This window comes from Kitasatospora sp. NPDC058218 (assembly GCF_042882445.1).
In the GTDB taxonomy this organism is placed as follows: Bacteria; Actinomycetota; Actinomycetes; order Streptomycetales; family Streptomycetaceae; genus Kitasatospora.
Map to the genome: position 1 here is coordinate 76,657 of NZ_JBHVWC010000025.1, position 42,959 is coordinate 119,615.

The window sequence follows — 42,959 nt, forward strand, 5'->3', positions numbered from 1 at the left end:
CTCTATTTCCACTCGGTCTGTGCGCCGCGTGTGATCTTTTTTTTTAACCCGACCGGGCGGGCGGGCCACCAACCCCGGCGGCCCCCGCACCGGTTGCCCGCGCCCCCGCCCCCGCGGCTCATCGGGGTGCCGCTACTTCTGCTTGCGCAGCTCCCGGACCGCCGTCTCCAGCCGGCGGCCGTAGTCGGCGTCGGCCTGGCGGAAGTTCTCGATCGCCCGCTCGACGATGTCCTCGCGGTCGGCCGAGACCTTGGCTATGAAGCCGGCCAGGTTGGCGACCAGCCGCTGCTTCTCGTCCTCGCCCATCAGCCGGTACAGGTTGCCCGCCTGCACGAAGTCGTCGTCCTCGGCGTGCGAGGGCGCCTCGTGGGTGCCGGTGGCACCGGTGACCGCGGTGGCGGCCCAGAGCGGACGGCCGGTCTCCACCGGGCCGCCGAAGCTGTTGGGCTCGTAGTTCTTGCGGCGGCCGTGGCGGCCGTCGTAGAGGTAGCCGTCCCGGCTGTTGGTGCGCGCCTCGGTGGCGTGCGGGCGGTTCACCGGCAGGTGGTCGGCGTTGACGCCGACGCGGTAGCGGTGGGCGTCCGCGTAGGCGAACAGGCGGCCCTGGAGCATCTTGTCCGGGGACGGGCCGATGCCGGGCACGAAGTGCGACGGCGAGAAGATCGACTGCTCGACCTCGGCGAAGACGTTGTCGGGGTTGCGGTTGAGCTCCAGCTTGCCGAACTCGACCAGCGGGTAGTCGGCGTGCGGCCAGACCTTGGTCAGGTCGAAGGGGTTGAAGCGGTACCGGGCCGCGTCGGCCGCCGGCATGATCTGGACGCTGACCGTCCAGCTCGGGAACTCGCCGCGCTCGATGGACTCGCGCAGGTCGCGCTGGTGGCTGTCCGGGTCCTCGCCCGCGCGGAGGGCCGCCTCCTGCGCCGTCAGGTTCTTGATGCCCTGGTCGGTCTTGAAGTGGTACTTGACCCAGAAGTACTCGCCGGCCTCGTTCTGCCACTGGTAGGTGTGCGAGCCGAAGCCGTCGAGGTGGCGGTAGCTGGCCGGGATGCCGCGGTCCCCGAAGAGCCAGGTCACCTGGTGGGTCGCCTCGGGCGACAGTCCCCAGAAGTCCCAGACGTTGTCCGCCTCCTGGGAGCCGGTGTACGGGTCCCGCTTCTGGGTGTGGATGAAGTCCGGGAACTTGGTGGCGTCCTTGATGAAGAACACCGGGGTGTTGTTGCCGACGAGGTCGTAGTTGCCGTCCTCGGTGTAGAACTTCAGCGCGAAGCCGCGCGGGTCGCGGACGGCGTCGGCGGAGCCGAGGTTGCCGGCCACGGTGGAGAACCGCAGGAAGGTCTCGGTCTGCTTGCCCACCTCGGCGAGGAAGCGCGCCCGGGTGTAGGCGGTGACGTCGGCGGTCACCGTGAAGGTGCCGTACGCCGCCGCGCCGCGGGCGTGCACCACGCGCTCCGGGATGCGCTCGCGGTTGAAGTGCGCCAGCTTCTCGAACAGTTGCTGGTCCTGGATCAGCGCCGGGCCGCCGATGCCGGCGGTCTCGGTGTTCTGGTTGTCGGCGACGGGGGCACCCGCCTCCGTGGTGAGGATGGGGCGCAGTTCGTCCTGGGTGGTCATGGGGGTGCCTCCGCGTGATCCGGTCGTGACAACAACTCGATCCTAACTTGGACTTTGTCTAAGTCAACACTGGAACCAAAGTCGGAGCTTCACTTATCCTGTACGCATGAGTGACCTGCTGGAACGACTTCGCGGACGTGGGTGGCGGCTGACCTCTCAGCGCCGGGTCGTGGCCGAGGTCCTCGACGGCGAGCACGTCCACCTCACGGCGGACGAGGTGCACGCCCGCGCCGTGGAGCGCCTGCCCGAGATCAGCCGCGCGACGGTCTACAACACGCTCGGCGAGCTGGTCTGCCTCGGCGAGGTGCTGGAGGTCGCCACCGACGGCCGGGCCAAGCGGTACGACCCCAACGCGCACCGGCCCCACCAGCACCTGGTCTGCTCGGGCTGCGGCGCCATCCGCGACGTCCATCCGCAGGGCGACCCCCTGGCCGGCCTGCCCCGCAGCGAGCGGTTCGGCTTCACCGTCTCCGGCGCCGAGATCACCTACCGGGGCCTCTGCCCGGGCTGTACGAACGGCCCGTGAGCGAGCGCTACGCGCTCAACTCCGCGTGCAGCGCGCCCAGCAGACGGCCGGCCCGCTCCGCGACCTCGGCCGGGCCGTAGTCGGCGGCCCGCCGGCACCAGTTCTCCGCCTGCACCGGCTCCCCGCGGCGCAGCGCCAGCAGGGCCAGGCGCAGCGCCGCCCGGCCGTGCCCGGCGTCGGCGGCCCGGGTGTACCAGAGCATCGCCTCGGCCTCGCAGTCCTGCCGGGCCAGCAGCAGGCCCAGGTTGAAGGCCGCGCTGCGGCTGCCCGCCCCGGCCGCCCGTCGGTACCAGCTCTCCGCGATCTCCAACGCCCCGCGGTCGGCGGCCCGCACGCCCATCCGCACCTGCGCCCGCCGGTGGCCGGCGTCGGCCGCGACCGCGTACCAGTGCTCGGCCTCGGCGTCCGCGTCACCGCGCCGGTCGAGCACCGAGGCCAGCCGGAACGCGCCCTCGGCCGAGCCGCCGGCCGCCGCCTGCCGGTAGCGCTCCAGCGCGCCGGCCAGGTTGCCGCGCTGCTCCTGGACCACCGCCAGCTGGAGGGCCGCCTCGCCGTGGCCCTCGGCGGCGGCGCGCGCGTACCACTCCTGCGCCTGCCGGTGGTCCCCGCGCCCGGCGTGCAGGACGCCCAGGTTGAAGGCGCCGTCCACGCTGCCGGCCTCGGCGGCCTTGGAGAACCACGGCTCGGCGCCCGACTCGTCACCGCGCTGGAGCAGCACCACGGCCAGCGCGTTGCACGCCTCCCGGTGCCCGGCGTACGCGGCGCGGCGGTACCACTGTTCGGCCTGCTGGTCGCGGCCCGCCCCGGCGCAGAGCAGCCCGAGGTTGAAGGCGCCGTTCTGATCGCCGGCGTCCAGCGCGCTGCGGTACCAGCGCTCGGCCTCGGCCGCCTCGCCGCGCGAGGCGTGCAGTGCGCCCAGGGCGTTGGCGGCGTTGCCGTCCCCGGCCTCGGCGGCCTCCTGCCACCACTCGGCGGCGGCGGTGAGGTCCCCGGAGTCGCGCAGCAGGAAGCCCAGCGCGCAGGCCGCCCGCGGCTCGCCGTTCTGCGCCGACTGCCGGTACCAGCGCGCGGCCTCGTCCAGCAGCGCGTGGTCGACGCGGGAGCGCTCCTCCAGCAGCACGCCGAGCCGCAGTGCGGCGCGGGCGTGGCTGCGGGCCGCGGCGGTGCGGTACCAGGTCTCGGCGGTCTCCTTGTCCCCCGCGGCCTCGCGCATCCGGGCCAGCCGGTAGGCGGCCTCGCGGTGCCCGGCGTCGGCGGAGACCTTGAACCAGCGCTCGGCACGGACGTCGCGCCGGTGCTCCATCAGGTCGCCCAGCGCGTAGGCGCCGAGCGGGTGGCCGTGGTCGGCGGCGAAGTGCAGCCAGTACTCGGCGGCCTCCTCCTCGCCCTGGTCCCGCAGTTGGAGCCCGAGCGCGTGCGCGGCGGGCGCGCTGCCGGCCACCGCGGCCTGGCGCCACCACTGGGCGGCCTCCGAGCGGTGGCCCTGCTGGTGCAGCAGCACGCCGAGGTTGTTGGCGGCCGCGCGCAGCCCTGCGGCGGCGGCCGAGCGCAGGTAGGACTCGGCGTCCTCCAGGTCTCCGCGGCGCAGCAGCAGGGTGCCGAGCCGGCTGGCGGCCTCCGGGTCCCCGTCGTCGGCGGCCTGGCGGTGCCGGGCCTCCAGGGCGGCCTGCTCGCGGGCGGCCAGCGCGGTCTCGAAGCTGGCGGAGTCGAACCCGGCCCGGCCGCGCCCCTCCTCGCCCTCCTCGTCCTCGGTGGCGGCACCGTACGGACCGATGGCGGCGGCGAACTGGCTGGCGGAGACGTGCACCAGGCTGTCGGGGCCGTAGCCGCCGGGCCGACGCTCGGTCAGCCCGCCGGTGCGCTGGGCGGGCAGGGCGCCGGGGTGGTTCTCGGAACTCTCGGCCCAGCCCTCGGTGTCCGCCTCGGTGGTCGCTGCGGACTTGGCTCCTGGCCCGTTCTTGCCGATCAGCCTCATGCCGACTCCCGCTCCCCCAGAGTGTCGCGGCATCCTCCCCCGGCCCGCGGCCGGACGGACCCGCTCCCGGCCTCCGACCGGAGGGGTCCCCACGGGGCGCGCCGGAACCGACGGCTGGTCAGCAGCCGCGCAGCGTCCCCCATGTGTCCCATCGTCGCATCACCCGCAACCCGCGTACACCTGCCCCGGCCGAATTCGGCGGCGCGGAACCGAAGCCGACGAAATTGCTTCGGCGCTTTGTCGATTTCCCGACACTCGGGCCCCACAAACCCCGATGCCGGCGTCGGTGGCGACGGTCGATAGTACCGGAGGGGCCCACACCTCCCCCGGAGGAAAACGCGAGAGGCCCGGAGGATGATCCTCCGGGCCTCTGTGCTACTGAGTAGCGGGGACAGGATTTGAACCTGCGACCTCTGGGTTATGAGCCCAGCGAGCTACCGAGCTGCTCCACCCCGCGTCGGTAGACAAACCATAGCACGGGCGCGGGGTGGAACATCAAATCGGTTCTCGCAGCTCAGGGGCTCGCCCCCGCCGAGGGGCTCGGCGGGGTGCCGGTCGTCGCCGTGGCCGACGGCGTGGCGGCGGGGGTGCCACCGGCCTTCTGCTGGGCCGACTGGGCCGCCTTGATCGCATCGCCGAGCGCCTTCTGGGCCTGGCCGTAGGCCGCCCAGTCCCCGCTCTTGAACGCGTTCTGGCTGTCGTTGTACGCCTTCTCGACGTCCGCCCAGGCCTTCTGCAGCTCCGGGGTGGTGGTACCGGTGCCCGGGGCGGGCGTGGGCGTACCGGGGGTGGGCGTCGGCGTGCTCGGGTTCGTCGGTGTCCCCGGGGAGGTCGGCACGGTCGGCGTGGTCGCCGGGGCGGCGCCCGCGAAGACCTTCTTCAGCGCCTCCTCCAAGGTGTTCTCGAAGGCCACGTTGTCGTTGCCGTAGACCGCGAGCACCTTCTGCAGCGTCGGGTACTTGGCACCGCGTCCGCGCACGTACACCGGCTCGACGTTGAGCAGGCCGCCGCCGACCGGCAGGGTCAGCAGGTTGCCGTACTCCAGCTCGGAGTCACCGCCGCTCTTCAGCAGGGTGATCTGCTGGGCCACTTCCTGGCGCGAGTTGAACTGCGACTGCACCAGGTTGGGGCCGAGCGTCTTGCTGTCGCCCGGCACCTTGAGCAGCCGGATCTTCCCGTAGTCCGGCCCGGGGTCGGCACTGACCGCCATGAAGGCCGCCAGGTTCTCCCGGCCGCTCGGCACGAAGGTGCTGGTGAGCGAGAAGCTGGCCGAGGTGACCACCGGGTCCGGCATCCGCACCGTCAGGTAGTACGGCGGCTGGGGCTGCTTGGTGTCGCTGGTCGGGTCGACCGGGATCTGCCAGATGTCGCTGCCGTTGAAGAACGAGTTGGCGTCCGTCACGTGGTACTGGCCGAGCAGGTCGCGCTGCACCTTGAACATGTCCTGCGGGTACCGCAGGTGCGGCATCAGCGTGCCCGGGATGTCGGCCTTGGCCTTGACGGTGTCCGGGAACGCCTTCATCCAGGTCTTCAGCACCGGGTCGTTCTCGTCCCACTGGTAGAGCGTCACCTCACCGGTGTACGCGTCCACGGTGGCCTTGACCGAGTTGCGGATGTAGTTGACCTGGTTGGCGGCGGTCAGCAGCTCACCGCGCTGGTTGGTCAGCGAGTCCTTGGTGGCCGTGCCCAGCGTCGTCTTGGACGAGAACGGGTAGCCGTCGGAGGTGGTGTAGCCGTCCAGAACCCAGACCACCCGGCCGGGCTGGCCGTCGGGACCGGGCTGCACGACCGGGTACGGGTCGGCGTCGATCGACAGCCAGGGGGCGACCTTCTCCACCCGCTCCTTGGGCGTCCGGTCGTAGATGACCTTGGCGCCGTCGGTGATCGCCCCCGCGTAGAGGATCTGCGGCTCGGCGAACTTCACCGCGTACGCGGCCCGGGTGATCGGGTTGTCCAGCGAGACGCCGCTGCCGCCGGTGTACTGGTACTGCTTGTTCTCACCGGAGTCGGTGGTGTAGTCGATCTCCTGGTTGGCACCGCCGACGATCGAGTACGTGCCGGTCTTCTCGCCGTAGTAGACGCGCTGCTGGTAGTCGCCCAGCGAACCGGTGGCCGGCAGGCCGGACTCGGTGAAGACCGGCTGCCCCTTGTCGTTGACCTGGTTGCCCTTGGCCACCACGGCGCCGTAGCCGTGGGTGTACTTGAAGTGGTCGTTGATCCAGTTGCGCTGCACCCCGTTGAGGTCCAGCTCACGCAGGCCGATCACGGTGTCCTGGGCGCCCTCGCCCTTGCCGTAGCGGTCCACGTCCAGCGTGGCCGGGAAGGCGTAGTACGAGCGCTGCTGCTCGATCGACTGGAAGGTCGGCGAGACGACGTTCGGGTCCAGCAGCCGGATGTCCGCGATGGTCTGCGCGTCCGGCTTGAGCGCCTCCGCGGTGGTCGAACCCTGCGGGGTGTACTGGGTGGTCTGGCTGTCCGCGATCCCGTACGCCTGCCGGGTCGCGTCGATGTTCTTCTGGATGTACGGCGTCTCCTTGGCCTGCTCGTTCGGCTTGACCTGGAACTGCTGCACGATCGCCGGGTACACCCCGCCGATCAGCACCGCCGACAGCACCATCAGCCCGAGGCCGATCAGGGCCGGCGCCCAGGTGCGGCGGATCGGGGTCAGGAAGAACAGCACCGCGCAGATGATCGCGACGAAGAACAGGATGGTCTTGGCCGGCAGGAACGCGTTGGCGTCCACGTAGCGCAGGCCGGTCCAGCCGGTGACGCTCTTGTACGAGCCGGTCTTCACCGCCAGCGCGTACCGGTCCAGCCAGTACGCCACCGCCTTAAGCAGCACGAACACGCCGAGCAGCACCGCGAGGTGGCCCTGCGCGCCGGCACTGGCCCGGCGGCCCGGGCCCTGCAGCCGCAGGCCCCCGTACAGGTAGTGCACCAGCACCGAGGCCAGCAGCGAGACGATCACCGCGCTGAACGCGAAGCCGAGCAGGAACTCGTAGAACGGCAGCTCGAAGGCGTAGAACGAGACGTCCATGCCGAACTGCTGGTCCTTGACGCCGAACGACGTCCCGTTGGTCCACAGCAGCCACGTCCGCCACTGGCCCGAGGCCGCGGCCCCGGCCACCAGGCCGATCACCAGCGAGATCCCGATCAGTGCCCAGCGCTTGAACGGCGCCAGGCCGGCCCGGTAGCGGTCCAGGCTCTGCTGCTCCACCGACATCGCCGACAGCGGCGGCCGGAGCCGGTGCGCGAGCCAGATGTTGGCGCCCACGACCAGTGCCATCAGCAGACCGAAGACGGCGAACAGGCCGACCTTCGTCCAGAGCTGGGTGGTGAACACCGAGGAGTAGTGGACCGACTTGAACCAGAGCCAGTCCGTCCAGAACCCGGCGAACATGACGAACAGCAGGAAGAGCACCGCGAGTACGCCCAGGGTCAGCAGGGCCACCCGCGCCCGCCGGGAGGGCGGGCCTACCCTGCGCCGGAATCCCGGCCCTGAGCGTTCCGGCATCTGGAATACCACGGGGCACCTCAGCTGTGTCGTCTGGAATCGATCGGTCGTCAGTGCAACTTAACCAGGCTTTAGCCGAGTTCCCACCGTTAGCAGACGGTTACTCCGACGTTCCCCGGCCGCAGCCGTCCGGCCGTCCGCCCACCGACGCGCCACCGGTCGGACACCGGCCGGGCGAACCCGTCGCCGCCCCGCCCGCCCCCGCCGCGCCCGCCCCCGCCGGACCGCGGGTGGCACCGCCGGGACCGCCCGCCGTGTGAGGATTGAGGCATGTCCGATGTCTCCCCTTCCCCCGACGACGTCTCCAAGCTCCCGGCCGCGACCCCGCTGACCCGGGCCGCGCTGGAGATCGACGAGTACGCCGCCACCCTCGGCTGGGACCTCCCGGCCCGGCTGTTCGCCCTGGTGGACAGCGCGATGCTGCGCAAGGCCGATCCCCGGATCGCCGAGCAGCTCGGCCTCTCCGACAACCCGGAGGCCGGCCTCACCCCGGTCGAGCAGGACGAACTGCCCGCCGGGATGGAGCTGGACAAGTTCCTCGCCACCATCGCCTGGCCCGACGCGGTGGCCGGCTGCGCCCTGGTGGTCGAGCGGCTGATGCTGCCGCCGGGCGCCGAGCAGTCCCGCCCGCGCAACGCCTCCGACGCCCAGCTCGCGGACTGGGTGGCCAACCACCCCAAGCGCGAGGAGGTGCGGATCACCGCCGCCGTGCTGCGCGACGGCAAGAAGGAGATCGCCCTGCGGCTGCGTTCCAAGGACGTCGCGCGCGAGGTGCTGACCGGTCCCGACCTCGTCCCGGGCCTGACCGAGGCGCTGCTCTCCACCTTCGCCTAGCCGTCCCGCGCCGCGGGCTCCGGGCGGTCCCGTCCGGGGCCCGCGGCGCGGATCGGCCGGTCGCCGGCTAGTTCGCGCAGGACGGCAGGGCGGCGGTCTGCCCGCTGCGGACCTGCTCCAGCGACTTCAGCGCGCCGTCCAGCGTCTCGGCCTTGATCAGGGTCAGCCCGGACGGGGTGTTCTTGCCGGCCTCCGCACAGTTGGCGGCCGGGGTGAAGAAGTACTCGGCGCCCGCGTCCCGGGCCGCGATCAGCTTCATCGATATCCCGCCGATCGGGCCGACCGAGCCGCTGTCGTCGATGGTGCCGGTGCCGGCGACGAACTTGCCGCCGGTGAGGTCCTCGGGCGTCAGCTTGTCGATGATGCCGAGCGAGAACATCAGGCCCGCGCTCGGACCGCCGACGTCCTGGAGGCCGATGTCGATCTGGAACGGGTAGGTGTGCCGGATCCCGGGCCGGATGCCGACCATCGCGGCGCCGGTGTCGGGGGACTTCACCGTCGGGACGGCGATATCGGTGCGGGCCGCCGCCGGATCGGCCTTGCCGGCGTCCTTGACCATCGGCACCACGGTGAAGACGGCCGTCTCGCCGGGCTGGTGCTTGGTGACGGCCTTGGCCACAGCGTCCGCGTCCGCGACCGGGGCGCCGTCGACCGCGACGATCCGGTCGCCGGCGTGCAGCTTGCCCTCCGCCGGAGCGCCGGCCGTGACCGACTGGACGATCAGCTCGTTGCCGACCGGGATGCCGAGCTGGTTCAGCGCCGCCGTCCGCGCGTGGTCCTCGGAGAGCGCGAACTCCTCGGCGTTCTGCCGCTTGGCGTCGGCGTCCGTCTGACCCTTCGGGTAGACGTTGTCGTGCGGTACCACCAGCACGTCGTCACGGAGCCACCCGACCACCGCGTTGACCAGGCTCGGCTCGTACTTGGCGCCGGTGACCTGGACGGTGGTCATGTTGAGGTGCCCGCTCACCGGGTACGACTCGTGGCCGGTGACGGTGATCACCGGCGTGCCCGTCTTCTCCTGCACCCCGAGCGTGTTGTACGTCGGCCCCGGGCTCATCTCGGTGTACGGCACCTTCATCAGCACCGACGCGCAGAGCAGCGCTATGAGCAGCAGGGTGGCGGCGAGCATCGTCGCAGAGCGGCGTGGCATGCCTCGACAGTACGGGACGCGACTGACGGTACGCCCGCCGGGCTACCGGCCGGGATCCTCGCCCGGGGCGGCGGTGGCGGTGGTGCGTTCCATCGCGGCCATGAAGCGCCGGTGCTCGGCGAGGGAGGCGGGGTCACCGGTGGCTCTCGGGGCCCGCTGGGCCCAGCCCGCCCACACGGCGGCGAACAGTGCGGCGACAACCGGAATGATCAACCAGGCGAGCGCAGCCATGTCAGTACTCCCAGCTCGTCGTGTCTATGAGCAGATTAACCACCCCGGCGGACAACGCGGGTGGCGCCGTCCGGGTTACGGCACGGCCGATCGGCTCACTGCCAGGGAGTATTCGGCGCAGCGGTCCGGACCCGTTCGGGTGAGGGTCCGGCGCGCCTGCGCGTCGACGGCGTCCGGGCGGGTCAGCAGCCGCCGGCGCCGACCCACTCCTCCTCGCCGTCGGAGAACACCTGGTGCTTCCAGATCGGCACCTCGTGCTTGAGGTCGTCGATCAGCCGGCGGGCGGCGGCGAACGCCTCGCCCCGGTGGGCGCAGGAGACGGCGACGATCACGGCCTTGTCGGTGATCTCCAGCCGGCCGACCCGGTGCACCGCGGCGAGCGCCCGGACCGGGAACTCGGCGACGATCTTCTCGGCGATCCGGCGCATCTCCTGCTCGGCCGAGGGGTGGCAGCTGTACTCCAGCGCGGCGACCGACTTGCCGCCGTCATGGTCCCGGACCGTCCCGACGAAGACGGTCGTACCACCGGCGGCGTCGTCGCCGACCGCCTCGTACACCTCGTCGAGCGAGAGCGGGGTGTCGCGGACGGCGAGCAGACGGATGGGGTCGAAGTTCTCGGACATGACCCCATGATTCCCCATCCCGGGCGTCTTCGGGCAAGAGGGTTCCGTATCACGATTGGAGAATTTCGCATCGCGAGAAATGGGCCCGGCGGCAAGCCGTCCGAAGCGGGCCCGGCCGGTCCGGCGGACGCCGCCGGCGCCCGTGGACGCCGAGGGCGGCGGGGCCCGCCGCCCTCGGCCGTCGAAGGGGTCAGAAGCGGCGCCGCTTGCGCGCGCGCCGGACCAGCGCGGCCGTACCGACCAGTGCCACCGTCGCCCCGGCCGCACCCAGACTGGTGGCGGCCTCCTTGCCGCCGAGGCGACGCCCGGCCACCGCGTGCTTCCCGGAGACCTGCGCCAGCAGCTCGGCCAGCACCTGCTCGTTGGTGTACGTCGGACGCCAGCCCGCCTCGTGCAGCCGGCTGCCGGAGACCACCCACGGGTACATCGTGTACGCGAGGTCCCCGGCCGGGGCCGGGGTCAGCCCGAGCCGGTGCAGCCGGGCGGCGGTGCCCAGCGCCAGCGAGGCCGGCAGCTCCATCCGCCGGATGCCCGACAGCCGCTCCACGTCCTCCTGCTCCAGCCAGCCGTCGCAGCCGACCGTGACCTCGCCCTCGACCAGCCCGAGCGCCGCGTACTCCAGCGCCGCCGCCAGGTCGTCCACGTGACAGAACTGCCAGCACGGCCGGGACCCGGCCACCACCAGCAGCCGGGGCGCCTCGAAGTGCCGGGTCAGCACGGTGTCGACGCCCGGCCCGACCACCACGGCCGGACGCAGCACGGTCACCTGCAGCCCGGGGTGGGCCCGCGGGGCCCGCCGGGCCAGCCGCTCGATCTCCAGCAGGTCCCCGACCAGCGAGGCCTCCTCGGTGGCCCGCAGCTCGGAGTCCTCGGCCAGCGGCACCTCGTTGTCGGCTAGCGCGCCGTAGACCATCGCGGAGGTGCAGAGCACCACCCGGTGCACCCCGGCCGCCGCCGCGGCGGTCAGCACGGTCTGCGCGCCGCGCACGTTGTAGGCGCTGCGGGCCCGCGGGTCGGACTCCATCCCGAGGTCCATCGCCAGGTGGACGACCACGTCCACACCGGCGAGCCGCTCGGCCACCGCCGGGTCGCGGACGTCCAGGACGCGCCACTGCACGCCCGGCACCTCACCCCGCCGGTCGTCCACGGCGAGGACCTTCTTCACCCCCGGCGAGGCGACGAGGCGGGCGGCGACACGCTCGCCGAGTACACCGGCGGCGCCGGTGACGGCCACGGTCAGTGGCCTTCCGCCGTAGGCTGGAGGCGGCGACGCCGTGATGTCCGGGGCGTCCTCTCCTCCGGTCAGCCCAGAGCGAACGTCCGAAGGCGGGGAACTCACCGGCCATCCTCCACGGTTAGCTTATGTGCGTACGTACGTGTGTCACGTACGTCCATCCTGCCCGAGGCGAAGGCCCGGCGGTGCACCCGGCGCGGGCCAGCCTCGCGGGAGCCGCCCCCGGCCGCGAGTTCCCCCACTCCGCCGACCGCCCCGGGCGGGCCGAAATTCCGCCACCACCCGCATGACGGCCGACCGGATCGAGGACCCCGTGAGCGACCTTCCCTTCGGATTCGGCGTTCCGCCAGAGGAGCCCGAGGACGGCAAGGCCAAGCCCGAGGACGGCAAGGGCCGCCCCGGCGACGAGCAGAAGAAGAAGGACCAGGGCGGCGAGGAGGGCAGCCCCCAGTCGTTCGGCTTCGGCGGGAACCCGTTCGGCGCGCTCTTCGGCATGGGGATGCCCGGTGCCCCCGGTGCCCCCGGCACCCCCGGCGGGCCGGGCGGCGGCGACAACCCCTTCGCCGCGATGTTCGGCGGTCTCAACCCCAACGACCTCGGCGCCGCCTTCCAGCAGCTCGGCCAGATGCTGTCGTTCGAGGGCGGCCCGGTGAACTGGGACCTCGCCAAGGACATCGCCCGCCAGACCGTCGTCGCCGAGCCCGTCGAGGGCAAGTCCAAGGACCGGTCGGTCGGCGCCTCCGAGCGCTCCGCCGTCGCCGAGGCCGTCCGGCTCGCCGATCTCTGGCTGGACGGCGTCACCGAGTTCCCCTCCGGGGCCGGCACCGCCGTCGCCTGGAGCCGGGCCGAGTGGATCGAAGCCACCCTGCCGGTCTGGAAGGACCTCGTCGACCCGGTCGCCGAACGGGTCGGCACCGCCATGGGCGGCGTCCTGCCCGAGGAGATGCAGGCCATGGCCGGCCCGCTGATGGGCATGATGCGCTCGATGGGCGGCGCCATGTTCGGCAGCCAGATCGGCCAGGCGCTCGGCGCGCTCGCCGCCGAGGTGGTCGGCTCCACCGACGTCGGCCTGCCGCTCGCCCCGGCCGGCAAGGCCGCGCTGCTGCCGCAGAACATCGCCGAGTTCGGCGAGGGCCTGAACGTGCCCGCCGACGAGGTCCGGCTCTACCTCGCCCTGCGCGAAGCCGCCCACCAGCGCCTCTTCGCCCACGTGCCGTGGCTGCGCGCCCACCTGTTCGGCGCGGTCGAGGCCTATGCGCGCGGCATCAAGGTCGACACCTCCCGGATGGAGGAGCTCGTCGGCCAGCTCGACCCGAGCAACCCCGAGGCGCTCCAGGAGGCGTTGGCCGGCGGCCTGCTCCAGCCCGAGGACACCCCCGAGCAGAAGGCCGCGCTCGCCCGTCTGGAGACGGCGCTGGCGCTGGTCGAGGGCTGGGTCGACGCCGTCGTGCACGCCGCCGCCGAGCCGCACCTGCCGCAGGCCGGCGCCCTGCGCGAGACCGTCCGCCGCCGCCGCGCGGCCGGCGGCCCCGCCGAGCAGACCTTCGCCACCCTGGTCGGCCTGGAGCTGCGCCCGCGCCGGCTGCGCGACGCCGCCCGGCTCTGGGCGCTGCTCGCCGACGCCCGGGGCATCGAGGGCCGCGACGACCTCTGGCAGCACCCCGACATGCTCCCCACCGCCGCCGACCTGGACGACCCGGACGCCTTCGTGCACCGGGACACCGCCGGTGACCAGGAGGGCGGTCTGGACTTCGACGCGATCGACAAGCTGCTCGGCGAGGCCGCCGCGGGCGGGCCGCCGGCGGCCCCGAAGCCCGACCTGGAGAAGAAGGACGAGGACGAGGACGGGAAGGGCGAGCCCACCGCATGACGCTCACCGAGACGGGCGCGTCCGCGCTGCACGCGGACGCCGTCCGCACCCTGAGCGACTGGCGGCCCGCCGGCCCGGACCAGGAGCAGCTGCGCTGCGACTACCTGGACCACCTGGCCGAGCAGCCCGAGGGCCTCTTCCGCTCCTGCCTGCCCGCCCACATCACCGCCAGCGCGGCCGTGGTCGACCCGGCCGCCGGGCGGGTGCTGCTCACCCTGCACCCCAAGGTCGGCCTCTGGCTGCAGATGGGCGGCCACTGCGAGCCCGGCGACCGCGACCTGGCCGCCGCCGCGCTGCGCGAGGCCACCGAGGAGTCGGGCATCCCGGACCTCGTCCTGCTGGCCACCGACGGCGTGCCGGTGCCGGCCAAGCTCGACCGGCACCAGGTCCGCTGCACCGGCAAGGACCGGCCGGAGAACACCCACCTGGACGTCCAGTACATCGCGATTGCGCCGCCAGGCGCCCAGGCCCTGATCAGCGAGGAGTCGCTGGACCTGCGCTGGTTCGACTTCGACCGGCTGCCCGAGCTGACCGACCACTCGGTGCGCGACCTGGTGGCGCGCGCCCGGGAACTGACCGGCTGAGGCGCGACGGCGAGGAAGGGGCGCGGGCCACGGTGGCCCGCGCCCCTTCACGTCTGCACGTCCGAGGTTCCGCGCGGACCCGCCACCCCGGCGGCCACCGCTCCGGTCAGCCGCAGGAGCCCGTCGGGGCGGCCTCCGGGGGGCCCGCGTGCCGGGCGCCCGGGATGTGCGGCAACCGGGCCGCCGAGACGACGCCCTCCAGATAGCCGCGCGCCCGTTCCGTCCGCGGATACGCCTCCAGCAGCGCCCAGAACGAGGGACCGTGGTCCGGCACCAGCAGGTGGGCGAGCTCGTGCAGCAGCACGTAGTCGACGACGTACTCCGGCATGCCCTGCAGCCGGTGCGAGAGCCGGATGGTCCGCTCGCTCGGCGTGCAGGAGCCCCAGCGCGAGTTCTGGTTGGTGACCCAGCGGACCTGGAGGGGCTGGGCGCGGTTGCCCAGGTAGGCGGCGGACAGCTCGCGCGCCCGGGCCGCCAGCGCGTCGTCGCCGAGCACCCGGCGGCTCTCCTGGGCGGCCAGCTTCTCCAGCATCTGCGCGACCCAGCGCTGCTCCTCGGCGTGCGACATCCGGGCCGGGATCAGCACGATCGTGCGGTCGCCCTCGCGGTACGCCGAGACGGTGCGGCTGCGCCGGGCACTGCGCCGGACCTCTACCCGGGAGCGGTCGAGCGGCGGCTCGACGTGCGTGTCCGGCGGAGGAGAGGGCTGCGGCGGCGCCGAGGTCGACTGTTGGTCCGGGCGCCCGCGCGTGCTGGGCGTCGCGACCTGGGACCCGGAGGCTGCACGGGCACGCCGACGCGACGCCGGGGGATGGGAGTCCCGTTCGGCTGCCATGGCACACGACGTTACCCGGTACCGCTGACAGAAGTCCGCTGCCATGGCCGAAATCTTTCGTGGAGTGATCGGGAACGAAAGGTCGCCGGAGAGTGTCCGGAATACGACCTCGCACCGGACGGCAGGTTATCCACAGGGTGTGCGAACGGATCATTCGATCATGTGCCCGTGCCTGTGGACAACGCGGAGCACGCGGTCGCACCGATCGGGCAGGCTGGCCTCGGCCGTCCGGAAACGATCGGAAGGAAAACCGCCGTGCGCCTCCTGCTGAAGCCCGCCCTCTCCCGCAGCTGGCGGGACTCCGAGACCCTGCAGTTCGGCACCGTCCGCCAGTACGCCGGAGTGCTCGAACGCGCGGACCGGGCCCGCTGCGACTTCCTCGGCCTGCTCGACGGGACGCGGGACCGACCCGCGCTGCTGGAGGCAGGCGAGCGGGCCGGTCTCGGGCGCGAGCCGACCGGCGCCCTGCTGGACGAGCTGGAGCAGGCCGGGCTGCTCGACGACGCCGACGCGGCGGGCAGCGCGCTGGCCCGCTTCCCGCAGCCGCACCGGGAGCTGCTCGGCCCGGACCTCGCCTCGCTCTCGCTGGTGCACTCCGGACCCGGCACCGCCCCCGCCGTCCTCGCCCGCCGCGCCGACCGCAGGGTGGAGGTGCGCGGCGCCGGCCGGGTCGGGGCCGCGCTCGCCGCCGTCCTGGCGGCCGGCGGCACGGGGGCGGTGACGGTGACCGACACCGGCCGGGTCCGACCCGGGGACTGCTCCCCCGCCGGCCTGCCACCCGGCGACGTCGGGCGGCTGCGGTCCACCGCCGCCCGCGAGGCCCTCCAGCGGGCCTCGGCCCGGCGCACCGCCCCGGACACCCGGCGCCGGCCGGAGCAGCCCCCCGACCTGGTGGTGCTGGCGCCCCGGGACGGCAGCGGCGCCTTCGCCGGCGGCGCGGCCGAGGCCAGGGAACTGCTCCGGGCCGGGGTGGCGCACCTCTACGTCGGGGTGGTGGAGGAGTTCGGCGTGGTCGGGCCGCTCGTCGTACCGGGCGTCTCGGCCTGCGGCCACTGCCTGGTCCTGGCCCGCGAGGACGAGGATCCGGCCTGGCCGCGGATCCTGGCCCAGCTCGCCGACGACGGCCCCGGCCGGGCCCGCACCCCCGCCTGCGACACCGGCCTCGCGACGGCGGTGGCCGGCCTCGCCGCCCTCCACGCCCAGGTCTACCTGGACGGCGGCCGCCCGCCGAGCCTCGACGGCTGGTGCGAGCTCTCCGCCGTCGACGGCATGCCGCGCCGCCTGCGGCTGAAGGGCCACCCCGACTGCGGCTGCCTCTGGCAACCGCGGCCGCCGGGCTGACCGCCCGGTCGGCGGCGCCGCGACCACGGTGCGACAGGTCGGAAAAGGGTGCCGAGGCCGGGGCGGCGAACGGGCACAATGGCGTAGTGATGGTCGGCCCCCGGTCGTGGGGTGCCGGGGGCGTGTGGATTGGAGGCCCGGGTGAGCGATCTTCCGCGCAAGGCAATGACCCGCACAGCACGGCTCGCCGCCCTGCCGCTGGGAATAGCCGGCCGGGCCACCCTCGGGCTGGGAAGGCGGATCGGCGGCCGGTCGGCCGAGGTGGTGACGGCCGAGCTCCAGCAGGCCACCGCCGACCAGCTCTTCAAGGTCCTGGGCGAGCTCAAGGGCGGGGCGATGAAGTTCGGGCAGGTGCTGTCCGTCTTCGAGGCCGCGCTGCCCGAAGAGGTCGCCGGGCCCTACCGGGCGGCACTGACCAAACTGCAGGACGCCGCTCCGCCGATGCCCGCCGGCACGGTCCACACCGCGCTCACCCAACGGCTCGGCGAGGGTTGGCGGGAGCTGTTCCGGGAGTTCGACGACCGGCCGGCCGCCGCCGCCTCGATCGGCCAGGTGCACCGGGCCGTCTGGCACGACGGCCGCGAGGTGGCCGTCAAGGTCCAGTACCCGGGCGCGGGTGACGCGCTCCTGGCCGACCTCACACAGCTGAGCCGGGTGGCCTGGCTGCTCGGCCCGCTCATCCCCGGTCTCGACATCAAGCCGCTGATCACCGAGCTGCGCGAGCGGGTCGCGGAGGAGCTGGACTACGAGCTGGAGGCGCAGGCCCAGCGCCGGCACGCCGAGGAGTTCGCGGGCGACCCGGACATCCGGGTGCCCGGCGTGGTCGCGCAGGCCGACCAGGTGCTGATCACCGAGTGGATGGACGGCACCCCGCTGGCCGAGGTGATCACGGGCGGCACCCAGGAGGAGCGCGACCGGGCCGGACACCTGCTGGCCCGGTTCCTGTTCGCCGGCCCGTCCCGGACGGGTCTGCTGCACGCCGACCCGCACCCGGGCAACTTCCGGCTGCTGAAGGACGACGGTCCGGTGGCCGGCTGGCGGCTCGGGGTGCTGGACTTCGGCACCGTCGACCGGCTGCCGGGCGGGCTGCCCGCACCGATCGGGGCCTCGCTGCGGATGGCCCTGGCCGGCGACGCGGCGGGCGTGCTGGACATGCTGCGCGAGGAGGGCTTCGTCAAGCCCTCGATCGAGCTGGACCCGGACGCGGTGCTGGACTACCTGGTGCCGATCATCGAGCCGGCCGCGGTGGACACCTTCCACTTCACCCGGGCCTGGATGCGGGCCCAGGCCGCGCGGATCGCCGATCCGCGCTCGCCCGCCTACAACCTGGGCAAGCAGCTCAACCTGCCCCCGGCGTACCTGCTGATCCACCGGGTCACGCTGAGCACCATCGGGGTGCTCTGCCAGCTGGGCGCCAACGCCCCGTTCCGGGCGGAGATGCGGCGGTGGCTCCCGGAGTTCGAGGAGCGTCCCGCCGCCGGGCCGAAGAAGCGCGCGGCCGTGAAGAAGCCCTGACGGGGCCCCGGCACCAACGGCCGCAGGCCGCTCCCCGGTACGGGGGGCGGCCTGCGGCACGACGGGGGTGTTTGTCCGGACCGGCGCGCTTACATCAGCGCGACGGCGAGGGCCTTGCGGGCCCGCAGCGAGGCCCGTTCGGCCCTCAGCTTGAGCCGGCGGGCCCGGGCGACCCGGGTGACGAGCCGTTCGTGCTCGGCCTCCTGCAAGCGGTCTTGCATATGGGCACGGGCCAGGGATTCGTGGAGGAGTTGCATCTCAAGGGTCCTGTTCTGGATCTGAAGTTCAGTGGTCTGCTCGGCGCGGACGGTCGGATCAATGGCGGCGGCGGTCATGTCGTGGTCCTGCTCGTGGTGCGACGTGGGGAAGTGGACGGTGCGGGCTGCGTCAGCCTTCGCGGCGGCGATCCGCACGGAGCGGCGAAGGGCACTGTCCAGCGGGGGCTGCTCTCCCCGGCGGACGGCCTTGGCTCCGAGCGCGGGGTTCACGCTGCGACCTCGGTCTTGCGCGGACGGCCACGCGGCCGCTTGCGGGCCACGACGACGCCCTGGACGAAGAGCTCGCCACCCCAGACGCCCCACGGCTCGCGCCGCTCCAGCGCACCGGTCAGACACGCGTCCTTGACCGGGCAGGTGCCACAGAGGGACTTCGCGTACTCGACGTCGGCGGGCGTCTCGGCGAAGAAGACCTCCGGGTCGAAGGCGCGGCACGGGATGGGGAGACCGAGCGCCTCGGCCTGGTCGATGGTGGTGATCTGCATCAGGGAAACCTCCGGAGGGTCGGCCTGGTCGGCCGGGGTGATCTGGCTTGTCTGCGGTACGGACGGGATGGGCGGCGTGATGACCGTGGACACTGTGGGCGTCTTCCTCGTCTTTTCAGTGGGTCCGGCTCAGCTGACTGGTGGGGCTGGGCCGGAGGCCCCGGAGGGCCTGGGTGGTCTTGCGTACCGGACAAAACAGAAGGGCCGCGGATCCCGGTGTGACGGGTTCCGCGGCCCTGGAGGTGCCGACCTGAGACTTCCTCAGGTTCGTTCTCTCCAGGGTTCAGGCCCGCGGAAGGCCCGCATCCGGATGGCCGTGGCGCCGGTAAAGGCGGCCATGGCCTGCTTGTTGATCTGCTGCTCGTTCTGCTTCTGGGCGTTTCCGGCACCGATGACCTGCGCATAGCCGCCATGCAGGGCGGCGGCTACGGCTGCCTTCGGTGCCTGGGTCGGTCGCTCGTCACGCAGGGAGCGCGACGTGCTCACGGACGCCCAGCCACGGGACAGACCGGTCTCGACAGAGGTGCCGTCAATACCGCCCGTGATATCCGCGCCGCAGAGGCCAGTGTGTCCAAGACCACTGACAACGGGGACGACGGAGACGACGGGAGCGACGGAGGCACCCGTGGCTTCGAGACCCAGACCGGTTCCACCCAGCTCGGCGAGAGCCCGCAGGCGGGCGGCACGCAAGGAGGTAGCGACGACGGTCTGGCCAGTCAGTTTGGTGATCATGATGGTTTCCACTGTCTTCGCCTCCTCTCGGCGTCTCGCGGGGCCTGGTCTCCCGGGCTCCGAACTGTTCGGATGTCTGTCTCGGTGGTGCAGGTGAAGCGTGGTGCTGGTGTGCGGAGAAGCTGTCGGGCACCGGGGGACATGGCACAGGCGTCACCCCGTGCGTTCGCGTCCCCTTGACCGCTCCGGCAGGCTATTGCGCTCCCGGTACGGCGCGCAAACTATTTTTCCGGCGAGTTTCCCGACGGGTTCCGAAGTGCCCCGGGACATCGGCTCCGACCGCCCCGTAGAGCGCCCGGGACCGGCTCAGGCCGGTTCGCCCGGATCGCCGTCCTCGACGTCGACCGGATCCTCCGTGAGCTCCTCCCCCGCACACAACGAGAGCACGGCGGCCCCGTACTTGTCCAGCTTCATCGCACCGACCCCCGAGATCACCGCCAGTTCCTGCGTGGTCCCGGGGACGTCCTCGGCGATCGCCATCAGCGTCGCGTCGGTGAACACGACGTAGGCCGGGGCGCCCTGCTTCTTCGCCTGCCCGGCCCGCCACTCGCGCAGCCGCTCGTACAGCGCCTCGTCCATCGTGGAGGGGCAGCTCTCGCAGCGGCGCAGCTTGCGCTCGACCGCCTCGGTGAGCACCCGCTCGCAGACCCGGCAGCGGACCGGACCGCGCGCCCGGCGCCCGGCGGAGCGCTCGCCGGGCTCGACGCCACCGCGCCCGCCCCGGCCCCCGGCGCGCGCGCCCGGTGCCCCGGAGTTGGGCCGCAGGCCGTCCAGGAAGCGGGTCGGCTTGCGGCTCGCCCGGCCCCCCGGGGAGCGGGAGAGCGACCAGGAGAGCGAGAGGTGCTTGCGGGCCCGGGTGACGCCGACGTAGAGCAGCCGGCGCTCCTCCTCGACCTGCTCGTCCGTCTTGGCGTAGATGATCGGCATGGTGCCCTCGGTGAGGCCGACCAGGAAGACGGCGTCCCACTCCAGGCCCTTGGCGGCGTGCAGCGAGGCCAGCGTGACGCCCTCGACGGCGGGCGCGTGCTGGGCGGCGGCCCGGCCGTCCAGCTCGGCGACGTACGCGGCCAGGTCGGTCGGCTCGCCGGCCGCCGCGCGGGTGCGCTCGAAGTCCTCGGCGAGCCGGACCAGCGCGGCCAGCGACTCCCAGCGCTCGCGCACCGCGCCGGAGCCGGCCGGCGGCTCGGCGGTGAAGCCCCGGGTCGCGAGCACCGCGCGCACCTGCGCGGCGAGGCCGGGGGTGCCGTCGGTGAGCGGGTCCGAGGCGGCCCGGGCGGCGCCGCGCAGCAGCACGCCGGCGTCCCGGACCTCGGGCCGCTCGAAGAACCGCTCGGCGCCCTTGAGCTGGTAGGAGACGCCGAGGTCGGCGAGCGCCTGCTCGTAGACCTCGGACTGGCCGTTGGTGCGGAACAGCACCGCGACCTCGCTGGCCCGCACGCCGGCCGCCAGCAGCTCCTTGATCCGGCGGGCGGTGGTCTCGGCCTCGGTCGGCTCGTCCTCGTACTCGGTGTAGACGGGTTCGGGACCGGCCTCGCGCTGCGAGATCAGCTCCAGCCGGTGCCGGGCGGCCTCGCCGCGGGCCTGGGCGAGCAGCCCGTTGGCGAGGTGGACGACCTGCGGGGTGGAGCGGTAGTCACGGACCAGCTTGACCACCGTCGCCTCGGGGTGGCGGGTGCGGAAGTTCAGCAGGTAGTCGGGGGTGGCGCCGGTGAACGAGTAGATGGTCTGGCTGGCGTCGCCGACCACGCAGAGGCTGCCGGCGGCGGGACCGGTCCACTGGTCGAGCAGCCGCTGCTGGAGCGGGGAGACGTCCTGGTACTCGTCGACGGTGAAGTGCCGGTACTGGGCGCGGACCTGGTCGGCGATGTCCGGGCGGTCCTCCAGGATCGCGGCGGTCAGCAGCAGGACGTCCTCGAAGTCGATGACGCCGCGGCGGCTCTTGGTCTCCTCGTACACCCGGTAGACCTGGGCGGTCTCGGCCGGGTCGCGCGGGGCCTCGCGGGCCGACTTCTGCACCGCGGCCGGGTAGTCGTCGGGGCCGATCTGGGAGACCTTGGCCCACTCGATCTCGGCGGTGAGGTCGCGCAGCTCGGTGCGCTGGACCCGCAGCCCGCAGCGCGCGGCGGACTCGGCGACCAGCTGGACCTTGCGCTCCACCAGCTGCGGCACCGGACCGCCCACGGCGCGCGGCCAGAAGTACTGGAGCTGGCGCAGCGCGGCGGCGTGGAAGGTGCGGGCCTGGACGCCCTCGGCGCCGAGCTGGCGCAGCCGGCCGCGCATCTCGCCCGCCGCGCGGGCGGTGAAGGTCACGGCGAGGACCTGCGCGGGCTGGTAGACGCCGCTGCGCACGCCGTAGGCGATCCGGTGGGTGATGGCGCGCGTCTTGCCGGTGCCGGCGCCGGCGAGCACGCAGACGGGCCCCTGCAGGGCGGTGGCGACGGCCCGCTGCTCCGGGTCGAGCCCGGCGAGCACCGCGTCGGGGCCGGACGCGGCGCGGTAGTCGTCGAACGGGCTGCCGCTCAAGAGGTCTTCCTGCATGCGTTCCATCCTCTCAGCCCGGTGGGACAACCGGGGCGGGCTTGTCCACAGGCCCGGTGCGATCGCAGGATGAACGGTGCGCGCTCGGGCGTGCGAGGTCGATCTCACGCCGGGCGCACGCGGAATGACCGATGCGTGACGGACGTTCCTCCCTCAGACCGCACGCCCACTTCCCGAAGGAGCCCCTCGATGTCCGGCAGCGTGACGATGTACAGCACGACCTGGTGTGGGTACTGCAACCGACTCAAGAGCCAGCTGACCCGTGAAGGCATCGGCTACACCGAGATCAACATCGAGGAGGACCCGAACTCGGCGTCCTTCGTCGAGTCCGTGAACGACGGCAACCAGATCGTGCCGACCGTCCTGGTGACGCCGGAGCGCGGCGGCGAGCAGATCGTGATGACCAACCCGAGCCTGATGCAGGTCAAGAAGGCCCTGGCGGCCTGACCGGCGGTACGCCGCCGGGTCCGGGCCGGCGCGCCTCAGGGTGCGTCGGCCCGGGCCGGGTCGACCGGTGCGGCGGGGGCGGGCAGCAGGGCCCGCGCGGCGAGGTCGCCGACGCCGTAGACGAGCCGGCTGCGGTCGGCGGAGTACCGGGTCTCGATGACCCGGACGGGACCGCGCCGGTCGTACGTCACCCGGGTCTGGACCATCAGCGGCACCCCGGGGCCGCCCTGGAACCACTGCGCCTCCTCGGGGCCGGGCATCCGGGCCACCAGGTGGTCCACCGCGCCGATCTCGGTGCGGCCGAGCAGCGCGAGCACCGCCTCGTCGCCGCCGTCGATCTGGTCGGGCTCCATCAGCGGGGTGCCCGCCGCGAGGCCGGCCCGGTAGTGGCTCTCCTCGATCGAGTACGGCTCGCGGTCCAGCAGCCGCAGCTGGCGGCGGACCACGATGGCCTCGCCGGGCCGCAGTCCGAGCCGCTCGGCGATGTCGACCCGGGCCCGGACGATCATCATCTCGAAGTCGACGGTGAGCTCCCGGCCGGCGTCGGCGGCCTCGCCGAGGTAGACGGCGGTGGGCACGGCCAGGCAGTCCCGCGGCGCGGGCGCCGCCGGGGTCGGACCGTAGGCGCGGTGGTCCAGGACGGGGTGCTCCCGGAGGTAGGTGCCCTTGCCCTGGAGGCGGACCAACCGGCCCTCGTTGACCAGGACGTCGACGGCCAGCCGGACGGTGTTGCGCGCGACCCCGTACTGGCGCTCCAGTTCGCTCTCGACCGGGAGGGCGGCCTGGGCGGTGAACTCGCCCTCGGCGATCCGGCGGCGCAGATCGGCGGCGAGGCGCTGGTATTTGGGGGATTGGGCGGTGCCCCGTGGGATTGTCACCCGAGTGAATGTAGCGAGAGGGGTGACCCGGTTTCAGGCGATTCCGACAATGTCGACCCGGATCGGCGACGGCGGGCCAGGATCGGGCGCCCGACCCGGGCGGGAAGCGGCAGGAAGCGGCCCCTCCGGATACGAACATCAGCGCGCCCGACCAGCGGGAAATCGGCTCTGTTCACCCGTTCGGCCGCGCCGGGCGGTCAGCCGGACAGCGCTTTGGAGGGCACGAAACGAATTCGGGGGCGCACGGCAATAAGCCGCACGCCCCCGATTGTCGGAATTACCAGCGCGCCGCCGAGGGCAGCGGCTCTCCGTACCAGAGTTCGACCAGGTGACGGGCGATCGAAATCCCGGACGGCGGCAGGATCTCGCCCGCCGCCATGCCGGCCCGCAGCTCCTCCCGGGAGAACCAGCGCGCCTCGGCCAGCTCCTCGCCGTCCACGGTGATCGTCGTCCCGTCCGGATCGGCCTTGCCCATGAAGCCCAGCATCAGACTGGACGGGAAGGGCCACGGCTGACTGGCCACGTAGCCGACCTCGGCGACCCGGACCCCGGCCTCCTCGAAGACCTCGCGGACCACCGCCTGCTCGATCGACTCCCCCGGCTCGACGAAACCGGCCAGGGTCGACCAGCGCCCCTCCGGCCAGAGCGCCTGCCGGCCGAGCAGGCAGCGGTCCTGCTCGTCGGTGATCATCATGATCACCGCCGGGTCGGTGCGCGGGTAGTGCTCGGCCGCGCAGGAGGTGCAGCGCCGGACGTGGCCGGCGCCGGCCTTCTCGGTCGGGTGCCCGCAGCGCGAGCAGAAGCTGTGCAGCCGGTGCCAGTGCTCCAGCGCGACGGCGTGCACCAGCAGCCCGGCGTCCCGGTCGGAGAGCATCGCCCCGACCTCGCGCAGCCCGGCCGGCCGGGCGTCGCCGTCGAGGCGCCCGGGCAGGCTCTCGCCGGCCATCGCGAAGTACGACACCCCGTCCTCGTCGGTGCCGAGGAAGTAGCGGTCGCCGGTCTGCGGCGCCTCGAACGAGGGCAGCAGGACCAGTTCGGTGCCCTGCCCGGTGTCCACCACGAACGCCTCGCCGCCGGCGATCGGCAGCACCTTGGTGGTCGGGTGGCTCCAGGCGGCCGCCAGCCAGGGCTCGTCGAACCGGTGCTGGGCCGCCCGGTCCACCCCGGCCCGGGCCAGTGCCAGGTGCAGCGGGCGTTCGGTCTCAGGCACGGTGCTCACTTCGTTCCATCCCCACGTGATGAATCATCCGGATGAGTGGTCTGTCTGCCGGAACGGGCCGCGGGAGGCGCCCCGTGGCCTTCACGCCGCCCCGTCGCCCGGCCGGAAGTTCTCGGCCAGGTCGGCCCAGAGGTAGGCGGTCGTCTCCACGCCCTTGGCCAGCAGGTCGAGTTCGACCTTCTCGTCGACCGAGTGCCAGCCGTCCGAGGGCACCGAGACGCCGAGGAAGAGCACCGGCGCGCCGAGCACGTCCTGGAGCTCGGCGGCCGGGCCGGAGCCACCCTCACGGGTGAACAGGATCCGCTGCCCGAAGGCCCGCTCCATCGCCCGGACGGTGGACTGCAGCGCCGGGTGGTCCAGCGGGGTCAGGCACGGCCGGGTGGCCCCGGGGAACTCCAGCTCGTACCGGATGCCCTCGGGCACCCGCGCCGCCACCCAGGACCGGACGGCCTCCTGGACCCGCTCCACCTCCTGGCCGGCCACCAGTCGGAAGGAGAGCTTGAGGTGCGCCGAGGACGGCACGATGGTCTTGCCGCCGGGGCCGGTGTAGCCGCCCCAGATGCCGTTCACCTCGGCGGTCGGCCGGGCCCAGACCCGCTCCAGGGTCGAGTAGCCGACCTCGCCGAGGGTGCCGTGGGACTTGGCGACCTTCAGCCACTGCCCCTCGTCGAAGGGCAGCTCGGCGAAGAGCTCGCGCTCGCGCGCGGTCAGCTCGATCACGCCGTCGTAGAAGCCCGGGACGGCCACCCGGCGGTCCTCGTCGTGCAGCGCGGCGGCCAGCTCGGCCGCCACCGCCGCCGGGTTGGGGACGGCGCCGCCGAAGGAACCGGAGTGGATGTCGCTGTCCGGGCCGTGGAGGTCGATCTGGGCGTCGGCCAGGCCCCGCATGCCGGTACAGACCGTCGGCGTGGTCTCGGACCACATCCCGGTGTCCGAGATGATCACCACATCGGCGGCCAGCCGCGCGGCCTCGCGGCGGACCAGGGCGGGGAAGTGCGGCGAACCGGACTCCTCCTCCCCCTCGATCAGCAGCTTGAGGTTGACGGCCGGCGCGGTCCGCCCGGTGGCGGCCAGGTGGGCACGGACCCCGAGCGTGTGGAAGAACACCTGCCCCTTGTCGTCGGCGGCCCCTCGCGCGAACAGCTGCGAGCCGACCACGGTCGGCTCGAAGGGCTCCGTCGCCCAGCCGTCCTCCTTGGCGGCCGGCTGCACGTCGTGGTGGCCGTAGACCAGCACGGTCGGCGCGGACGAGTCCCCGGACGGCCACTCGGCGAACACCGCCGGCAGGCCGTCCGTCTCCCAGACCTCCACCGCCGGGAACCCGGTCTCGCGCAGCTTCGCGGCCAGCCACTCGGCGGAGCGGCGGACGTCGCCGACCCGCTCGGGGTCGGCGGAGACCGAGGGGATGCGGAGCCAGTCGGAGAGGTCGGCCAGGAACGTGGCCTGGTGCCGGTCGATGAAGGAGCGGACGACGCTGTCCGGGGTTCTCGTCATACGGACGACTTTAGTTCGCCCGTGCGGGTGCCCGCCCCGGCCGTCCGGCCACCGGGCGCCGGAGGGCCTGTAACGTCCGTCACCCCCGGCCGCACGGGGGCGACGGCCGGGGGTGACGGGGACACGGGGAGCGGGCTGTCAGCCGGAGCGGCGCAGCAGCGAGATCCGCGAGCGGGTGAGCAGCGTGGCCAGTGCCACCGCGAGCAGCGGCAGGACGATCACGGTGACGCCGACGTTGAGCCAGGGGAAGACGACGACGCTGCGGTCGGCCGCCTCCTCCGGGGGCATGCCCGGGTAGGAGACCGCCACGCCCTCCACCTTGCGCAGGGCCACCGCCGGCACCACCCCGGCGACGACGCCCAGCAGCGTGCCCATCGCGGCGATCACCCCGCACTGGAAGCCGGAGAGGCTGCGGCGGATCCGCGGTGCGGCGCCGACCGCCGCGAGGGTGGTCAGGTCGCGCTGCGAGTCGGCGGCGGCGAGGCCGGTGGCGATCCCGGCGGCGCCGAGCGCGACCAGGGCGGCGAAGGCGGTCAGGCCGAGGCTGATCAGGTCGTGGTCGGACTGGAACCCGCGCTCGACGGCGAACCGGGTGCCGTCGGCGAGCTTCTCGATCGCACCCGCCGCCTTCTGCTCGGCGCCGTCGGACGGCGCCCGGGCGGGCAGCCAGACCGAGCCGGCGTCACTCGTGCCCAGCCCGAGCCGGTGGGCGGTGTCCGGGCTCATCACCGCCTGACCGGCGGTCGGGGTCACCGTGGTGACCAGCACGGCGTCGACGGTGATCTCGCGGCTGGGCGCCTCGTGCAGCGGCCCCGACTGCGAGCTCTCCGGGGCCTGCGGCTCGGTCACGCTGACGATGAGCTTGCCGTCCTTGACGTACCGGGGGTCGAACACGACGGCCTTGCCCGCGGCCAGCGCCTGGTCGGCCGCCTGGTCGGTCACGCCGAACAGGTTGTGCAGCAGGGTGGCGTCCGCCGCGACCACGGCGCTGAACGGATTGACCCAGTAGGAGCTGTTGTCCTTGCAGCGCGCGTCCTCCTTGCGGAGCCGGAGGGACTCCGCGTAGGGGATGGAGTCGCTGTCCTTCTCGAACAGCGGGCAGCGCCGTTCCGGCGGCATCTTGGTGCCGACGTAGCCGCAGTTGCCGTGCATGGGGTCGCAGTCGCCCTTGAGGCCGACCTTCTGCACGTCGGCGCGGGGGCCGAGGTCGGGGATGTTGGTCTCGACGGCGCCGCGCAGCTGGGGCAGCAGCTTGCCGTCGGCGGCCGCTCCCCAGCCGCTGCTCAGCGTGACCGCGTTGGCCGGGGCGGCGGCGACGTACTCCCGCCGGTTCTGCTCGTCGCTGCTGGCGGTGTAGATGCCGACGGCGACGGAGCCGGCGACGGCGGCCATCACCGCGGCGACGGCGGGGGCGGTGCGCCCGCGGTGGCGGACCGAGTCGCGCAGCGCGAGGCGCGGGCCGAGCGGCAACCAGCGGCCGATCCGGCCGAACAGGCCGACCAGGTAGGGCGTCAGGGCGACCATGCCGAGTTCGGCGATCATCGAGCCGCCGAGCACGGCCGTGCTGCGGTTGCCGAAGCCGCTGGTCGCGCCGAGCAGCGCGAGCGCGGCGCCGCCGGCCAGCATCAGCAGGCCGAGCAGGGCGAGCTTGCGGCTCGGCGGCTTGAGCGAGTCGCGGCCGGTGAGCGCGGCGACGACATCCTGCCGGGAGGCCTGGACGGCCGGGACGACGGCCGCGAGCAGGCCGGTGACCAGGCCGATGCCGAGGACGCCGAGCAGGTCGACCGGCTGGAGGTCGAAGTGGCCGAAGCGCTCTCCGGAGTAGTTCTCGGCCCGGGTGCGCAGCAGCGCGACCAGGCCGACGCCGAGGGCCAGGCCGAGGGCCGCGCCGGTCACGCCGAGGACGACGCCGCCGCCGAGGACGACCGCGCGGACGTCGGCCCGGTTACCGCCACCGGCGGCGAGCAGTCCGAGCTGGCGCCGGGACCGCCGGGCCCCGACGGCGAAGGCGGGGCCCGCGAGCAGCACGATCTCCAGCAGCGCCATGCCCATGACGGTGGCGAGGATGACGATGGAGGTCCGGTCGAAGTACCGGGTCCCGTCGCTGTCCTGGCCCTTCTGGGCGTAGAGCGGCACCTCGGAGCGGGCCGGCGGGTCGAGCAGGACGGCGCGGGAGGCGACGGTGAAGCCGTACTTGTTGAGCTCCGTCACCTTGGGCCAGTCGATCACGGCCCCGGCGGGGAGCTTGACCAGCCAACGGGTGGTCTCCCCCACCTCGGAGCGCCCCATGCCCCGGTCGGCGCCGGGCAGCTTCATCAGCTGGTCGACCAGCCCGCCGGGGCGGGCGATCAGCCCGGTGGCCCGCAGGTCGCCGGGGTACTCGGCGACGGCGGTGATGGTGAAGGGGGTCGCCTCCAGGCCCCGCGGGGAGGTGCGGTCCCCGAGCTTGAGGCCGGAGCGGTCGAGGAAGTCCCGGGTGGCGGCGACCTCGTGGGCGGCGCTCGGGGCGCGGCCCCCGACCACGTTGATCCGGCCCTGCCAGACCGGGTCGGCGAGGTCGGCCTCGACGGTCTGCACGCTGAGCAGGCCCTCGGCGGTGCTGGTCGGGGTGTACGGGCCCTGGCGCAGCGGGACGAGCGTGGCGCCGGCCGGGAGCAGTTGCCCGACGAGGTCGACGGGCGCGGTGTCCAGGCTGCGGCGCTGCTCGGGCGTGTACGTCGGCTGTCCGTTCGCCGGCTTGGCGTCCTCGACGCCCGTGAGGTCGAAGGACTCCTCGGGGTCCGGTGCCTGCAGGACGATCGAGCCGCGTTCGATCAGCCGGATCTCGGCGTCGGAGTGGCCCATGGTGCGGACGATCCGCTCGGCGGGGTCGAGCTCGGCGCTGCGGAAGACCACGTCGGCGCCGGTGACGCCGAGGACGGGCAACGCGACCATGGCCACGACGAGGGCGCTGCGGCCCTTGGCACGCAGGGCGTCTCGGCGGGCGATCCGCAGAGCGACCCGCCAGGCGCTGAGCCTCACTCCGCCACCGGGCCCTTCGCGTTGGTGGCCGCGGAGACGAGCAGGCTGCCGGCGTCCTGGCTGATGCTCTCGTCGACCATGCGGCCGTCGCGGAGGAAGACCACGCGGTCGGCCCAGGCGGCGTGCCGGGGTTCGTGGGTGACCATCATCGCGGCGGCGCCGGCGTCGCAGCGCGCGCGCAGGACGGCCAGGACGGATTCACCGGTGGTGGAGTCGAGGGCGCCGGTGGGCTCGTCGGCGAGGACGAGGCGGCGGTCGCCGATCAGCGCGCGGGCGATGGCGACGCGCTGCTGCTGGCCGCCGGACATGTCGTCGGGGAAGCGGTCGGCGAGCTCGGGGATGCCGAGCTCCTCCAGCGCGGTCAGCGCCTCGCGGCGGGCGGCACGGCCGGAGAGACCGTCGAGCTCGCGCGGCAGCGAGATGTTCTCGGCGGCGGTGAGGGCCGGTATCAGGTTGTAGTCCTGGAACACGTAGCCGACCGAACGCCGGCGGACCTCGGCGAGCTTCTTGCGGCTGAGGCCGCCCAGCACGACGCCCTCGACCAGGACCTGGCCGCCACTCGGGGTGTCCAGGCCGCCGGCGAGGGTCAGCAGGGTCGACTTGCCGGAGCCGGAGGGGCCCATCACGGCGACGAACTCGCCGGGGTGCACCTTGAGGTCCACCCCGCGCAGGGCCTGCACCTCGGCCGCGCCCTGGCCGTGCACCCGGGTGACGTTGTCCAGGTGCAGCACCGGTTCGGTGCCGCGCCTGCTCGGATCGGTGTGGGACACGCTTCCCCCTGCTGTTCTGGGCCCGGGGTCGCGGTCGGCGGCCGGGCCGTGGTTCATGAGGTCCGTAAGGAGTTCAGGCCTTGGTACGGCGCCGCCGCCCGGGCCGGTCGGCCGCGGGGTCGGCCCGGGGGGCCTCGGCGGCCCTGGCCTGTTCGATCTCGGCGTGCTTGGCGAGCCGGGTCTCGCAGTGGTCGAGCCAGCGGATCTCGGCCTCGGTCTGGAAGATCAGCTGTTCGAGGACGAGCAGCCAGGCGAGGTCGGCACCGGGGCCGGCCGGCTGGCCGGAGCCGCCGGGGCGGGCCTCGCCGGTCAGGGCGCGGGCCTTGAGCCGGGTGTAGTCCTGGAGCGCCTTCACGCTGTGGCGGCGCTGGCCCTGGACGACCGCGGGCACGTCCACCCCGGGGACGGTGACCGCCATGGCCAGCTTGATCGCCAGCTCGTCGCGGGGCGGGTTGGTCCGGGGCACCGGGGTGTCGAACCAGGCCCGCAGCTCCGTCCGGCCGGCCTCGGTGGCGGCGTAGAACTGGTGGCCCTCGTCGTCCTCCCCGGCGGGCTCGACCAGGCCGTCACGCTCCAGGCGGGACAGGGTGGTGTAGACCTGGCCGACGTTGAGCGGCCAGGTGGCGCCGGTGCGTGCCTCGAACTCGGTGCGCAGCTGGTAGCCGTAGCGCGGGCCCTGGTCGAGCAGGGCGAGCAGACCGTGACGGATGGACATACCGAGTATGTATACCCGGTATGTCCGGCAGGCTCAAGCCGCGCCCCCTCCCCCGACGAGCGGGTACCGTCGTGCGGTGTGAGCCAGTTGCGCATCGCCACCTTCAATCTGTTGCACGGTCAGCCGCTCGCCCCGGACGGCGCTCCGCGGCCCTACCCCGCCGACGCCGGCGAACCGTTGGCCGAGGCGGTGGCCGCGCTGGACGCCGACGTGCTCGCGATCCAGGAGGTGGACCGCTACCAGGCCCGCTCCGGCGGCACCGACCAGACGGCCGTCGCCGCCAAGGCGATGGGCGCCGCGGACTGGCGGTTCGCCGCCGCGCTGCACGGGCGACCCGCGCCGGTGGCCGGCTGGGTGCCGGAGCCCTCGGTGCCCGCCGGACTCCAGGTGTACGGGCCCAACGAGGTCGGCGACGACGCACCGCCCTCCTACGGCACCGCGCTGCTGACCCGGCTGCCGGTGATCCACTGGCGGGCCCGGAGGTTCGCCCCGGCCCCGTTCGGACTGCCGCTGCGGGTCGCCGGGCGGCGCGGGCTCACGCCCGTCCCGGACGAGCCGCGGGCGGCGCTGGCGGCCGTACTGGAGGGCGAACGCGGGCCGTTCACGGTGGTGGCGGCGCACCTGTCGTTCGTGCCGGGCTGGAACATGGCGCAGCTGGCGGGGATCCGGCGCTGGATCGCCGACCTGCCGCAGCCGTACCTGGTCCTGGGGGACTTCAACCTGATCGGCGCGGTGCCCCGGACGGTGCTGGGCGGGGCCACCGCGCTGGACCGGACCGCCCCCCGGGCACGGGTGCGCGAACTGCGGGCGGCCCGACGGGCCCGGCCGACGCTGATCGAGCCGCGCCGGCGGCGGGTGCGGGAGCCCCGGGCCCGGCTCCAGGGCTGGTACGACCTGGCGCGCACGCCCACCTACCCCTCGCACCGGCCGGCCGTGCAGTTCGACCACGTGCTGGCGGTGGGCGTGCCGCGCAGTGCCGTCGGCCCGGCCGCCGCCCCGCGGACGGGGGTGTCCGACCACCGCCCCCTGGTGGTGGAGGTCGCGCTCTGACGGCGGTCGCGCCTCAGTGCCGGGTCAACGCGCCGTTCTGGTGCGGCAGCCGGGACCCGGCGTTGCGGGAGTCCCCCTGGCCGGCGGCCGGGGGAGGGTCGTACTGGAGCAGCAGCATCGCCGCGTCGTCGCCGAGCTGGCGGCCGACGTGGCGGACCACGTCCTCGTGCAGGCGCTGCAGGACGTCCGCCGGGCGGCCGTCCGCACAGTGCGGCAGCCGCTCGGCGAGCGGGTAGAAGACCCCGGCCCGGTCGCGGGCCTCGATGACGCCGTCGGTGAAGAGCAGGACGCGGTCCCCCTGCCGCAGCGGGACCTCGTGCACGGGCGGCCGGACGTCGACCGGGTCGAGGACACCGAGCGGGGGCACCGTCTCGGCGAGCTCCAGCGGTCGGACCGGCTCGGCGCCCCGCAGCAGCAGCGGCGAGGGGTGGCCGCAGTTGACGATCTCGGCGATGCCGTCGGGCCGGACCCCGATCAGCACCAGGGTGACGAACTCCTCCTCCACACCGGGGTGGTCGTTCTCGTGCAGGGCCCGGTCGAGGCTGACGGCGAGCCAGCCGGCCACCCGGTCCAGCGCCGGCTCCTGGTGAGCGGCCTCGCGGAAGGCGCCGAGCACGGCGGCGGCGGTCTCCACCGCGCCGAGCCCCTTGCCCCGGACGTCACCGACCACGGCCCGGACCCCGTGCCGGGTGTTGACCACCTCGTAGAGGTCGCCGCCGATCCGGGCGTGCGCGGCGGCGGCTTCGTAGTGGACGGCGGCCCGGACGGTGCCGACCCGCTCGGGGACGGGCCGCAGCAGCACCCGGCGGGCGATCGAGGCGACCAGCTGGGCGTCGGCGAGCGCCTTCTCCTGGCGCAGCCGCAGGGTGGCGCTGACCCAGCCGATCGCGGCGACCAGCACGACGGCGAACACGGTGGCGCTGTGCACGGACTCGCCGAGCGAGCCGCTGTAGGCGGCCATCAGGAAGGCCACGGCCTCGGTGCAGAGGCCGATGGCGAGCGGGTACCAAGTCCGGCGGCTGACCACGGCGGCCAGCGCGGGGACGGCGGTGAGGGCCGGCTCGACCGTCACCTCGGTGTTGCTGACGTAGTCGAGGGAGACGACCAGCGCCATGCCGATGAACGGCAGCGCGAGCGCCGTCCTCGGCCAGGTGCCGGTCGTGCCCGGAGCGGTCCCCGGGGTCGGCCCGGCGAACCGCTCTCTGATCCATCCGGTCGCGCTCAACTTCGGTCTCTCCAGCAGAAGACGCCGATGCCCGTGGGCACCTGCGGTGATGACTGAGGGTTGGGGAATGCGGGCCTCGCTGGCGGCCGGAGCACGGGGGTTGACCGGTTACCGACCCCACAATAGGCACGAAACGTGCACTACGCACAGGTTTCGCCCGCTGCCGTGATGACTTGAATGCTCTCCGTGACTCATTCTTCACTGTTCCCGATCAGGAGCCGTTCCAACTCTTTTCGGTCGGGAAGTCCTGCGGGTTGTTCGATCCGACCGCTGCGGACGTACAGGAACGACGCCGTGACCTGCTCCAGCGGAACGCCCAACTGTTCGGCCCAGGCGACCCGGTAGACGGCGAGCTGGAGCGGATCCGCGGTCTCCTCGCGGTGCGTCTTCCAGTCCACCACTTCATAGCGTGACGCGCCGCCCGATTCTGACCGGCCGTCACCCTCGCGGTAGACCGCATCGATCCGGCCGCGCACCACCCGGCCCGCCAGCACCAGCTGGAACGGCGCCTCGACCCGCAACGGGGTCCGGTTCGCGTACGGCGAGCGCAGGAACGCCTCCTTGAGCCGTTCCAGATCCTGCTCGTCCTCGATGCCGTCGTCGTCCGCACCCGGCAGCGCGCCCGGCTCGATCAGCATCAGCGGCTCGATCCGGGACTGCACCCAGGCGTGGAAGCGGGTGCCCCGGCGGGCGGCGGGCTGCGGCGGGCGCGGCATCGGACGGGCCAGGTCGTGCGCGAAGCCGTCCGGATCGGCGGCCAGCCGCTGCAGCTGGGTGGCGGAGAGCGCGGCGGGCAGCGGCACCTCCCGCACGCTGCGCCGGGACCGCTCCAACTCACCGACCAGCGCGGTGAGATCGCGGTCCCAGGACTCGACCTGGCGGCGGTCCTCGGCGGCCATCGGCTCCGGCTCGGGGGCGGGCTGCCCGGCGAGGCGGCGGTGCACCACCTCGGCGACCCGGCGGCGGGCGTGCTGGGCCGCCGGATCCAGCGGCAGCGGCCAGGGCCGCTCGACGGGCGCGGCCAGCGCCGGGTTCTCGGCGCCCTTCGGCGGCTGCTCGGCCCAGTGCTCCAGCTCGCCCGCGCCGGGCTGCTCGCAGTGCGCCCGCAGCGCCTCCAGGAAGGCGGACGGGCCGCGCACGGTCTTCTGGCTCGGGCCCCACCAGTGCCCGGACGCCAGCAGCAGCGAACGCGGCCGGGTGAAGGCGACGTAGCCCAGGCGCAGCTCCTCGGTGCCCGAGTGCTCGGCGAGCGCCGCCTTGAAGCCCGCCATGGACTTGCCGTTCCACCCCCCGCGCACATCGGGCAGGGTGGCCGCGTCCCCGCGCAGGGCGTGCGGGAGCACCCGCTTGGTGCTGGTCCAGCGCTCGCGCGCGCCGGACGACGGGAAGGCGCCCTTGACCAGGCCGGGCACGGCGACGACGTCCCACTCCAGGCCCTTGGACTTGTGCGCGGTGAGCACCTTCACGGTGTCCTCCCCGCCGGGCAGGCTGCTGTCCAGACCGCGCTCGTACTCCTGGGCGGCGCGCAGGAAGCCGAGGAAGGCCGACAGGCCCGGGTCGCCGTCCAGATCGGCGAAGCCGGCCGCGACGTCCAGGAAGGCGTGCAGGGTCTCCCGGCGGCGGGCGGCCAGTGCGTGCGGGGAGGCGGCGAGTTCGACCTCCAGGCCGGTGACGGCGAGCACCCGGTGCAGCACGTCCATCAACGGCTCGGCGAGCGAGCGGCGCAGCTCGCGCAGCTCCCGGGCGAGCCGGGCGAAGCGCAGCCGGGCCTCGGCGGAGAACAGCAGCTCGTCGCTCTGGTCGGCGGGGTCCAGGAAGGTCTCCAGCGCGTCGGCCAGCGAGACCACCTCGGTCGGGTCGGCCTCGGCGACGGCGGCGGCCAGCGCCTCGACGCCCTCGGGCCGGGCGGTGCGGACCAGTTCGGCGGCGCGTCGGCCGAGCAGGGCCAGGTCGCGCGGGCCGATCCGCCAGCGCGGGCCGATCAGCAGCCGGACCAGCGCCGCGTTGGCGGTCGGGTCCTGCAGCACCTCGCAGGCCGCCACCAGGTCGGCCACCTCGGGCAGTTGCAGCAGGCCGCCGAGGCCGACCACCTCGACCGGCACCTCCCGGGCGACCAGCGCCGCGTGGATGTCGGGGAAGGCCGCGCCGCCCCGGCAGAGCACGGCGATCCGGCCGGGGGCGGTGCCGGTGCGGACCAGGTGGGCGATCGAGTCGGCCAGCCAGTCGATCTCCCCGGCGTGGGTGGGCAGCAGCGCGGCCCGGACGTAGCCCTCCTGCTCGGCGCCGGGGGCGGGGCGCAGCGCCTCGACGCCCTCGTGCATCGCGCGCAGCGGCTCGGCCAGCTCGTTGGCGAAGGCGAGCAGCCGGCCGCCGCTGCGGCGGTTCTCGCTGAGCGAGTAGCGGGCCGCGTCGGAGCCGTCGGCCTTCGGGAAGTGCCGGGGGAAGTCGTCCAGGTTGGCGACCGAGGCGCCGCGCCAGCCGTAGATCGCCTGGCAGGGGTCACCGACCGCGGTGACGGGGTGGCCGGTGCCCCGCCCCCGGGGGCCGGCGCCGTACAGGCCGGCGAGCATCAGCCGCTGCGCGACCGAGGTGTCCTGGTACTCGTCGAGCAGCACCACCCGGTACTGGCCGCGGAGCAGTTCGCCGACCTCGGGGCGCTGCTGCGCGAGCCGGGCGGCGGCGGCTATCTGGTCGCCGAAGTCCATCAGCCCGGCCGCGGCCTTGCGCCGGCGGTACTCCTCCACCAGGCGCAGCAGCTCCAGCCGGGCCCGGGCGGTGACCGGCACGGCCCGCAGGTCGTCGTTGGTGAGCCTGGTGGTGGCGAGGGTGTCGAGCAGTTCCTCGTCGAAGGCGCGCAGCGTCTCCGGCTCGACCAGGTGCTCGGCGAGCTCGCCGTCCAGGGCGATCAGGTCGGCGACCAGGTTGGCGAAGGTGCCGGTGAGGGCCGGGAAGGGGCCGCGCGCGGTGCGCAGCACCTTGGCGGCGAGCTGGAAGCGGGTGGCGTCGGCGAGCAGCCGCACGTCCGGTTCGATGCCGATCCGCAGGCCGTGCTCCTTGAGCAGGCGGCCGGCGAAGGCGTGGTAGGTGGAGATCTCCGGCTCGCCGAGCGGCTCCCCGGCCGCTTGGGCCACGCCCTCCCGGCCCTCGGCGCCGAGCACCCCCAGCCCGCCCAGGCGCAGCGCCGCGCGGACGCGTTCGGCGAGCTCCCCGGCGGCCTTGTTGGTGAAGGTGAGGCCGAGCACCTCCTCCGGCCGGACGGCGCCGGACCCGACCAGCCAGACCACCCGGGCCGCCATCACCGTGGTCTTGCCGGAGCCCGCCCCGGCCACGATCACGGCCGGCTCCAGCGGAGCGCCGATGGCCGCCATCTGCTCCCGGTTGAACGGGATGCCCAGCAGCTCCTTGAGCTGGTCGGGGTGGCTGAGCGCGGCGGTCACCCCGCAACGTTAACGGGCCCCGCCGACAGTCCGGGCCCCTCGCCCGGCCCACTGTGGGAACCCCCACACGCCCGCGCTCACTCCACCACCTGCGCGCCGTCGCGCTGGGCCGAGCAGCTGCGGCGGAACGAGCAGCGGTCGCAGCCGCCGCCGGTCTGCGGCACGAAGCGCTCGGCGAGCACCCGCCCGGCGGCGTCGGCCAACAGGTTCTCGATCCACGGCTCGCCCTCCGGCGGATCCTGGCGCTGCACCTTGGGCGCGTCCGGAACGGCCTTGTCGGGCTTGCGCAGCTGCACCAGCTCGGCACCGCCCGGCTCGGGGACGCGGCCGTCGAAGCCGGGCAGCTCGTTGAGCGCCCCGGCCCGGACGGCGAGCTGGTAGACCGCGAGCTGCTTGTGCTCGGGCAGCGACTTGTCGGTCGGTGCCTCCTTGCCGGTCTTGAAGTCCACCACGTAGGCCCGGCCGGCCTCGTCCTTCTCCACCCGGTCCATCGAGCCGCGGATCCGCACCGAGACGCCGCCGACGTCCAGCGTGACGTCGAAGCCGTGCTCGGTGGCGACCACGTCGCGGCCGCGCTGCAGGACGTGCCAGTTGAGGAAGCGCTCCAGGGCGGCCCGGGCCTCGGTCTTCTCCTGCTGGGACTTCCAGGGCGCGTCGAAGGCCAGCGCGTCCCAGACCGTGTCCAGGCGCTCCATCAGCACGGCGAGGTCGGCGGGGGCGCGGCCGGAGCCGACCTCGTCGGCCAGGGCGTGCACCACGTTGCCGAAGCCCTGGGCGGCCGAACCGGCGCCGCGCGCCTTGACCTCCTTGTCCAGGAACCACTGCAGCGAGCAGTTCTCCAGCTGCTCCAGGCCGCTGCCGGAGAGCCGGACCGGCAGGTCGGCGCTGCGCAGCGGTTCGGGGGCGGCGGTGGCGTCGTCCAGGCCCCACCAGCGGTCGGGGTGGGCGGCCGGCACCAGCGGCAGGCCGTCCTCGTCGGCGGCCAGTGCCAGGGTGGCGAGCCGCTCGGCGGCGGCGCGGCGCAGCTCGGGCGACCGGGCCGGGTCGACGGTGACCGCGCGCAGCTCGGCGACCAGCGCGGGGACGGACAGCGGGCGGCGCGGTCGGTGGGTGACGTCCTCGACGGTGACCGGCGGGGTGCGGCGCACCACCTTGCCGGTCCTCGGGTCGACGTCCTCGCGGTAGAGCTCGCGCAGGAAGCGGGACGGCTCGTCGCCGTCGTCGGCGGGCGCCTTGACGGCGGTGACGATCAGCCGCTCCTTGGCCCGGGTCGCGGCGACGTAGAAGAGCCGGCGCTCCTCGCCGAGCAGGGCGCCCGGGGAGAGCGGCTCGGCGAGGCCGTCGCGGCCGATCCGGTCGGCCTCCAGCAGCGAGCCGCGGCGGCGCAGGTCCGGCCAGAGGCCGTCCTGGACGCCGGCCACCACGACCACCCGCCACTCCAGGCCCTTGGAGCGGTGCGCGGTCATCAGCCGGACGGCGTCGGGGCGGACGGCCCGCACGGTGAGGGTGTCCGCCGCGATGTCCTGGGCCTCCAGCTCGGCGAGCAGGTCGAGGGCGCTGCGGTGGCCGGTGACCTGCTCCTCGGCGCGGGCGGCGGTCTCGAACAGGGCGCAGAGCGCGTCGAGGTCCCGATCGGCGTTGCGGCCGGCGGCGCCGCCGCGCAGCGCGGCCCGCTCCAGGCGCTCGCGCCAGCGCCGGCTGCCGTCCCAGAGCTCCCAGAGCGCGTCCTCCGCGGTGCAGCCGCCGGCGAGGCGTTCGCGGACCTTGCGCAGCAGGGTGCCGAGGTCGCGGGCGCGCCGGGCGTGGGAGGGGTCGAGGGCGATCAGCCGCTCGGGCTCGGCGAGGGCCTCGCGGATCAGCTCCTCGGCCGGGCGGGGCACCGCGCCGCCGCGCCCGTCGGCGCGCAGCGCGGCCCGCTCCTCCTCGCGCAGGGCCCGGCCGAGGCGGCGCAGGTCGGAGCCGTCCAGGCCGCCGAGCGGGCCGGTGAGCAGGGTGTGGGCGAGCTCGGTGGTGAGCGGGTCGGGGCCGCGGTCGCGGTCGTGCCTGTCCCGGGCGGCCTGCTCGGCGCAGACCCGCAGGGCGAGCAGCAGCTGGGCGACGGCGGGTTCCTCGCGCAGCGGCAGGTCGTCACCGTCGATCTCCAGCGGGACGCCGGCCGCGCCGAGCGCCCGCCGCACGCCGGGGATGGACCGGCCGCCGGCCCGGACCAGCACCGCCATCTCACCCCACGGCACACCGTCCTCCAGGTGGGCGCGGCGCAGCAGGTCGGCGATCGAGTCCAGCTCGGTGCCCGGGGTCGGATAGGTGTACACCTCGACCCGGCCGCCCTCGCGGGAGGGCAGCAGGGCACGGTGCTGGGCGAGCTTGTCGGCCGGCAGCCGGCCCATCGGCATCCGCCGGGCCAGTTCGCGGGAGGCGGCGAGCAGGACGGCACCGGAGCGGCGGGAGACCCGCAGCACCTTGACCTCGGCGGGAGCGCCGCCGGCCTGCCGGAAGGTCTGCGGGAACTCCAGGATGCCGTTGATGTCGGCGCCGCGGAACGCGTAGATCGACTGGTCCGGGTCGCCGACGGCGACCAGCTCCCGCCCGCCGCCGGACAGCTGGCGCAGCAGCCGGACCTGCGAGGGGTCGGTGTCCTGGTACTCGTCGACGAAGACCACCTCGTAGCGCTGCCGCAGCCGCTCGCCCACCTCGGGGCGCTCGGCGAGCAGCACCGCGCGGTGGACCAGCTCGGCGTAGTCGAGCACCCCGCGCAGGTCCAGGACGTCCAGGTAGTCGGCCAGGAAGTGGGCGGCGGCCGCCCAGTCCGGGCGCTGCACCCCCTCGGCGAAGCGCCGCAGCTCGGCCTCGCCGAGGCCCAGCTCCCGGCTGCGGGCGAGCACGGCGCGGACTTCGTCGGCGAAGCCGCGGGTGGTCAGGCAGGCCCGCAGGTCGAGCGGCCAGCCGATCCGGCCCCGGCCGTGCCGGGCGTCCTCGGCGCCGCCGGCCAGCAGCTCGCGGACCATGACGTCCTGCTCGGGGCCGGAGAGCAGCCGCAGCGGCTCGGCGTAGTCCTGCGGGTCCTGGTGGGCCCGGAGCAGGGCGTAGCAGAAGGAGTGGAAGGTGGTGGCCTGCGGGGCGGGGGCCGAGGCGCCGAGGCGGCCGGACATCCGGTCGCGCAGTTCCATCGCGGCCTTGCGGCTGAAGGTCAGCACCAGGATCCGCTCGGGGTCGGTACCGCGCTCGATCCGCCGGGCGACGGCCTCCACCAGCGTGGTGGTCTTGCCCGTCCCGGGCCCTGCGAGCACCAGCAGCGGGCCGCCCGCGTGCTCCACCACGGCCCGCTGGTACTCGTCCAGCACGGGCGGGGTGGGGAGCGCGAGGGGGCTGCGCACCAGACGGTAGGGGGAGCTCACGGACGTCCTGGGGGTCGTGCTTCGGGCAACGGCGGACGGGCCCGCGGCGGGGCCCGTCCACATCGAGCCTACGATCCTGCCCCGTCATTCCCGTCCTCGCACCCGGTTCGGCGTTACCGGCCGTCCCAGCGGGCCCGCTTCAGGTCGACCCGGGGCGGGTCGGCGAGCTCGCGCAGCGGGGTGCCCTCCTCGCCGTACCGGGCGAGGGCGCGCTGCTCGTGCCCGGGCAGGAACCGGCCGTCCGCGCGGATCACCCGCCACCAGGGCACCGAGCCGCCGTAGAGGGCCATCACCCGGCCGACCTGCCGGGGGCCGCCCTGGCCGAGGTACTCGGCAACGTCCCCGTAGGTCATCACCCGGCCGGGTGGAATCCGCTCGGTCACGTCGAGCACCAGTTCGGCGAAGGGCGGCAGCTCGCCCGGGCCGGCGTCGTCGGTAGCGTCCGTCACCTGCGGCATTCTTCCTCACCCGGTCCGGCACGGGGCCCGGTACGAACGACCCGCCGCGCCCGATCCGGCCCCTGTCCAGCACGGGGCGCCGAGGCATGCCACCATCTTCGGGGCGGTGAGTGGTGATACGAGGACAAGACCAGATGACCGGGACGGCTGACGTGGGCGTGGACGAGGACTCCGACGAGTCCTCCGACACCATGCCCGCAGGCCCCGGCGGCGAGCCCGCCGCCACGCCGTCACCGGAAGTCTCCCTGATCAAGGACCGGACGATCAAGACCCCGCAGCCGACCGACCCCGGGGCCGACCCGGGCACCGACCACGTGGCCGGGGTGCCCGGGCCCGCGACCGGACCGGCCCCGACCGGCGTCCCGGCCCGGCAGCCCGAGCCGGACCCCGCGCCCGAGCCGTTCCTGGTACCCGAAGGACACCGCGGGCACGAGGGGCACGAGGCCCACGAGTCGCTGGACGACACCCCGCACCTGGACGTCGACGAGCCGCTGCTCGCCGCCCGCGCGCACCGCCCGTCGGACCTGATCCGCTTCCTGGCCGGCGTCCTCGGCATAGTCTCCGTGTTCGTCCTGGCCGGCGTGGCGACCTCGACCACCACCGGCATCGAGCTGGACATCGCCTCCAACGCACCGCGCTTCTCGCCGGTGCTCTCCACCATCACCGGCCTGGTCTCCAGCGTCGCGGTGCTCGCCGTCCCGCTCGCCTTCGCGGTCGAGCGGCTGATCAAACGCGACGGCCTGCGGGTCGCCGACGGCGTCCTCGCCTCGGTGCTCGCCTACGGCGTCTCGCTGGGCATCGACTGGTGGGTCGCCGAGGGCGCCTCCGAGCACATCCGGGACGCCCTCACCCGGCTGCCGCTGGACAGCAACGGCACCCTCACCGACCCGGTGCACGGCTATCTGGCGCCGGTGATCGCCTACATGACCGCGGTCGGCATGTCGAGCCGTCCGCGCTGGCGGGTCGCCCTCTGGGTGGTGGTGATCTTCAGCGGGCTCACCGAGCTGCTCGGCGGCTACACCACCCCGCTGTCGCTGCTGCTCACCGTGCTGATCGGCTGGTCCGTCGCCTACGGCACGCTGTACGCGATCGGCTCGCCGAACATCCGGCCCACCGGCCAGCACCTGATGATCGGCCTGCGCAAGGTCGGCTTCACCCCGGCCAGCGCCCACCGCGCCCCCGACGCCCCCGGCGGCACCCGCCGCTACTACGTCGCCCAGCAGAGCGGCCCGCCGCTGGACGTCCACATCATCGACCGCGAGCAGCAGGCCTCCGGCTTCTTCTACCGCGCCTGGCGGCGGCTGCGGCTGCGCTCGGTGGCCGTCCGCCGCAGCCCGCAGTCGCTGCGCCAGGCACTGGAGCAGGAGGCGCTGATCGCCTACGCGGCCGCCGCCTCGGGCGCCCACTCCCCGCAGCTGGTGGCCACCTCCGAGCTGGGCCCCGACGCCGCGATCCTGGTCTACGAGAACGTCGAGGGCCGGATCCTGGACGACCTCACGGACGCGGAGGTCACCGACCAGGTGATGGCCTCGCTCTGGGAGTCCGTCGCCGCCCTGCACGAGCGCCGGATCGCCCACCGCCGGCTCACCGGCGAATCGCTGCTGGTCGTCGACGAGAAGGCGGCCTGCCTGGTCAACCTCTCCGGCGGTGACATCGCCGCCACCGACCTGACGCTGCGCATCGACGTCGCCCAGCTGCTCACCACCTTCGCCCTGCGGATCGGCCCGGAGCGGGCGGTGACCACCGCCAACGCCGTCCTCGGCGCCGACCGGGTCGCGCAGGCGCTGCCGCTGCTGCAGCCGGTCGGGATGAGCCGCTCCACCAGGGTCGACCTGAAGAAGCTCACCAAGGAGCGGAAGACCGCCGCCCGGGCCCAGGCGCTGGAACAGGTCGCCGCCGGCGAGCGCACCCAGCAGCAGGCCGAGGAGGACATCGCGGTGGCCGGCGAGGACCTGCTCAGCCGGATCCGCGGCCAGATCCTCCAGATCGCCCCCGAGGCGCCGACCGAGACGGCCAAGCTGGAGCGGCTGAAGCCGAAGAGCCTGATCATGGTGATCGCGCTCACCTTCGCGGCCTACCTCGCGCTGACCACCATCAAGCCGGCCCAGCTCAAGCTCTCCCAGATGGACTGGGCCTGGGCGGCCGTGGCGCTCGCGGCCGCCGCCTTCAGCTACGTGGCCGCCTCGATGAGCCTGACCGGCTTCGTCCCGGAGAAGCTTCCGTTCCGGCGCACCGTGGCGGCGCAGCTGGCCGGCTCCTTCGTGAAGCTGGTCGCGCCGGCCGCGATCGGCGGCATCGCGCTGAACACCCGTTACCTGCAGAAGGCCGGCATCCGCTCCGGGCAGGCGGTCGCCTCGGTCGGCGCCTCCCAGCTGGCCGGCCTGACCGGGCACCTGCTGCTGCTGTTCAGCTTCGGCCTGATCACCGGCAGCCAGACCAACGGGGACCTCTCCGCCTCCCGTGCGGTGATCATCGGCGTGCTGACCGCCGCCGTGCTCGCCCTGGTGGTCGCGGCCGTCTCACCGCTGCGGCGGTTCGTGCTGAACCGGCTGCGGTCGCTGTTCTTCGGCGTGGTGCCCCGGATGCTCGACCTGATGCAGACGCCCAGCAAGCTCGTCACCGGCTTCGGCGGGATCCTGCTGCTGACGCTCTCCTTCACCGCGTGCCTGGACGCCTCGGTGCAGGCCTTCGGCGGCAGCATCAGCTTCTCGGCGGTCGCGGTGGTCTTCCTGACCGCCAACGCGGCCGGCTCGGCCATCCCCACCCCCGGCGGCATCGGCCCGGTCGAGGTCGCCCTGATCGGTGCGCTCACCGTCGCCGACGTGCCCCCGACGATCGCCACCCCGGCGGTCTTCCTCTACCGGGCGCTCACCTTCTGGCTGCCGGTCCTGCCCGGCTGGATCTCCTACAACGTGCTCCAGCGCAAGGGCGCGCTGTAGGTCCGGTCCGGCCGGACCGGACCTACAGCGCGCCCTTG

31 protein-coding genes and 1 tRNA gene are annotated in these 42,959 nt (G+C 73.9%); 9 read left to right on the plus strand and 23 right to left on the minus strand.

Annotated elements, in window-relative coordinates:
- Positions 1-132: 132 nt before the first annotated feature.
- The gene (locus ACFVYI_RS17955) at positions 133-1,611 is read right to left on the minus strand and encodes a catalase (protein ID WP_387886364.1); all 1,479 of its coding nucleotides are present in this window, start codon (positions 1,609-1,611) and stop codon (positions 133-135) included.
- A gap of 106 nt (positions 1,612-1,717) precedes the next feature.
- On the opposite strand from ACFVYI_RS17955, the gene ACFVYI_RS17960 reads away from it, so the two are divergent.
- A complete protein-coding gene (locus ACFVYI_RS17960) occupies positions 1,718-2,137 on the plus strand; it encodes a Fur family transcriptional regulator (protein ID WP_387886366.1) in 420 nt (139 codons plus the stop codon).
- Between the two features lie 7 nt (positions 2,138-2,144).
- On the opposite strand, the gene ACFVYI_RS17965 is transcribed toward ACFVYI_RS17960, so the two are convergent.
- The 3 genes from ACFVYI_RS17965 to ACFVYI_RS17975 form a co-directional block, all read right to left on the minus strand.
- Positions 2,145-4,112: a tetratricopeptide repeat protein gene (locus ACFVYI_RS17965; protein ID WP_387886368.1), complete on the minus strand. Its 1,968-nt coding sequence runs from the start codon at positions 4,110-4,112 to the stop codon at positions 2,145-2,147.
- A 383-nt stretch (positions 4,113-4,495) separates the two neighbouring features.
- Positions 4,496-4,569: transfer RNA gene (locus tag ACFVYI_RS17970), tRNA-Met, on the minus strand.
- Between the two features lie 57 nt (positions 4,570-4,626).
- Positions 4,627-7,626 carry a UPF0182 family protein gene (locus ACFVYI_RS17975; protein ID WP_387886370.1) on the minus strand — a complete coding sequence of 1,000 codons (3,000 nt, stop codon included), beginning with the start codon at positions 7,624-7,626 and terminating at the stop codon, positions 4,627-4,629.
- Positions 7,627-7,896: 270 nt separating this feature from the next.
- Here ACFVYI_RS17975 and ACFVYI_RS17980 point away from each other — a divergent pair, with 270 nt between their 5' ends.
- Positions 7,897-8,460, plus strand: coding sequence for a PPA1309 family protein (locus ACFVYI_RS17980; protein WP_387886372.1), 564 nt, complete (start codon positions 7,897-7,899; stop codon positions 8,458-8,460).
- Between the two features lie 67 nt (positions 8,461-8,527).
- On the opposite strand, the gene ACFVYI_RS17985 is transcribed toward ACFVYI_RS17980, so the two are convergent.
- The 4 genes from ACFVYI_RS17985 to ACFVYI_RS18000 all read right to left on the minus strand — a co-directional run bounded on the left by ACFVYI_RS17985 (position 8,528) and on the right by ACFVYI_RS18000 (position 11,803).
- A complete protein-coding gene (locus ACFVYI_RS17985; protein ID WP_387886375.1) occupies positions 8,528-9,610 on the minus strand; it encodes a PDZ domain-containing protein in 1,083 nt (360 codons plus the stop codon).
- A gap of 42 nt (positions 9,611-9,652) precedes the next feature.
- The gene (locus tag ACFVYI_RS17990; RefSeq protein ID WP_387886377.1) at positions 9,653-9,841 is read right to left on the minus strand and encodes a hypothetical protein; all 189 of its coding nucleotides are present in this window, start codon (positions 9,839-9,841) and stop codon (positions 9,653-9,655) included.
- A 182-nt stretch (positions 9,842-10,023) separates the two neighbouring features.
- Positions 10,024-10,464, minus strand: a complete 441-nt coding sequence (locus ACFVYI_RS17995; RefSeq protein WP_387886379.1) for a molybdenum cofactor biosynthesis protein MoaE — start codon at positions 10,462-10,464, stop codon at positions 10,024-10,026.
- Positions 10,465-10,654: 190 nt separating this feature from the next.
- Positions 10,655-11,803 (minus strand): NAD-dependent epimerase/dehydratase family protein, encoded by a 1,149-nt coding sequence (locus tag ACFVYI_RS18000; protein WP_387886380.1) that lies wholly within the window; start codon positions 11,801-11,803, stop codon positions 10,655-10,657.
- Between the two features lie 208 nt (positions 11,804-12,011).
- Between ACFVYI_RS18000 and ACFVYI_RS18005 the strand changes: the two genes are divergently transcribed.
- Complete coding sequence (locus ACFVYI_RS18005; RefSeq protein ID WP_387886383.1) at positions 12,012-13,568, plus strand: zinc-dependent metalloprotease; 1,557 nt, start codon at positions 12,012-12,014, stop codon at positions 13,566-13,568.
- Positions 13,565-14,152 (plus strand): NUDIX hydrolase, encoded by a 588-nt coding sequence (locus ACFVYI_RS18010; protein ID WP_387886386.1) that lies wholly within the window; start codon positions 13,565-13,567, stop codon positions 14,150-14,152. The genes ACFVYI_RS18005 and ACFVYI_RS18010 overlap by 4 nt, the downstream gene beginning before the upstream one ends.
- Positions 14,153-14,258: 106 nt before the next feature.
- Here ACFVYI_RS18010 and ACFVYI_RS18015 read toward each other — a convergent pair whose 3' ends face one another.
- Positions 14,259-14,987: a M48 family metallopeptidase gene (locus ACFVYI_RS18015; RefSeq protein WP_387886388.1), complete on the minus strand. Its 729-nt coding sequence runs from the start codon at positions 14,985-14,987 to the stop codon at positions 14,259-14,261.
- Positions 14,988-15,242: 255 nt separating this feature from the next.
- Here ACFVYI_RS18015 and ACFVYI_RS18020 point away from each other — a divergent pair, with 255 nt between their 5' ends.
- Together ACFVYI_RS18020 and ACFVYI_RS18025 are read left to right on the plus strand one after the other, a co-directional pair.
- Entirely contained in the window at positions 15,243-16,328 is a 1,086-nt protein-coding gene (locus ACFVYI_RS18020; RefSeq protein ID WP_387886390.1) for a ThiF family adenylyltransferase, read from the plus strand.
- A 141-nt stretch (positions 16,329-16,469) separates the two neighbouring features.
- On the plus strand, positions 16,470-17,843 hold the full coding sequence (locus ACFVYI_RS18025) for an ABC1 kinase family protein (protein ID WP_387886393.1): 1,374 nt from the start codon (positions 16,470-16,472) through the stop codon (positions 17,841-17,843).
- A gap of 89 nt (positions 17,844-17,932) precedes the next feature.
- Here the strand turns inward: ACFVYI_RS18025 and ACFVYI_RS18030 are convergent, their stop codons facing one another.
- The 4 genes from ACFVYI_RS18030 to ACFVYI_RS18045 all read right to left on the minus strand — a co-directional run bounded on the left by ACFVYI_RS18030 (position 17,933) and on the right by ACFVYI_RS18045 (position 21,873).
- Positions 17,933-18,178, minus strand: a complete 246-nt coding sequence (locus ACFVYI_RS18030) for a hypothetical protein (RefSeq protein WP_387886439.1) — start codon at positions 18,176-18,178, stop codon at positions 17,933-17,935.
- A 149-nt stretch (positions 18,179-18,327) separates the two neighbouring features.
- Positions 18,328-18,645: a WhiB family transcriptional regulator gene (locus ACFVYI_RS18035; RefSeq protein WP_360633045.1), complete on the minus strand. Its 318-nt coding sequence runs from the start codon at positions 18,643-18,645 to the stop codon at positions 18,328-18,330.
- Positions 18,646-18,864: 219 nt separating this feature from the next.
- Entirely contained in the window at positions 18,865-19,347 is a 483-nt protein-coding gene (locus ACFVYI_RS18040) for a hypothetical protein (RefSeq protein WP_387886394.1), read from the minus strand.
- 294 nt (positions 19,348-19,641) lie between these two features.
- Positions 19,642-21,873 carry an ATP-dependent DNA helicase UvrD2 gene (locus tag ACFVYI_RS18045; RefSeq protein WP_387886397.1) on the minus strand — a complete coding sequence of 744 codons (2,232 nt, stop codon included), beginning with the start codon at positions 21,871-21,873 and terminating at the stop codon, positions 19,642-19,644.
- Between the two features lie 189 nt (positions 21,874-22,062).
- Here ACFVYI_RS18045 and ACFVYI_RS18050 point away from each other — a divergent pair, with 189 nt between their 5' ends.
- Positions 22,063-22,320, plus strand: a complete 258-nt coding sequence (locus tag ACFVYI_RS18050) for a mycoredoxin (RefSeq protein ID WP_360632813.1) — start codon at positions 22,063-22,065, stop codon at positions 22,318-22,320.
- 35 nt (positions 22,321-22,355) lie between these two features.
- Here the strand turns inward: ACFVYI_RS18050 and ACFVYI_RS18055 are convergent, their stop codons facing one another.
- The 6 genes from ACFVYI_RS18055 to ACFVYI_RS18080 all read right to left on the minus strand — a co-directional run bounded on the left by ACFVYI_RS18055 (position 22,356) and on the right by ACFVYI_RS18080 (position 30,417).
- Positions 22,356-23,198: a GntR family transcriptional regulator gene (locus tag ACFVYI_RS18055; protein WP_387886400.1), complete on the minus strand. Its 843-nt coding sequence runs from the start codon at positions 23,196-23,198 to the stop codon at positions 22,356-22,358.
- Positions 23,199-23,475: 277 nt separating this feature from the next.
- On the minus strand, positions 23,476-24,417 hold the full coding sequence (gene nudC, locus ACFVYI_RS18060; protein WP_387886402.1) for an NAD(+) diphosphatase: 942 nt from the start codon (positions 24,415-24,417) through the stop codon (positions 23,476-23,478).
- A gap of 81 nt (positions 24,418-24,498) precedes the next feature.
- A complete protein-coding gene (locus tag ACFVYI_RS18065; protein WP_387886405.1) occupies positions 24,499-25,911 on the minus strand; it encodes a dipeptidase in 1,413 nt (470 codons plus the stop codon).
- 138 nt (positions 25,912-26,049) lie between these two features.
- Positions 26,050-28,932, minus strand: a complete 2,883-nt coding sequence (locus tag ACFVYI_RS18070; RefSeq protein ID WP_387886408.1) for an FtsX-like permease family protein — start codon at positions 28,930-28,932, stop codon at positions 26,050-26,052.
- On the minus strand, positions 28,929-29,759 hold the full coding sequence (locus tag ACFVYI_RS18075) for an ABC transporter ATP-binding protein (RefSeq protein ID WP_387886411.1): 831 nt from the start codon (positions 29,757-29,759) through the stop codon (positions 28,929-28,931). Before ACFVYI_RS18075 ends, ACFVYI_RS18070 begins: the two co-directional genes overlap by 4 nt.
- A gap of 16 nt (positions 29,760-29,775) precedes the next feature.
- Positions 29,776-30,417: a PadR family transcriptional regulator gene (locus tag ACFVYI_RS18080; protein ID WP_387886414.1), complete on the minus strand. Its 642-nt coding sequence runs from the start codon at positions 30,415-30,417 to the stop codon at positions 29,776-29,778.
- 78 nt (positions 30,418-30,495) lie between these two features.
- Here ACFVYI_RS18080 and ACFVYI_RS18085 point away from each other — a divergent pair, with 78 nt between their 5' ends.
- Positions 30,496-31,467: an endonuclease/exonuclease/phosphatase family protein gene (locus ACFVYI_RS18085; protein ID WP_387886416.1), complete on the plus strand. Its 972-nt coding sequence runs from the start codon at positions 30,496-30,498 to the stop codon at positions 31,465-31,467.
- Positions 31,468-31,480: 13 nt separating this feature from the next.
- Here ACFVYI_RS18085 and ACFVYI_RS18090 read toward each other — a convergent pair whose 3' ends face one another.
- From ACFVYI_RS18090 to ACFVYI_RS18105, 4 genes are all read right to left on the minus strand, one after another.
- Positions 31,481-32,692 (minus strand): PP2C family protein-serine/threonine phosphatase, encoded by a 1,212-nt coding sequence (locus tag ACFVYI_RS18090; protein WP_387886418.1) that lies wholly within the window; start codon positions 32,690-32,692, stop codon positions 31,481-31,483.
- A gap of 191 nt (positions 32,693-32,883) precedes the next feature.
- The gene (locus ACFVYI_RS18095) at positions 32,884-36,129 is read right to left on the minus strand and encodes a UvrD-helicase domain-containing protein (RefSeq protein ID WP_387886421.1); all 3,246 of its coding nucleotides are present in this window, start codon (positions 36,127-36,129) and stop codon (positions 32,884-32,886) included.
- 77 nt (positions 36,130-36,206) lie between these two features.
- Positions 36,207-39,587, minus strand: coding sequence for an ATP-dependent helicase (locus tag ACFVYI_RS18100; protein WP_387886424.1), 3,381 nt, complete (start codon positions 39,585-39,587; stop codon positions 36,207-36,209).
- Positions 39,588-39,637: 50 nt separating this feature from the next.
- Positions 39,638-39,982, minus strand: coding sequence for an MGMT family protein (locus tag ACFVYI_RS18105; RefSeq protein ID WP_387886426.1), 345 nt, complete (start codon positions 39,980-39,982; stop codon positions 39,638-39,640).
- Positions 39,983-40,116: 134 nt separating this feature from the next.
- On the opposite strand from ACFVYI_RS18105, the gene ACFVYI_RS18110 reads away from it, so the two are divergent.
- Positions 40,117-42,921, plus strand: a complete 2,805-nt coding sequence (locus ACFVYI_RS18110) for a flippase-like domain-containing protein (protein WP_387886428.1) — start codon at positions 40,117-40,119, stop codon at positions 42,919-42,921.
- The last annotated feature ends 38 nt before the right edge of the window (positions 42,922-42,959 follow it).

Excerpts from the sequence above, each read along its gene's own strand:
- ACFVYI_RS18065 (WP_387886405.1), bottom strand. The coding sequence starts at position 25,911 with ATGACGAGAACCCCGGACAGCGTCGTCCGCTCCTTCATCGACCGGCAC.
- ACFVYI_RS18080 (WP_387886414.1), bottom strand. The coding sequence starts at position 30,417 with ATGTCCATCCGTCACGGTCTGCTCGCCCTGCTCGACCAGGGCCCGCGC.
- ACFVYI_RS17955 (WP_387886364.1), bottom strand. The coding sequence starts at position 1,611 with ATGACCACCCAGGACGAACTGCGCCCCATCCTCACCACGGAGGCGGGT.
- ACFVYI_RS18100 (WP_387886424.1), bottom strand. The coding sequence starts at position 39,587 with ATGTGGACGGGCCCCGCCGCGGGCCCGTCCGCCGTTGCCCGAAGCACG.
- ACFVYI_RS18105 (WP_387886426.1), bottom strand. The coding sequence starts at position 39,982 with ATGCCGCAGGTGACGGACGCTACCGACGACGCCGGCCCGGGCGAGCTG.
- ACFVYI_RS17980 (WP_387886372.1), top strand. The coding sequence starts at position 7,897 with ATGTCCGATGTCTCCCCTTCCCCCGACGACGTCTCCAAGCTCCCGGCC.
- ACFVYI_RS18075 (WP_387886411.1), bottom strand. The coding sequence starts at position 29,759 with ATGAACCACGGCCCGGCCGCCGACCGCGACCCCGGGCCCAGAACAGCA.
- ACFVYI_RS18015 (WP_387886388.1), bottom strand. The coding sequence starts at position 14,987 with ATGGCAGCCGAACGGGACTCCCATCCCCCGGCGTCGCGTCGGCGTGCC.
- ACFVYI_RS18045 (WP_387886397.1), bottom strand. The coding sequence starts at position 21,873 with ATGCAGGAAGACCTCTTGAGCGGCAGCCCGTTCGACGACTACCGCGCC.
- ACFVYI_RS17985 (WP_387886375.1), bottom strand. The coding sequence starts at position 9,610 with ATGCCACGCCGCTCTGCGACGATGCTCGCCGCCACCCTGCTGCTCATA.
- ACFVYI_RS17965 (WP_387886368.1), bottom strand. The coding sequence starts at position 4,112 with ATGAGGCTGATCGGCAAGAACGGGCCAGGAGCCAAGTCCGCAGCGACC.
- ACFVYI_RS18030 (WP_387886439.1), bottom strand. The coding sequence starts at position 18,178 with ATGACCGCCGCCGCCATTGATCCGACCGTCCGCGCCGAGCAGACCACT.
- ACFVYI_RS18110 (WP_387886428.1), top strand. The coding sequence starts at position 40,117 with ATGACCGGGACGGCTGACGTGGGCGTGGACGAGGACTCCGACGAGTCC.
- ACFVYI_RS18050 (WP_360632813.1), top strand. The coding sequence starts at position 22,063 with ATGTCCGGCAGCGTGACGATGTACAGCACGACCTGGTGTGGGTACTGC.
- ACFVYI_RS18010 (WP_387886386.1), top strand. The coding sequence starts at position 13,565 with ATGACGCTCACCGAGACGGGCGCGTCCGCGCTGCACGCGGACGCCGTC.
- ACFVYI_RS17995 (WP_387886379.1), bottom strand. The coding sequence starts at position 10,464 with ATGTCCGAGAACTTCGACCCCATCCGTCTGCTCGCCGTCCGCGACACC.
- ACFVYI_RS17975 (WP_387886370.1), bottom strand. The coding sequence starts at position 7,626 with ATGCCGGAACGCTCAGGGCCGGGATTCCGGCGCAGGGTAGGCCCGCCC.
- ACFVYI_RS17960 (WP_387886366.1), top strand. The coding sequence starts at position 1,718 with ATGAGTGACCTGCTGGAACGACTTCGCGGACGTGGGTGGCGGCTGACC.
- ACFVYI_RS17990 (WP_387886377.1), bottom strand. The coding sequence starts at position 9,841 with ATGGCTGCGCTCGCCTGGTTGATCATTCCGGTTGTCGCCGCACTGTTC.